Source organism: Billgrantia montanilacus (assembly GCF_003336675.1).
Taxonomy (GTDB): domain Bacteria; phylum Pseudomonadota; class Gammaproteobacteria; order Pseudomonadales; family Halomonadaceae; genus Halomonas; species Halomonas montanilacus.
On the sequence record NZ_QPII01000001.1, the window covers coordinates 515,676 to 571,632 of the forward strand.

Here is a 55,957-nt window from a genome sequence, read left to right on the forward strand (position 1 = left end):
ATCAGGCGCGGCGGCTGACGGCACGGCTGGTACTCCTGCTGCTCGTGGCGGTGGCCGGCATGGTGGCCGCGGCGGTGCTGGTCGTGGCGGTGGCCATGGCACTGCTCGACGGCGGGCAGGCCGGTGCCGATCCCCTGGCCCGTGCGTTCGACCCGGTGTTGCTGGGGAGTGTCGCCCTCGGGGTGGTCGCAGTGGTGGGGCTGGGTAGTCTGATGCGCCACCTGCAGCTACGAGGCGGGGGCTCAGCGGTGGCCGAGGCCCTGGGCGGACGCCTGATCAATGGCAGTACCCACGACGCCGACGAGCAGCGACTGCTCAACGTGGTCGAAGAGATGGCCATCGCCTCGGGCATGCCCGTACCGGCAGTCTATGTGCTGGAAGAGGCGTCCATCAACGCCTTCGCCGCGGGGTACGCTCCCCACGATGCCGCCATCGGGGTCACCCGTGGGGCTATCCGGACACTCGACCGCGACGAGCTCCAGGGCGTCGTCGCCCATGAATTCAGCCATATTCTGCATGGCGACATGCGCCTCAACATGCGCCTGGTCGCGCTGCTCTACGGTATTCTGGTGATCGGCCTGATCGGCCGCATGCTGCTGCATGGCATGGCGGGCCGGCGGGCGGTCCGCAGTTCGCGCCGGGGCAACGGCCATGCCGTGATGTTGGGCGCCGGCATTGCCCTGATGGTGGTGGGCTATGTGGGCACGCTGTGCGGCAACCTCATCAAGGCGGCCGTCAGCCGACAGCGCGAGTTCCTGGCCGATGCCAGTGCGGTGCAGTACACCCGCAATCCGGAAGGGCTGGCGCAGGCACTGAAGCGCCTGGCGGCCCACTCCCATGGTTCCGAACTGCGCGCCACTCGGGCTGCCGAGTTCAGCCATCTCTATTTCGGTCGCGGCCTGCGTGGCCTGAGCGGGCTCACCGCCACTCATCCGCCGCTGGCCACGCGCATCGAGCGGCTGCAGCCCGATTGGGATGGCAGCCTGCCGGAGCCACGCCCGGTTGCCGACGAGCCGGCAGCCGAAAGCCGACAGCCCGGCGATGTGCCGTCGGCTGCCGGGCTTGCCGGTCAGGCCGCCGTCTCTTCCCTGTCGTCTCCTCCCTCTGCGGCGCCAACCACGGCCGCGCATTCCACAAGTACCGACCTCGACAGCGTCCAGGGCCTGTCGCAACGGGTCGGGCAGCCCGGCCCCGCGGATATCGTTCGTGCGCGGCAGACGCTGGCTGGGCTCGATGACCGCCTGCTGGAGGCGGCCCATGAGCCGTATGCCGCCCGCGCGCTGGTCTACGGCATCCTGATGGGCGTCGACCCTTCCAGCCGCGAACGCCAGCGTCAGGCGCTGGTGGACCAGGCGCTGCCGGAGGTTCTGGTGGAGCTGGACCGGCTTGCGACACCGTTGGCAGCGATGGGCCCCGGGCAGCGGCTGGCGCTGATCGAACTGGCCCTGCCTCAGCTACGTCAGCTCACCACTGCTCAATATGCCGGCTTCCGTGACTGTTTGCGCCGCCTGATGGCCGAGGAGGCGCAACCCGGCGCCCTGCAGTGGGGGCTGCATCGTATCGTGCTCGTGGGGGTCGAAGGGCCTCGCCACCGTCGCCATCGTCGTGCCTACCTGTCTCAGTTGGAGGCTCCTGTCGCGCGGCTGCTGTCGAGCCTGGCAAGGGCAGGCGAGGTCGAGGAAACGGAGGCTCGTGTTGCCTTCCACGCCGCCCTGCAGGCATTGCCGATCACGCCTGCATTCATGGACCGAATGGCGTCCCCGCAGGAGCTGGATCAAGCAACGGAACAGCTGCAGCAACTGAAGGACGGGGACAAGAGCTTACTGTTGGATGCGATGGCGCGCTGTGTCTTCCATGACGGCCACATTGCTCCGGGCGAAGCCGAGATGTTAAGAGCCGTTGCCTGGTCCCTGGACTGCCCTCTGCCGGCAACGGCTGCCGATTGATGCCCGGCTCTTCTCTCGCCCAGGGATCGTTTTGCCGATGAACTGTCCAATGGCAGATACAGAGCAGTTGCTGTCGACTTGCAGGTACGTCAGGGCTTTGCTGCAATGGTCTCTTCCTGACGGCCTCACTATGACTGGAGATACTTGAATGGCGAAGTCCCCCTGGAAGCTTGCTGCGGTTGGGCTGACTCTTGCGCTTGGCCTGACTGGCTGCGGCGACACGGAAGATGAAGCCGGGGCGCCTGAGGTCGAGGAGGTGGAAGTTCCCGCGGCCGAGGCACCCGAAGGCACCGTGCCTGAGGATGACATGCCGCCCGACCCGGTCGCGATGTCCGAAGATGAGCCCGACGCCCCCCCCACTGCGGCTGAGGAGGAGGCCGTGCCAGAAGAAGATGACCGAATGGAGCCGGGCGACGATATCGAAGCGGATGCCGATACGCTGGGTGAATCCCCGGCTGCGGCCCTGGATGAAGGAGGCGCCTTGCCGGGTGAGCCCACCCGCTCGGATATCGATGCTATCCTGGAGGACACCGAGCGGCGCTTCGAGGAGGCGCAGCGGCGTATCGATGAACAGTACGAAGAGGTCGAGCGCGACTCTCCTGTACTGGAGCCCATGGACGACCCAACCGAGTTCCGCTCGACGATCGAACCCATGCAGGACGACATCGGCGATTCCCCTTCAGCCATCGACGAGGAAGCCGAGCGGCGTGGTGAGACGACACAGTCGGATATCGACGCCATGCTGGAGGAGACCGAGCGGCGTTTCGAGGAAGCGCGGCGTCAACTCGACGAGCAGTTCGAAGAAGCCGAGCGGAGCGACCCGCAGAGCGAAGCGCCTCAGTTCGACATCGAGGATTGAGAGCCGCCTTCGTTCATGTCATGAAAAAGGCCCACCCTCAGGTGGGCCTTTCGCCTGGGGGGCCTGTATTCAAGCTGAAGCCAGGCCTATATGCCTGCCGAAGCAGTACTTCATTCAGTCGGCAAGCTTGATGTTGGAGGCCTGAAGGCCCTTCTTGCCCTGGGTGACCTCGAAGGTGACTTTTTGGCCATCCTGCAGGGTCTTGAAGCCGTCAGCCTGAATCTCGGAGAAGTGGGCGAACAGGTCGTCACCGCCGTCGTCCGGAGAGATGAAGCCATAGCCCTTGGTATCGTTGAACCACTTGACAGTGCCAGTTGCCATTGTCGATTTCCTTACTTACAGATTGATCGTGCAGGGCACTCGGCAGTGCCGGAGGCCCGAAGTGCGTGGGCAAGGCGAGAAAAGTGCGCTTCGGGTGTATCGACAGTTCGACATACAGCTAACGACTTTCCACTTGCTGACCAACGCAACGGATAGCGCATGAGTGGCGAACCACCATGCCCGCCCAGACAACTCTAGTTAGTAAATTTCGGAGCGTCCAGCGAATCCCGCGCATGAAATATGCCATACCGCGTGTGGCCAGGAGGCGGTCCATGATCGGCAAGGCGATGGTCTTCATGCCGTATTCCGTGCGCCGAGAGTGTGAGAGCCGCGTCGCTCTGGCGTAGAATTCCCCCTCGGCCCATGATGGGCCCATTCATGGCAAGGAGCGCTCGATACATGTTTTGGGATGCCCAGTTCTGGCCATTTCTGGTAGCCATTACCCTGCTGACGATCAGCCCTGGCGTGGATACGCTGCTGGTGATACGCAACACGGCTCGCGGTGGCGTGCGCGATGGGGTGCTGACCAGCGTGGCGATCTGCTGTGGCCTGTTCGTGCATGCCGCCGTATCGGCGTTGGGCATTTCCCTGATCCTGCTGCAGTCGGCATGGGCCTTCGGTTTGCTCAAGCTGGCGGGTGCCGGCTACCTGATCTGGCTGGGAGTCGCCAGCCTGCTGGCGGCACGACGCGGCCAGGGCCTGCCAATTGAAGGCGTGATGGGGGCGCGCGAGGCGCGGCCGGTATGGCGGCCGCTTCGGGAAGGGCTGCTCTCCAATGTGCTCAACCCCAAGACCGTTGTCTTCTACATGGCGTTCTTGCCCCAGTTCATTGCTCCGACCGACCCGGCGCTGGTCCAATCGCTGTGGCTGGCCGGGGTGCATTTCATCATCGCCAACCTGTGGCAGATCGGTATCGTGGTGACGGTGGGCAGCGCGGGGCGCTGGCTCGGAAGCCGTCTCTTTTCCCGCGTCTTGAATGGAGCGACCGGTGCAGTACTGATCGGATTCGGCATCAAGCTGGCGCTGGAGCGTCAGCCCGCCTGAGCCCGACCGGAAACGCCAGGGACCCGGCATCGATCCGGGGCCCTGGGTGGTTTTGCGGCGGTGTCGGGCTAGTTGCGGGCCAGCAGCGAGCCGTCGTAGCGCACCGTGGTTTCCGCCGAGCTGAGCATCGAAACGCCCTCGGTGCTGCCCCCGTTGGCCAGGCTTTCGAAGATGACCCGGTAGGCGAGGACCGCCTGGACATAATCGCGTGTCTCGCGGAAGGGGATGCTCTCCACGAAGAGATCGAACTCTTCCGGTGAGTCGCGCAGCCAGCGGTCGACCCGGCCGGGTCCGGCATTGTAGGCCGCAGCAGCGGCCAGGCGATTGCCACGATAGCGGTTGGTCATGTCGCGAATATAGGTGCTGCCCATGCGGATGTTGAGCTCAGGGTCGAGCACGCCGTAGGGCCCGGGGTCGCTGATGCCGAGCTGGCGGCTGAGCTGGGTGGCGGTGCCGGGCATGATCTGCATCAGGCCGCGGGCGCCGGCGGGGGAGAGCGCCGTTGGGTTATAGGCACTTTCGCGTCGCGCAATGCCCATCAACAGGTAGGGGTCGACGCCGGTATTGTTCCCCCAGCGGAGGAAGTGTTCGCGATAGGCTTCCGGAAAGCGCCAGTCGAGGGCGTCCCACATCTGGCCTGTAATGGTGGTCTGCACCAGGCGGGCATGCCAGCCACGGCGCTCTGCGTAGTCGGCAAGTGCCCGTGCCTCGCGGGGCGTACCGATGGCCACCGCGTTCAGCCACTCGCTGTTGGCAAGACCGTCCTCGCCAATGCGCAGCAGCGCCTCCGTGCGCTGTACGGCTGGCCACCGGGCGACCTCCTCGCGAAATGCCTCGTCGAAGCTGTTGCGCTCCAGATTCAGGGCATAGGGGCGGCCTATGCGGTCAGCAGCCGAGAAGGCGAAGAAGTTGCGGCCATCGGCGGCGCGAGCATAGGCGACTTGTGCCCGTTCCGAGTCGCCCAGCTGTTCATGGGCGCGTGCCTTCCAGTACTGCCAGCGACTATCCTCGCGGGTCTCCTGGGGCATTGCCTCGATCCAGCGCAGCGCTCCGGACCAGTCCCGGCTGGCCAGCGCATGGCGCACACGCAGCTCCAGTACCCGAGCGGTGCCGACTCGCGGCAGGATATCGTCGACCCAGCCCCGGTTGTTGTCGATGTCGCGTACCAGGGAGTAGAAGACAAGGTCCTCCTCGATGGCATGACGGTGCTCGCCATCGAAGGTCAGGTGCGGGGCGACCTTGCGCCATGCCTCCATGGCGGCCTCGGTATCGGCGCGGATGAAGCCGTGCATGGCGGCGGCAAACAGCGCTCCGCTGCCGCGGCACTCCGGGCCTATGCAGTTGGGTATCCGGGTGATGGCGGAGTAATCCCCTTGCAGACGAGCCTTGGCATCGAGCGCTTCCTGCCAGCGGCTGCCCAGCTGACGCCCCAGGTAGCTGGCAAGACCGCTTTCACCCTGCTGCCAGGCCAGCATCATGCGCTCCCAGACATCGAGTTCGCTGATCTCTCCCTTTCCTCGCAGGTGGCGGAACAGGGTGTCGCAGGCCGACGGCTGCGAGCTGCCCACATGCCACAGCTTTCGTCCACCCTCCGCGGCGGCCTGCGGGTCGCTGCCCAACAGTGCCGTGTAGTAGTGACACTGGCGTTCGGCCCCAGCGGGCTCACCATCGGCAACGGCGAGGACGGCGCCATAGCGGCCGGCGCTGCCGTAGCGGCTGATGGCCTGGCCACGCATCCATTCCGCCAGGGGCGCGTCCTTGTGCCGTTCGATGTAAGCCAGCACCTGGCCGGGCTCTGCCTGGGGCAGTTGGTGGCGCAGACGGTGGTACTCCACGTAACCGGAGAGCACATGACCATCGATGGCACTGCTGTCGATTCTGCTCCACTGCTGGTTGCGTGCTGCCTCCAGCGCCTCGCGCAGAGCGCTGTCACTGGGCTGTGCATGGGCGGTGAGCGGCAGGCTGATGGCTGCCGCGGCGAGCCAGGCGGCGGCGCTGTTTAGCAGGTGGCGATGGCGCATGGTGGCGGCCTCCGGAAGGCTTGAGTCAGAACCTCTGTATCGTCACCCATTGGAGCATATTTGAGTAGTGGTTAGGTGACGATTACCAGGGTGTTTGTTGGCTTTGTTCAACGGTTAGGCGCTTGTGCAGACACCGTGCGAGAGCTAGGCTGAACGAGCTTCGATCAAACGCTTGTTGGACTGTCTTGAGGAGTGCGGATGTGACCCAGAACGAACACACTGTCGAGGCCATCGGTCCTGGTCCAGAGGCCTGGCGAACCGCCCTGACCCGATTCGTCACTCTCATCCCGCATACCCGGGAGTTGGAACTCGAGGTGGTCGGCGTGGTTCCCCCGGAAGTGACGATGCGGCTCCCCTGGCGTGACGAATTGCTTGGCGACACCACGCGTGGGCTGGTGCATGGCGGCGTCCTTACCATGCTGCTGGATACCGTGTGTGGCTCGGCGGTGCTCTGCGGGCTGCCCTCGCCGGAGGTCTGCCCGACGCTGGACCTGCGCGTCGACCATTACCGGCCGGCGGTGGCCGGTCTCCCCATCATGGCCAGGGCCCGTGTGCTCTCCGTGACCGAGTCGGTGGTCTTCACCGAAGGCACCCTATGGCAGGACCCCGAGCGACCGGTCGCCCGCGGTATCGGTAACTTCATGCGCCTGGGAGCGCGCAACACGCCGGCAGGGTTCGGCGAGGCGCTGTTCAGCGGAGCGAATGACGGGGCGAACGACCATGATTGACGACTTTCACGATGCCGCATGGCTGGAGAGGACTCGGGCCGAAGGCGACGTGGCCGCCTGGCTGGAGCGTGTACCCTATGCCCGTTTCATTGGCGTCTCCGCATCGCCCGATACCGAGGGCGACGGCATGGTCTTCCATCTCGAACCGCAGGCGCACAACATCGGCAATATTCTGTTGCCTGCCATTCACGGCGGGGTGGTGGCTGCCTTCATGGAGACGGCCGGCACGCTCGACCTCATGCTCGCTGCGCGCGCTCCCCGGCTGCCACGCATCGTCGATTTCTCCATCGATTACCTCCGTGCTGCCCGTGCGGTCCCCACCCACGCCCGCTGCAGCCTACTGCGAGAAGGCCGGCGCATGGCCAACGTTCAGGTCACGGCCTGGCAGGAGCGCGAGGATGAGCCAGTCGCCACGGCACGCCTGCACTTCGTCTTGAACTCTTCGTCTTGAACTCTTCGTCTTGAGCTTTCGTCTTAAGGACTGCGAAAGAGCGCAGCGCTTGAAATTCTCGCCTCGGGCCCCATATCGCTGAACAGTTCTACACGCGCGACGCCATGGCGGCGTCGCCGCTGGTTCAAGCCATGAGGTAACCGATCCATGTCCACCATCGCTCACGAGGAAACGCTCGGCTTCCAGACCGAGGTCAAGCAGCTGCTGCACCTGATGATTCACTCCCTTTATTCCAACCGGGAGATTTTTCTACGCGAGCTGATCTCCAACGCTGCCGACGCCTGCGACAAGCTGCGCTATGCGGCGTTGGATAACGATGCCCTGTATGAGGGCGACAGTGAACTGCGTATCGAGATCGAGCACGATCACGAGGCCGGCACGGTCACGCTGCGCGACAACGGCATCGGCATGAACCGTGACGAGGTGATTCAGAACCTGGGCACCATCGCCCGCAGCGGTACCGCCGAGTTCCTCAAGCAGCTCTCCGGCGAGCAGCAGAAGGATGCCCGGCTGATCGGTCAGTTTGGGGTGGGTTTCTACTCCAGCTTCATCGTCGCTGACGAAGTCACGGTGCGTACTCGCAAGGCCGGCTCGAACAAGGCCGAGGGCGTCGAGTGGCGCTCCAGGGGAGAGGGCGAGTTCACTGTGGCCGATGTCGAAAGCGAGCGTCACGGTACCGAGATCGTGCTGCACCTCAAGTCGGATGCCAAGGAGTTCGCCGACGACTTCCGCCTCAAGAGCCTGGTGCGCAAGTACTCGGACCATATCGAGGTGCCGGTACGCATGCCCAGGGTCGAGACTGCCAAGGACGACGATGGTAAGGAGATCGAGGGTAGCGAGGTCACCACCTGGGAGACCGTCAACGAGGCTACCGCGCTCTGGTCCCGCCCCAAGGGCGAGATCTCCGACGACGAGTACAAGGCCTTCTACAAGCATGTGGCCCATGACTTCAGCGATCCGCTGACCTGGAGCCACAACAAGGTCGAGGGCAAGCTCGAGTACACCAGCCTGCTCTACGTGCCGGGGCGCGCCCCCTTCGATCTGTACGAGCGGGATGGCGCCCGTGGCGTAAAGCTCTACGTGCAGCGCGTCTTCATCATGGACGACGCCGAGCAGTTTCTGCCGCTCTACCTGCGCTTCATCAAAGGGGTGCTCGATACCCGGGAGCTCTCTCTCAATGTCTCCCGCGAACTGCTGCAGCAGGATCCCAAGGTCGAGAAGATCAAGAGTGCGCTGACCAAGCGGGCGCTGGACATGCTCAAGAAGCTGGCCAAGGACAAGGAGGGCTACCAGACCTTCTGGAACACCTTCGGCGCGGTGCTCAAGGAGGGGTCGGCCGAGGACTATGCCAACCGCGAGAAAATCGCCGGGCTACTGCGCTTCTCGACCACCCATACCGACAGTGCCACCCAGGACCAGTCGCTGGCCGACTACGTCGAGCGCATGAAGGAAGGGCAGTCCAAGATATTCTACATCGTGGCCGACAGCTTCAATGCGGCCAAATCGAGCCCTCATCTGGAGATCTTCCGCAAGAAGGGGATCGAGGTGCTGCTGCTCTCCGATCGCATCGACGAGTGGCTGATGAGCCACCTCACCGACTTCGACGGCAAGACCCTGGTCGACGTGGCCAAGGGCGATCTCGATCTCGGTGAAATCGAGGACGAGCAGGAAAAACAGGCCCAGGAGGAAACCGCCAAGGCCAAGGAGGCGCTGGTCAAGCGGGTCAAGGAAGCGCTGGGCGAGGAGGTCCAGGAAGTGAAGGTGACCCATCGACTGATCGACTCCCCGGCCTGTGTCGTGCTGCCTGAGCACGAGATGGGCTTTCAGATGCGTCGCATCATGGAAGCCGCCGGCCAAAAGGTGCCGGAGGTCAAGCCGATCCTCGAGCTCAACCCGGAGCATGCCCTGGTCGACCGGCTCGAAGCGGCAGAAGGCGAACGTTTCGCTGACCTGGCCCGCATCCTGCTCGACCAGGCGATCATCGCCGAGGGCGGTCATCTCGACGACCCGGCGGCCTACGTCAAGCGACTCAATGCGCTACTGACGGCTTGATTCGTTCTTTCCGATACTCATCCTGCTGGCCGCCTACGGGCGGCCTTTTTATTGGGCGTTTCAACGCCTCAGTCTGACTTTGACGTTAACGTCATCTCTTGTTTTTTCCGTTATTTCAGCCGGATAGTGCTACATTCAGTTGCTGTCGATCGACATCATGGCGGTTGTGCATTGCGGCATGGTCAGGTATGAATAGTTGGTTTGACCTACCTGAAACTCCGACAACCATAAGGGAGATCCAACGTGAAGATTGGTGCACCCAAAGAGCTCGCCAAGGGAGAGGCACGTGTCGCGCTGACCCCTGACAGTGCGCAGCTCATCCAGAAGCTTGGACACGAATGCCTGATCGAAACCGGAGCCGGCACCGCCGCTGGCTTCGATGACGCTGCCTACCGTGCGGCCGGCGTCACCGTGGTGGAGAGCGGCGAGGCGCTCTGGCGCGAGGCCGAGGTGGTCATCAAGGTGCGCGAACCCAGCGACGCAGAAGCCGACCTGCTGCGGGAAGGTCAGACGCTGATCGCCTTCTTCTGGCCGGCGCAGAACGAGGCGCTGCTGGAGCGCTGCAAGGCCAGGGGCGCCACCGTGGTCGCCATGGACATGGTGCCGCGAATCTCCCGGGCCCAGAAGATGGATGCCCTGTCGTCCATGGCCAATATCGCCGGCTATCGGGCGGTGATCGAGGCGGGCAACAATTTCGGACGCTTCTTCACCGGCCAGGTAACCGCCGCCGGCAAGGTGCCGCCGGCCAAGGTGCTGGTCATCGGTGCCGGGGTGGCGGGTCTCGCCGCCATTGGTACCGCGACGAGCCTCGGTGCGGTGGTACGCTCCTTCGACGTGCGCCCCGAAGTGGCCGAGCAGATCGAGTCCATGGGCGCCGAGTTCCTGTTCCTGGACTTCGAGGACTCCCAGGATGGCTCGGGCACCGGCGGCTATGCCGCGCCATCGAGCCCCGAGTTCCGCGAGAAGCAGCTGGCGCTCTTCCGTGAGCAGGCGCCGGACGTCGACATCGTCATCACCACGGCATTGATCCCCGGCAAGCCGGCGCCCAAGCTGTGGCTGGAGGACATGGTCAAGGCCATGAAGCCGGGGTCGGTCATCGTCGACCTGGCCGCCGAGAAGGGCGGCAACTGTGACCTGACCCGCCCCGACGAGAAGGTGGTCAGCGACAATGGTGTGACCGTTGTCGGCTATACCGATTTCCCCTCGCGCATGGCGACCCAGTCATCGCTGCTCTACGCCACCAATATTCGTCACATGCTCACCGACCTGACGCCCGGGAAGGACGGCGTGATCGTTCATGACATGGAAGACGACGTGATCCGCGGCGCGACGGTCACCCATCAGGGGGAGGTCACCTTCCCGCCGCCGCCGCCCAAGGTCAAGGCGATTGCCGCCGCCAAGCCCAAGCCCAAGGAAAAGGCGCCAACCCCGGAGGAGAAGAAGGCCGCGGAGCTTGCCACCTTCAAGGCACAGACCAAGCGTCAGTTGACGCTGCTGGGCGTCGGGGGCGCACTGATGCTGGTACTGGGCCAGGTGGCGCCGGTCTCCTTCATGCAACACTTCATCGTTTTCGTGCTGGCGTGCTTCGTCGGTTTCCAGGTGATCTGGAATGTCAGTCATTCGTTGCATACGCCGCTGATGGCGGTGACCAATGCGATTTCCGGGATCATCATTCTCGGGGCGGTCCTGCAGATCGGGTCGGGCAACTGGGTGGTGGTATTTCTAGCGGCGATCTCGGTACTGATCGCAACCATCAACATCGTGGGTGGCTTCCTGGTGACACGCCGGATGCTGGCCATGTTCCAGAAATCCTGAGCGGCGGAGTAACGACATGTTGGGTCAAGGTTTTGTTTCTGCCGCAGCCATTGCGGCAAGCGTGCTCTTTATCCTCTCCCTGGGGGGGTTGAGCAATCAGGAAAAGGCCAAGCGCGCGGTGTGGTACGGCATCGTGGGCATGGCCGTGGCGGTGTTCTTCACCGCCTTCGGCCCCGGGATCGGTGGCTACTGGTGGATGATCCCGATGATCATCATCGGCTCGGTGATCGGCTGGTACGTGGCCAGTCGAGTGGCCATGACCGAGATGCCTCAGCTGGTGGCGGCATTGCACTCCTTCGTCGGCCTGGCTGCGGTGTTCGTTGCCTGGAACGCCGACCTCGAGCGCCGTCGCGTGTTGGCCGCCCAGGCTCTGGGCGCGGGACAGCAGGAGTTCTCGGCCTTTGCCGCACTGGTGGCCACCAAGGCCCCCGACGAGCTGATGTTCCTGCAGATCGAGGTGGTGTTCGCCATCTTCATCGGGGCCGTCACCTTTACCGGTTCGGTCATCGCCTTCGGCAAGCTGGCCGGCAAGGTGGACGGCAAGCCCAACCAGCTTCCCGGCGGGCACATGCTCAACGCCGGGGCGGCAGCGCTGAGTCTGGTGCTCGCGATCGCCTATATCAGCGGAGCCGGTTTCTGGACGCTGCTCATTCTGGCACTGTTGGCCTTCTTCATCGGCTGGCACCTGATCATGGGCATCGGTGGCGCCGATATGCCCGTGGTGGTGTCGATGCTCAACAGCTATTCGGGCTGGGCAGCAGCGGCGATCGGCTTCACGCTCTCCAACGATCTGCTGATCGTGACGGGGGCGCTGGTAGGCTCCTCCGGTGCCATCCTCTCCTACATCATGTGCAAGGCGATGAACCGCAACTTCGTCAGCGTCATCCTGGGTGGCTTCGGTGGCGTCCAGAGCGGTGTTGCGGCGGAGATCGAGGGCGAGCAGGTGGCCATCGATGCCGGCGGTGTGGCCAGCTCGCTGAACAATGCCAACAGCGTGGTCATCGTGCCGGGCTACGGCATGGCGGTGGCCCAGGCCCAGGGCGCGGTGAGCGAGCTGGTGCGCAAGCTGCGCGCGGCAGGCAAGGAGGTGCGATTCGCCATCCACCCGGTGGCCGGGCGCCTACCGGGACACATGAACGTGCTGCTGGCCGAGGCCAGGGTGCCCTACGACATCGTGCTGGAAATGGATGAGATCAACGACGATTTCCCCAAGACCGACGTGGCGATCGTCATTGGCTCCAACGATATCGTCAATCCCGCTGCCCAGGACGACCCCAATAGCCCCATCGCCGGCATGCCGGTGCTTGAGGTCTGGAAGTCCTCGGTGGTCTTCGTCTGTAAGCGTGGCCAGGGCACGGGCTATTCGGGCATCGAGAACCCGCTCTTCTACAAGGAGAACACGCGGATGTTCTATGGCGATGCGAGAGAGAGTATCGATTCGCTGCTGTCGTTGATCGACTGAGGCGATATCGTCCGGGCCGGTATCGTCGGCCCGGTGCTATGCTAGGCATCAGGCGCCCCCGAAGGGGGCGCTTTTCGTTACACTCTTCTCACTACCCGACTTTTCAGGGGTGAACATGTCAGATGATCCCATGCGGGTGGCGGTGTTGGGCGGAGGCAGTTTCGGTACTGCGCTTGCCAGCATTGCTGCCGACAACGGGGCAGAAGTGTGTCAGTGGCTACGTGACACCGACCTGGTGGAACAGATCAACCGCGAACACCGAAACGGCCGCTACCTGCCCGACTTCGCCATGAATCCGGCGGTCAAGGCGTCGAGCGATATGCAAGCCGTGCTCGAGCGGGCGGAACTGGTGCTGGTGGCGATTCCTTCCAAGGCTTTTCGGGACGTCGTGCGGCAGGCACGACCCTGGCTTCGCTCCGACCAGATCCTGGTGAGCACCACCAAGGGCATTCAGGAGGAGGGCTTCAAGCTGATGAGCCAGATCCTCCAGGAGGAGACAGGTTTTACCCATATCGGCGTGATTTCGGGCCCCAACCTGGCCTCCGAAATCGCCCAGAAACAGCTCACCGCCACGGTAGTGGCCAGCGACGACCCGCTGACTCGCACTCGGGTGCAGCAGGCGCTGAGCTGTGACTACTTTCGGGTCTATGCCAGCAACGACCGCTACGGCGTTGAGCTGGGCGGGGCGCTCAAGAACATCTATGCGATCGCCGCCGGCATGGCCGCCGCGCTGGGCATGGGCGAGAACACGCGTAGCATGCTGATGACCCGGGCGCTGGCCGAGATGGGGCGCTTTGCGGTGGACCAGGGGGCCAACCCCATGACGTTTCTCGGGCTTGCCGGTGTCGGCGACCTGATCGTTACCTGCTCGTCGGACCTGTCGCGCAACTATCGGGTCGGCTATGCGCTGGGCCAGGGAAAATCCCTCGATGACGCGGTGGCGGCCCTGGGCCAGGTGGCCGAGGGGGTCAACACGGTGCGCCTGGTGCGCGACAAGGCCCGTGAGGCCGGTGTCTACATGCCGCTGGCCGAAGGGCTCTACCAGGTGCTGTTCCAGGGCGTGCCGGCACGGGAAATGGCGCGCATGCTGATGAGGGGCGAGCAGAGTAGCGATGTGGAATTCCTGCTCTCCCGCGAGGACGTGCAGCGCGCCCACCGGCGGGTCGAGGCCGCTGATGACCAGCCTGATGCCTGCAGAGGTGAAACGCGCGATGAGTGAGCGACTGCTGATCATGCGACACGGTGAGGCCGCCCCGGGCAGCATCGATGCCGAGCGCAAGCTCACCGCCCGCGGCCATGCCGAAGCTGCGCGCATGGCCGACTGGCTTCAGTATCAGGAACTGGACGAGGCGAGGGTGCTCTCCAGTCCCTATGTACGTGCCCGGCAGACGGCAGAGCATTTGGCGGCCAGCCTGGAGCGCGAGGTCGAGACCCTGGCCATCGCCACGCCGGACGAACCTCCCGAGGTCTTGAGTGACTGGCTGCTGGAGCAGGCCGGCCGAGGGCCGTTCGTGCTGGTCAGCCATATGCCGCTGGTGGGCGCCTTGACTGGTTTTCTGGTCGAGGGGCGAAGTGACCGCGGGTTGGGCTTTCCCACGGCGGCCGTGGCCGAGCTCGAGGCCGAGGTGTGGGCGGCGGGTTGCGCCAGGCTGCTGCGCTTCATGGCGCCGAATGACGTGACCTGGCCAGATGAGCGGCCCTGAATCAATGGAGAACAGCCATGACTTTCGTCGTCAACAATCGCGTCTTCGTGAACCCCGGCCATGAGGAGGCGTTCGAAGCGCGCTTTCGTGTCCGGGCCGGCGAGATCGACAAGCAGCCGGGCTTTCTCGCCATGCGAGTGCTTCGCCCGCTGGGCAACCAGGCCCCCTATGTGGTGGAAACCGAGTGGGAGAGTCAGGCGGCCTTTCACGCCTGGGTCGGCGGCGACGACTTCAAGCGTGCCCATGCCGACCCCATGCCCAGGGAGGCCGTCGGCGAGGGCGGCGGCCTCGAGCAGTTCGAGGTGGTGATCAGCAGCGGTGCCTAGATTAGTCCGGCGAGGCGCAGGCCGAACACACCCAGCGTGATGGTCACGCTTGCCATCAGCGTGGTCATCGCGATGATATTGGCGGTCAGCACCGCGTTGCCGCCCATCGCCTTGGCCATGACGAAGGCGGCCGCCGCCGTGGGGCTGGCGAAGAACAGGAAGAGCACACCAAGCTCGCGTCCCTGGAAGCCGACCAGCCAGGCGGCACTGGTGGCCAGTATCGGAATCGTGACCATCTTCATCAGGCTGGCGCCGGTGGCTAGCCGCCCCGACGCCCGGATCGAGCCCAGGGAGAGCGTGGCGCCGATGCAGATCAGGGCGAGGGGGAGGGTCAGCGAGGCAAAATACTCCCCTGAGGTCATCAGCCAGCCGGGAAGGCGCAGCTCGAGGGCGGCCACAGGAACCGCCACTACCACGGCCAGAATCAGTGGATTGCGTGCGATATACTTGACGATGCTGCGCCAGTTCGTGCGCTGATGGGGCTGGTAGGTGGCCAGGGCAATCACCGAAAAGGCGTTGTAGGTGAGAATTACCACGCCCAGTAGCAGGCCGCCGGCAGAAAGGCCATAGTCACCGTACATGCCCGCGGCAAGGGCGAGCCCGACGATGCCGCAGTTGCCGCGGAAGGCGCCCTGAACATAGACGCCACGGTCTGCATGAGGCACACGCAGGATCGCCCAGCCCCAGCTGAACAAGAAATTGCCCAGGGTGGCCAGGGCAAAGAAGCCGAGCAGCAGCGGGTTGAGCGTGGCGTCCAGGTCGGCCTTGATGATGCTGAGAAAGATCAGCATCGGCATGGTGCCTTTGAAGACCAGTAGCGAAGCGGTATTGATGAAGGGCTGATCGATCCAGCCGGCACGCTTCAGGCCCAGGCCGATAAAGACCATGACGAAGACCGGAAGCGTGACTTCCAGGGTGCCGAAAAAGACATCGACGAGCCCCATCAGCGAGCCAGCCACAGGCCGACCGCCACGGCGGCGATCACGGTGATCCAGAAGAGACGGTTACGGGTTCGGGTATCACGTGGGGGGCGCGGCGCTGACATGAGGAAACTCCGGTAGGGGCTTGAGCTTGGGTGTCGGAGAGCCGATGGCTTTGACTTGGCGAAATAGGGTAAACCCGTTAGCCTGCTATCGCCACAGACTTTACGTCTTGCTTGACACTGGATCCTGCCATGACCGCTTCCCCCGCTAGCCAACGACCGCGCTTGATCTTCGCCCATGCCAACGGCTTTCCCGGCATGAGCTACCGCAGCCTGCTCGCACCGCTGCACGAACGCTTCGACGTTCATCCGGTCGATCGCCTGGGTCATCACCCCGACTACCCGGTCGGCCACAACTGGCTGGCGTTGCGAGATGAGCTACTCGAGCACCTGACCCACAGCGAGGAGCCGGCCATCGGCGTGGGGCACTCCATGGGCGGCGTTTTGATGGCCATGGCCGCCGAGCGTGCCCCCGAACGCTTTCGCTGCGTCGTCATGCTGGATCCGCCGCTGATGCTGGGGTTGGACGCCTGGGGAATGAAAGCGGCCAAGCGCTTTGGCTTCATCGACCGGGTCACGCCGGCGGGCAAGTCCCGGGGGCGACGGACGGCGTGGCCCGACCGTGACGCCATGGCCAATCATTTGCGTCGTCGGGGCCTTTTCCGGCGTTTCACACCCGATGCGCTGCATGACTATGTGGAGGGTGGCACCCGGCTTCGCGACGATGGTTCGGCCGAGCTGGTTTATGATCCGGCCATCGAGACCGAGATCTTCCGCCAGCTACCCGACCATCTGTCTCGTCTGCCACGGCGGCTGCAGGTTCCCTTCGGCCTGATCGCCGGCCGCGACTCCGACCTGATCACCCCGTCGCGCCGACGCCGTCTCGAGCGCCATCGGATCAAGCTGTCGCTGGTACCGGGTACACACATGTTTCCCATGGAGCATCCCGAGGAGACGCGGCAGGCGTTGTTGTCGATGCTGGACGAACTGCTGGAGGCAACGACATGAGTGACCCAAGTGCCATTCGCCTTGCCGGCGGACGCCTGGCCGCCCTCTGCTGGGGCGATGAGGGGGCGCCGACCTGGCTGGCGCTGCACGGCTGGCTGGACAACGCGGCGAGCTTCACGCGCCTGGCGCCCCTTCTGGTACGCAAGCTGGGGATACGGATCGTGGCCATCGATTTCACCGGGCACGGTCATTCGCAACACGTTGCGGGCGACTATGCACTGTGGGACTACTGTCACGACTTGCTGGATGCCGCCGATGACCTGGGGCTGGAGCGGGCCACGCTGCTGGCCCATTCCATGGGGGCAGGCGTGTCCTGCCTGGTTGCTGCGGCCCTGCCGGAGCGCATCGACCGGCTGGTCCTGATCGATGGTCTTGGTGCGCTTACCACCCCGTCCGCCGACGCGGCGCAGCAGCTGCGCAAGGGGCTGCGTGCGACGCGCCGTTCCCTATCGGCCGCGCCGCGCTATCCTGATATCAGAACCGCCGTGGCGGCACGGGTAGCCGGCGGCGTGACACCGATCGATGCTGATACCGCCACTCCGGTGGTGGAGCGCAACCTGAGACATGAAGACGATGGTCATGTGCGACTGCGAACCGATGGTCGGCTGCTCTGGCCCTCTCCGGTGCGTCTGACGCCGGAGCAGGTGCTGGCACTGCTTGAGTCCATTCAGGCGCCGGTGCTGTTGATCGAAGGCGAGGGCGGCATACTCGGCGGGCGGGAGTCGGCGGCAGCCGCACGATCGGCGGTCTCGACACTGACCCGGAGGGTGTTGCCCGGGGGGCACCACCTTCACCTGGAGCCCGGTGCGGTAGCGGCAGTAGCGGGAGCCATCCTCGAATGGCAGGCAAGGGAGACGGGCGCGTGACTGGGAGCGACATCAGGAGTGGTGCAATATGAGTGGTTCAATGGCAGCGAAGACCGGTAAGCGTGTCGCCTTGACCCTCGGCAGCGGAGGCGCACGGGGCTATGCCCATATCGGCGTGATCGACGTGCTGGAGTCCCGTGGCTACGAGGTCGTGGCCATTTCCGGCTGCTCCATGGGCGCAGTCATCGGCGGGATCTATGCGGCGGGAGAACTCGATGCCTATCGCGAATGGGTCTGCCAGCTCGACTATTTCGATGTGCTCAAGCTGGTGGATGTCACCTGGAGCCCCATGGGAGCCATGCGCGCCAGCAAGGTGATGAGCAAGCTGCAGGGCCTGATGGGCGACATCCAGATCGAGGACCTGCCGATTCCCTTCACCGCGGTGGCCACCGACCTGGCTCGTCAGCGTGAAGTGTGGTTCCAGTCGGGCTCTCTGCTGCGTGCCATGCGCGCCTCCATTGCCATCCCGGGGGTGATCACCCCGGTGCATATCGGTGCCCAGACGCTGGTAGACGGCGGCCTGCTCAACCCCTTGCCGATCATCCCGACCGTATCGGCCCATGCCGACCTCATTCTGGCGGTGAATGTCACTGCGCATAGCCCGCAGCCGGTGACTCTGGAGGACCTGCTGCCGTCAGAGCCGGGTGTCGACGAGGAGGTATCAGAGAATGACTCGTCGGTGAGCGGCTGGATGGATGTGCGCGGCGCGACCCGGCGTTTTCTGGATGGGCTGGGCAATGGCGGGGAGGACGAAGACGAGAGTGATGCCGCGGCGGGGAAGGCCTCCACTGGGCGTCGCGCCTGGGGGCGGATGGACATGATCCTGGCGTCCTTCGACATTACCCAGGCGGCACTGGCGAAATACAAGGTGGCAGGCTACCCCCCCGATATCCTGATCGAAGTCCCCAAGACGGTCTGCGGTGCGTTCGAGTTCCACCGGGCCGAAGCCCTGATACGGCTGGGACGCCACCTTACACTGCAGGCGCTGGACCAATACGAAGGGCGCTTCCACGGGGGGAGCCCCGGGATGATCGTGGAGCCGCCCCAGATGCCGGCAGACCGTGAATCGGGAGGCGGCGTGTGAGTATGCTAGGCATCCTGGCCACGCCGGCGTAGCAGGACATAGACCGCGCCGGTGCCCCCATCGGCATCCAGTGCCGAGCAGAAGGCGAGTACCGCCGGCCATTCGCGCAGCCAGGCGTTCACGTGGCTCTTGATCACGGGGTAGTCGGCGGTGCTGCCCCACGCCTTGCCGTGCACGATCAGCACGCAGCGCATGCGACCGGCGGTAGCGTCACGCAGAAACCCCTCCAGCTCGCTGCGTGCCTCGTCCAGCGTAAGGCCGTGCAGGTCGAGCCCCGCCTCCCAGGCGATGCGCCCGCGCTTGAGCTGTGTGCGGGTGCGGTGGGGCAAGTCGGGCAGGGCAAAATCGAGCGGCTCCGATGGGCGCACGGGCTCCACGCGGCCATCGCTGGTGCGGCTGGTGGTGTCGCTGTTCCCCGCGGCAACCGCCGCGGCGCGCCGCTCGGCCGCCGACGGATCCTTGCGGCGTGGTCGCCCGGCATCGGCACGGTCGCTGACGATACGCCTCACGCCGGCTTCATGCAGTGCCTGGCGAAAGGCGCTGACATCGTCTTCATCCGGTGGGGGGCGGCGTCGGCTCATGTGCTACTCATGGGGAGGGTTCGAGGCGCACAGTATAGCGGCCTGAGCGCGACTGTGAACCGCTGGCCGCCGCGGGTACAATCGACTCCCTGTCCCCCAACCGACCCCACAGGAACCCACGTGGCCGAATCCCCCTCCGTTTCCCGTTCCACGCTCAGCCTGGACGATGCGGCCATCAGCGCCGACCTCGTCACGCTGCGCGACTACCTGCGCTGGAGTGCCAGCGAGTTTCACCTGGCCGGCTTGTTCCACGGGCACGGCACCGATTCGCCGTGGGACGAGGCGGTAACCCTGGTGTTGGGTTCGCTGCACCTGCCCTGGAATGTCGACCCCGCGGTGCTGGATGCGCGCCTGCTGCCCATGGAGCGCCGGCGTATCGTGGCCCTGGTACGCGAACGCATCACCACCCGGCGCCCGCTGCCGTACTTGCTGGGTGAAGCCTTCTTCGCCGGCTTTCCCTTCCACGTGGACGAAAGGGTGTTGATTCCCCGCTCCCCGATTGCCGAGCTCATCGAATCGGGGTTCGAGGCGTGGTTCCCCGGGGAGCCGCCGGCACGGGTGCTCGACCTGTGTGCCGGGTCGGGCTGCATCGGCATCGCCACGGCGCTACACCTGCCCACCTGCGACGTCGACCTGGCCGATATCAGTCCGGAAGCGCTGGCGGTGGCCAAGCAGAACATCCAGCGTCATGACGTGGGGGCCCGGGTGCGAGCCGTGCTGTCGGATGTGTTCGATGGACTCGGCGGCCAGCGCTACGACCTGATTGCTTCCAACCCTCCCTACGTGGACGCCCATGACCTGGCGACCATGCCCTCCGAGTTTCGCCATGAGCCGACCCTGGCCCTGGAGGCTGGCCGGGATGGGCTCGACATCGTCCGACGTATCCTGCGCCAGGCGCGTGAGCATCTCACCGAGGACGGCGTACTGATCGTCGAAGTGGGCAATTCGGACCGCCACCTGGAGTCAGCCTTCCCCGAGGTCCCTTTCCTGTGGCTCGACTTCGAGCGCGGCGGCCAGGGGGTCTTTGCCCTTACCGCCGCAGACCTCGACGCCCATGCGGCGTCCTTCGCCTGATCGCTGGCAGCGATCATCGACAGAATCATTGAGGAAGCACGCCCATGTCCGGCAACACATTCGGCAAGCTGTTCACTGTTACCACGTTCGGCGAAAGCCACGGGCCGGCACTCGGCGCCATCGTCGACGGCTGCCCGCCGGGCCTGCCGTTGACCGAGGCCGACCTGCAGCAGGACCTGGACCGTCGGCGCCCTGGCACGTCACGTCACACCACGCAGCGCCGCGAGCCCGACCAGGTGAAGATTCTCTCCGGCGTGTTCGAGGGGGTGACCACGGGTACCTCCATCGGACTGCTGATCGAGAACACCGACCAGCGTTCCAAGGATTATTCGAACATCAAGGATCAGTTCCGGCCTGCTCACGCCGACTACAGCTACCATCACAAGTATGGTATCCGCGATTACCGGGGCGGTGGCCGCTCCAGCGCCCGGGAAACCGCGCTGCGGGTAGCGGCGGGGGGCATTGCCAAGAAGTACCTGGCTACCCATGGCATCGAGGTGCGCGGCTACATGAGCCAGCTCGGCCCCATCGAGATTGCCTTCAAGAGCTGGGACGCGGTGGGCGACAATCCCTTCTTCTGCCCCGACCCGGATAGGGTGGCCGAGCTCGAGGCCTTCATGGACGAGCTGCGCCGGGCCCAGGATTCAGTGGGGGCGAAGATCACCGTGGTGGCCGATGGCCTGCCGCCGGGGCTCGGTGAGCCCGTTTTCGACCGGCTCGATGCCGAGCTGGCTCATGGTTTGATGAGCATCAATGCCGTCAAGGGCGTGGAGATCGGTGACGGCTTTGCCGCCGTGGCGCAGCGGGGCAGTGAGCACCGCGACGAGATGACGCCGGAGGGGTTTCTCTCCAATCACGCCGGTGGCGTGCTCGGTGGCATCTCCTCGGGACAGCAACTGGTCGCGCACCTGGCGCTCAAGCCCACCTCCAGCATCACCACGCCGGGGCGCTCCATCGACGTGCATGGTCAGCCGGTCGAGGTTGTCACCAAGGGGCGCCATGACCCCTGCGTGGGGATCCGCGCCACGCCGATCGCCGAAGCGATGATGGCGCTGACCCTGATGGACCACCTGTTGCGTCATCGGGCGCAGAATGCCGATGTGCGTGTCACCACGCCGGTGCTGCGCTGAATCGGATTCCGGGTTAGGCCCGCTGGGCCTGGCTGACTGCTACACTCAACAGACCACTTGAGCCGAGTACTGCCATGAAGATCAACGTCGAGTTCGACCTGACCCCTGACGAGTTCCGCCGCTCCCTGGGCCTGCCCGATGTCGAGGCTTTCCAGCAGGACTTGCTGAACCGGATTCACAAGCAGATGGAGTCCGGTGTCGAGGGCTATGACCCCATGAGCCTGATGCAGCCTTTCCTGCAGCAACAGGGGCTCTCTCAGGGGCTTTCCCAGGGCATGAGCCAGGGGTTGTCTCAAGGGCTCGCCAGCTTTGGTACCTACCAGCAGATGATGCTGGATATGCTGCGCAAGGCCAGTAGCGGCAGAGCGGAGCAAGCAGAATCCAAAGAGGAAAGAGCGGGCGCAGAAAAGGAAAAGGCAGAGGCCAAGGGCAAGCAGACGCCAGAGCGTGAGCCGGCCGAGGCAAAGAAGAGCAGCAAGCGGGCAGGAACGGCAAGTGCTCGCTCGCGGTCGCGACGCAGTGAGTGAGCCGGCCGGGACAATGGCTTCTGGGTGAGACATCGGTGAGTGTGCCACCTTGATGGAGCAACATTAAGTTGCAACCAAGGGCGTGTCAGACTACGCTTTGTGCAGTGCAGCATTCATGCCGTGCAGCTTGACTGATGGTTGATCGGTGCTGCGCCCGCATGACTCTAGGCCTACAGCTTCAGGTCCACAGGAGGTTACCGCCATGCAGGACAAGATGATCGACAACTTCAATCAGCAGACGCGCCGCTTCTTCGAGCCGATGCGCAAGCTCAACTCGCTGATGCTCGGCAATATGGAAAAGATGACCGAGTACCAGTTGGAGGCCATGAAACGCTACAGTCAACTGGGTACCGAGCGTATGCGCAGTGCCTCGGAAATCAGTGACGCCGAGGATCTCCAGCAGTTCGGCGCTCAGCAGGCCGAGATGATGAACGAGCTCTCCAAGCAGATGATGGAGGATGCCGAGGCCTTGAACCAGATGAGCCAGGAGTTCCGCTCGGAGCTGGAGAAACTGCTCGGTGAGGCCGGCCAGCAGCTGGCCGATCAGGCAAGCCAGAGCGGGGCGAGTGCCAAACCGGCCAGTTCGGGCAAGTCCGACACTCCGGCCAAGGCAACCAGTCAGTCTTCGCGCAAGAGCTGAAAAAAGTCTAGGCGCCGCCCGGCAAGCTCCGGGCGGCGTTGCCGCCTCCACAGCGCCCTCCCGCAGGGTCCTGTGGAGGCGGCTCGTTGAAAGTCATGCCGTGAGTCGATGATCAGGAGTGGGCAATGCTGTCAGGGTTGGAAGGTCCATCACAAGTCGAGTGGGAAGAGTGGAATGCGCAGCTGCAGGAAATGGGGCAGCAGTATCAGGCGCTAATGCAGGACCTCCTCGCAAAAATGGCGCCCGATGCGGCGGCCGACACTATCCATAGCGATATGCGGGAAGCCTTCCAGGCTGGCGCCGAGTCCCTGATGCGTAATCCTCAGCTGGTGTGGCAGACCCAGGCCCGCCTGCTCCAGGATCAATGGCAGCTGTGGCAGAACGCCCTGCGGTCCGCCAACGGCGAGCCGGTCGACCCCCTGGTGGTACCCCAGCGCGGCGATCGACGTTTCAGCGACGAGGCCTGGACCAATGATCCCTACTACCAGGCGATCATGCAGCAGTATCTACTCTTTTCGCGCCTGGTCGAAGAACTGATCGAACGCCTGGAGGGGCTTCCCGAGCAGCAGAAGCGCAACCTGGCCTTCTATGCTCGCCAACTGGTCAATGCCATGGCGCCGACCAACTTCATCTCCACCAACCCCGAAGTGATGCGGCGTACCATGGAGACCCGTGGCCAGAATTTGGTCGATGGCCTGACCCGGCTGCGCGAGGACCTGGCCAATTCCGCCGATGGGCTGAATGTGAGCATGACCGATCGCAGCGCCTTCGAGGTGGGTGAGAACATCGCCGTGACGCCCGGTCATGTGGTGTTCGAGAATGAACTGATCCAGTTGCTCCAGTACACGCCCACGACCGAGACGGTGTTCAAGACGCCGCTGCTGGTCGTGCCGCCCTGGATCAACAAGTACTATATTCTCGACCTGCGCCAGGACAATTCCATGGTCAAGTGGCTGGTGGATCAGGGCCACACCGTGTTCCTGATCTCCTGGCGCAATCCAGGACCAGAACAGCGGGACCTGACCTGGGCCGACTACATGCAGATGGGGCCGATCACCGCCATGGAAGCCATCGAGCAGGCCTGTGGCGAGAAATCGGTCAATCTGCTCAGCTACTGTGTCGGTGGAACCCTGACGGCCTCCACAGTGGCCTATCTCACCAGCACCCGCCGTGGCCGCAAGGTCAGGTCCGTGACCTACATGGCCACCCTGCAGGACTTCCGCGACCCGGGTGAGATCGGTGTACTCTTGAGCGAGCCGGTTCTGGCGGGGATCGAGGCTCGACTCGAGAAGGATGGCTATCTCGACGGCCGTTCAATGGCCTATACCTTCAATCTGTTGCGCGAGAACGATCTCTTCTGGTCCTTCTATGTCAGCAACTACCTGAAGGGCGAGAACCCGGCGCCATTCGACCTGCTTTACTGGAACACCGACGGCACCAACCTGCCGGCGGCGACGCACGGCTGGTATCTGCGCAGCATGTATCTTGAGAATCGACTGGTGCAGCCCGGCGGTATCGAGCTGGACGGAGTCAAGATCGACCTGCGCAAGGTTTCTACGCCGAGCTACTTCGTCTCTACTCGCGACGACCATATCGCCAAGTGGAACAGCACCTACTACGGCGCGCTGCTGCCCAAGGGGCCGACGACGTTCGTGCTGGGTGGTTCCGGTCATATCGCCGGTATCGTCAACCCACCGCACAAGAACAAGTATGGCTACTGGACCAACAGCGAGTTGCCCGACAGCCATGAGGAGTGGCTGGCCGGCGCCGAGGGTCACGAGGGATCCTGGTGGCCACACTGGCAGCAGTGGATGACCGAGGGCGGCTACGCCGACCCGGAGAAGATGGTGCCGGCACGTCAGCCGGGCGAGGGCGAATTGCCGCTGCTTGAGGAAGCGCCGGGGCGCTACGTGCGCATGACCATTCCCGAGGTGCTGGGAGAAGTGCCGCCGAAGGAGTAATCGGCAGGCATCGACGAGAAAGAATCAACGTGGCCCGCCTTGAGCGGGCCACGTTTTTTTTGGCGATGCAAGGTCAGTGGTTATTGCGAGTGCTGGGCGACACCGCCGGGAGTCCTTCGGCCACCAGTCGCCGATACCTAGGACCGGAGCTAAAGCTGCTCCAACAGTTTTTTCTCTCTCCTTTGGAGGAAAAGACCGCTGTTGGAGCGCTGGTCCCCATCGCGACTGGCGCCGGCAGGCGCCTCGGCGTAGGCCGAGAGGGCAGTGGTTATCGCCAGCTTTGGCAACACCGCCGGGAGGCTTTCAGCCTCCAGTCGCGAGCTAAAGCTGCTCCAACAGTTTTTTCTCTCCCCTTGGCGGAGAGTATCGCTGTTGTAGCGCTCGGTTCGGCGCTCCGAGTTTCTATCGCGACGGGCGCCTCGGCGGAGGCTGGCGCGTTAGAGGCTATCGCGAATGCTGGGCAACACCGCCGGGAGGCTTTCAGCCTCCAGTCGCGAGCTAAAGCTGCTCCAACAGTTTTTTCTCTCTCCTTTGGATGACAGGATCGCTGTTGGAGCGCCGCTCTGCGTCGCGACTGGCGCCGGCAGGCGCCCCGCGGAAGCACCATAGCCCGAAACCACCACGCTCAGGGTTTGGCAGTCACATAAGGTCGGCGCCGCAGCCAGATACCCGGCAGCACCAGCAGCACGGCGAGCAGCCAGACCGGCCAGCTGCCGGTGCGGGTGAAGGGCGTGAGGCCCTGCATCGGCGTGGCTTCCCCGGTGAGGTAGGTGGTCTCGAACTGGGGGGCTCGGGCGGTGATGCGGCCCTGCGGGTCGATGATTGCGGTGACGCCATTGCTGGTGGCGCGCACCACATAGCGGCCGTTCTCGAGGGCGCGCAGGCGGGCCATCTGCAGATGCTGCAGCGGACCGATCGACTCGCCGAACCAGGTGTCATTGGATACCGTCAGCAGCAGCTCGGAGTCGCGCGCTCGATCGGCCACTAGGTCGGCGTAGATGATCTCGTAGCAGATGGCGTTGCCGATGGTGGTGCCCACGGCCTGGATCGGCGGCTGTCCCTCCGGCCCCGGCGTCATGGCCGGCATCGGCAGGTCGAAGAAGGCGATGGTTCCACGAAGCCAGCGCTCCAGCGGCAGATACTCGCCGAAGGGCACCAGGTGCGCCTTGCGGTACTCGCCTTCCGTATTGCCGACCCCGATCACGCTGTTGTAATAGAGCCCGCGCCCTTCGCGCTGCAGAACCCCGGTAAGCAGGGCGCTGCCTGGCGGCATGGCGGACTGAGCGCGCTCCAGAATCGGCGTCGCTTCATCCTCGAACATCGGCAATGCCGCTTCCGGCCAGATGATCAGGTCGATATCGTCGGCCTGCTCCCGGGTCATTTCCAGGTAGGTATTGGCCGCCATTCGCTGGCCTTCCGGGGTCCACTTGATCAACTGCGGCAGATTGCCCTGCAGCAGGGCGACTCGCAGGGGCTCGCCGGCGGGTGAGGTCCACTGGATCGGCAGGACCAGCGGGGCCAGCCAGAATGCAGCCATGGGGGCCACGGCCCACCAACGGCGACGCAGGAATTCGACCGCGAGCGTGCCGGTGAGCACGGTCAGAAGCGAAAGCAGATAGACGCCGCCAATCGGCGCCCAGGGCGCCAACGGGGAGTCCACATGGGCGCTACCCAGCAGCAGCCAGGGAAAGCCGGTGAACAGCCAGGTGCGCAGCCACTCGCCGAGCACCCAGGCGCCGGCAAAGGTGAGAAAAGCGAGGCGAGGACCGGTCAGCCGGCGATAGAGCCAGAGGGTCGCGGCGAAGAACAGCGCCATGCAGCAGACGAACAGCGTTGTCAGGAATATCGCCAGCGGGACACCGGTGTAGCCGTAGTCGTGAATCGACACATAGACCCACGAAGCGCCGGAGCCGAACAGCCCGACCCCATAGAACCAGCCCTTGAACGACGCCTGCAGCGGCGACAGGTGGTGGATGCCCAGGGCCATCAGCCCGGCGGCGATGGGGCCTAGCCACCAGAGCTCGAATGGGGAAGCGGTCAGCGTGCTCAGCACGCCGGCGGCCAGCGCCAGGAGATAGGCAGCTGCCGGGGGAAGACGGAATTCAGTCATGGGTAATCGTGGATCCTGGCGAGCCTATTCTTCCGTGAGTGCTTCATCACTGCTCGGGGCTGCTTCCAGCAGGCGGATGCGGCGATTGTCGGCGTTGAGCACGGTGAAGCGCCAGCCGCCAAGCTCGGCATGTTCGCCGCGTCCTGGCAGGTGGCCGAAGCGCTGCATGACCAGACCGCCGACCGTATCGAACTCGTCGTCGGAGAAGCCGGTGCCGAAGCGCTCGTTGAAATCCTCTATTGGCGTCAGGGCGCGGATGGCATAGCGGCCTTCGCCGAGCTCGCGGATATCATCGTCCTCGTCGGTATCGTGCTCGTCTTCGATGTCGCCGACGATCTGCTCGAGAATATCCTCGATGGTCACGATGCCCGCGGTACCGCCATATTCGTCGACTACCACCGCCATGTGGTTGTGAGTGTCGCGAAACTCCTTCAGCAGGCTGTTGAGCCGCTTGGATTCCGGTACGAACATGGCGGGGCGCAGGATATCTTCAATGCGGAAGTTCTCGCGCTCCTCATCCGGACAGTTGAGCAATCGCAGCAGGTCCTTGACCAGCAGCAGTCCCTTGATTTCATCGAGGTTCTCGCCGATGACCGGGTAACGGGAGTGCCCTGTTTCGTCGATCAGTGCGAGGTACTCGTCCGGCGGTTGATCGGCGGCAATGGCCGCGACCTGGGAGCGCGGTATCAGTACTTCGCGGACCTGCTGGTCGCTGATATTCAGGGCGCCTTCGATGATCATCATCGCGTCCTGCTCCAGCTTCAACCGCGTGCCGGCCTGGCGCAGGAATTCCATCAGCTCTTCCCGCGAACTGGGCCCATCATTATCACCCGAGAGGGCGCCGAGTAGTTTCTCTAGCCAGGACTTACCGCCCTGACCGGTTGATCGGTCTTCACTCATGGGTCGAGTCTCTCGTCCTCGCTGTCGAAGCGTCGCTCGCCATTGCTGATGCTCATGTCCCGGACCGGCAGGTAAGGGTCGGCAATGGAAAAGGTTGCCAGGATATCGCGCTCCAGCTGTTCCATGGTTTCGGCTTCAGCCTCCTCGGTATGGTCATGTCCGAGCAGATGTAGTGTGCCATGGACCACCAGGTGAGCGTAGTGATCTTCCAGCCGCTTGTCCTGCTCCTGAGCTTCCTGCATGACGACGGGATGGCAGATCACCAGGTCGCCGAGCAGCGACAGCTCGATGCCGGGGGGAGCTTCGAAGGGGAATGAAAGCACGTTGGTGGGGCGATCGCGGCCGCGATAGTCCCGGTTAAGGGCCAGGCTCTCGGCGGCATCGACGATCCGGATAGTGACCTCGGTGCGGCGCTCTTCAGGGAAGTGGGCCAGTACGGCCTCGACCCAGGATTCGAGTGCCGACTGTGCCGGCAGAGAGCTGCCGGTGGAGGCGATCTGGCGGTCGACTATCGCGGCGGGGGTCATGATTCGCCGTAATCCTTGCTGCCCCTGTGGCGCTCGCGCTCCTGCCGGAGTGACTCGCGCTCGCGGGTGCGGGCCTCGACCCGTGCGCGCTCCTGGACCTCCTGCTCGGCCTCGAAGCCCTCGTAGGCTTCGATGATGCGCTGTACCAGCGGATGACGTACCACGTCCTTTGCGGCGAAGTGAGTCACACCGATGCCTGGTGTGCCTCGCAGCACCTCCAGCACCTGGATCAGACCGGAGCTCGACCCACGTGGCAGATCGACCTGGGTGACGTCGCCGGTGATCACGGCGGTCGAGCCGAAGCCGATACGGGTCAGGAACATCTTCATTTGTTCGCGAGTGGTGTTCTGGCTCTCGTCGAGAATGATGAAGGCATTGTTGAGCGTGCGCCCACGCATGTAGGCCAGCGGGGCGATCTCGATCACCTGCCGCTCGATCAACTTGCCGACCTGCTCGAAGCCGAGCATCTCGTAGAGGGCGTCATAGAGCGGACGCAGGTAGGGGTCGATCTTCTGGGCCAGGTCGCCGGGCAGGAAGCCGAGTTTTTCACCCGCTTCCACGGCCGGTCGGACCAGCAGGATGCGGCGCACTTCCTGATGGTTGAGCGCCTCCACCGCTGCGGCTACGGCCAGGTAGGTCTTGCCGGTACCGGCCGGGCCAATGCCGAAGTTGATGTCATGGGCGCGAATGCTCGTGACATAGCTCTGCTGGTTCTGTCCGCGTGGCTTGATCAAGACCTTGGGCGTGCGCAGCAGGACGTCGCCGTCTTCGTGCCCCTCTTCCTCCTCCAGCGCCTCGAGGCCGGATTCCTGCAGGAACAGGTGCACGGTGTCCGGCGACAGCTCGCTGGCTTCGGCTTCGCGATAGAGGTGCTCCAGCACATTGGCGGCGGCCTTCACTCGATTTCCCGGGCCTGCCAGCTGGAACACGTTGCCGCGATTGCGAAGGGTGACACCGAGTCGTTCCTCGACCAGTTTGAGGTGTTCATCGCGCTGACCACAGAGAGTGGCCAGGCGCTGGGGGTCATTGGGTTCGAGGCTCAATGTGATGATGCGGTTCGCCTGAGAAGTTGGCTGGCTCAAGACAAGGGGATCCATGCGTTGCGAATGTGGGCTCAGCTTACTGCCCCGGCAAAGGCCGGGGCAATGACAGAATGCTCAGTGTAGTGCCGGTGAGTGCAGCTCGCCACGTAACGAGTTGGGTAGCGCTTCGGTGATGGTCACGTCGACGAAGTGGCCGATCAGCTCGGTGGGGTTGGCGGCACGGAAATTGACCACCCGATTGTTCTCGGTACGCCCCGAGAGCTGGCCCGGATCCCTCGGCGAGAAGCCGGTGACCAGAATGCGCTGGGTCGACCCTACCATCCGGCGGCTGATCTGCATGGCTTGCTGGATGATACGCTCCTGAAGAATCGCCAGGCGCTGCTTCTTGACGCTCTCGGGAGTATCGTCGGCGAGGCTTGCCGCCGGCGTGCCGGGGCGGGCCGAATAGACGAAGCTGAAGGAGTGGTCGAAGCCGATGCGATGGATCAGGTCCATGGTCGCTTCGAAATCCGCTTCGGTCTCGCCGGGGAAGCCGATGATGAAGTCCGACGAGAAGCTGATATCGGGGCGCAGCTTGCGGATGCGCTCCAGCTTCTCCACGTACTCCTCGACGGTGTGGCCGCGCTTCATCGCTGCCAGAATACGGTCGGAGCCGGCCTGCACCGGCAGGTGCAGGTGGCTGACCAGTTCCGGCACCTCGCCATAGGCCTCGATAAGGCTATCGGTAAACTCCACCGGGTGAGACGTAGTGAAACGGACGCGATCGATACCTTCCACCGCCGCCACGCAGGCGATCAGCTCAGCCAGGTCGATTTCGTCGCCGAGCTGGTTCTCTCCCCGATAGGCATTGACGTTCTGCCCCAGCAGGTTGATCTCGCGTACCCCCTGGTCGGCCAGGTGGATGACTTCGTCCATGACCGACTCGAAGGGGCGCGAAACTTCCTCGCCGCGGGTATAGGGCACGACACAGAAGGTGCAGTACTTGGAGCAGCCTTCCATGACCGAGACAAAGGCAGTGGCCCCATCGGAACTGGGGCTGGGCAGGTGGTCGAACTTCTCGATCTCAGGGAAGGTGACGTCGACCACCGAAATCTGGTCGTTGCGCCGTGAGTCGAGCATGGCCGGGACTCGGTGAAGGGTCTGGGGGCCGAAGACCATGTCGACATGAGGGGCGCGCTTGCGCAGTGCCTCCCCTTCCTGACTGGCCACGCAGCCTCCCACGCCGATGACCAGGTCGGGGTTGGCATCCTTGAGCTTCTTCCAGCGGCCGAGCTGGTGGAAGACCTTCTCCTGTGCCTTCTCCCGGATCGAGCAGGTGTTGAGAAGGATGACGTCGGCATCGCCTTCGTCGTCGGTCAGTTCCAGCTGGTGGGATTCGCCGAGCAGGTCCGCCATGCGGGCAGAGTCATACTCGTTCATCTGGCAGCCGTGGGTCTTGATGAAGAGTTTCTTCGCCATAAGAATAGGGTCGCTGTCGGTTGCCCGACGCTTGCGTCACCGGTGAGTGGAGTGTCGCGGGAATGCGGCTCAGGCAGGCTGCCGAGCCGTTCTCGAAGATGCGCTCATTATACGGAACCAGGGGCAGCGGGGCTAGCGTGGTGGTCTCGTCACCCATCGACTGTGTTACGCTTGCGAGTCTGCAGGGGTGTACCTCGCTTCGGGGTGCGCAACGGTCAATCGAACGGGAAGGAACGACGGCCTTATGGCGGCCAAGCCGATCTATCGGGTGGTTTTTCACCAGCAAGGTGAAGTGTGGGAACTCTACGCCCGCGAGATATTCCAAAGCGATCTCTGGGGCTTCATCGAGATCGAGGAGTTCGTCTTCCAGGATGGCTCGAAGCTGGTGGTGGACCCCTCGGCCGACAAGCTGCGCCACACCTTCGACGGTGTGACCCGCAGCTATCTGCCGATCAATTCCATCGTCCGCATCGACGAGGTGGAGCGAGAAGGGCCGGCGCGGGCAGTCAAGAGCGAAGGGCGTATCGCCGAGTTTCCGCGGGCGCCGATGCCGCCGCCCCGGGGTGACCGCTAGGAGGTCAGTGCCAGGAGGGGAGCGCTGACAGTTTCCGGGCACAATGACTGGTCATGAATTGACCAGTCCGTCTCGGGGCCATGTGGGGCAACAGGTGGCAAGGTCTTTCCAGCGTTTTTCCCGGGACTTATCCACAGAAGCTGTGGATAGCCCCCTCCGACAATGGTCTCATCGGCTGCCGGACGAACGGGAGGTTCGACGGCGGCTTACAGGTCGCGGCGCAGCAGCTGCCGCAGGAGCCTTCGATAGCAGGACAACGGCATGACAATGCATAGATTCTCGACTCTCATGGTGGGTGTCACACTGGGGCTGATGGCCCTGCCGCTGCATGCCCAGCAGAATTCGGACGCCACCCATTGGGTATCCGACGAACTGACCACTTATGTTCGCAGCGGCCCGACCGATGGCTACCGCATTGTCGGCACGCTGACCTCCGGTGAACCGGTCACCGTGCTGGAAGCCAGTGGCGACTACAGCCGTGTACGCAACGCCGAGGGCAGTACCGTCTGGGTACTCAGCGACGAATTGCAGGAGGAACCCAGTGCGCGCCAGCAGTTGCCGACACTCGAAAGGCAGGTAGCTGAGCTGGAAGAGGAGCTGGGCAGCATCAACGAGACCTGGGAGGATCGGGTGTCGGCGATGACAGAGACGCTGGATGTTCGCGAGCAGCGCATCGCCGAGCTGGAGGCAAGCAATCGTCAGCTCGACAGTGAAGCCGACCAGTCACGGCAGACCATTCGCCAGTTGCAGGCTCGGCTGGACACCCAGGAAGAGGACCTGCTGATTCGCTATTTCATGTATGGAGGAGGAGTCGCCGGTGCCGGCCTGCTGGTAGGGCTGATCATCCCCCATCTGCCACGCAAGAAACGCAAGCGCGACCGCTGGTTCTAAGGGAGAGCAGGTTTCAAGGGAGAGACTATGGCTGGGCAATGGGTGGACCGCTGGCGGGAAGGGCGCATCGGATTTCACCGCTCTCAGGTGCATCCGGCGCTTATGCAGTACTGGCCGCTGCTCGGGGCGAGGCCGGGCACTAAGGTCCTTGTGCCGCTCTGTGGCAAGAGCCTCGACATGCGCTGGCTCGCTCGCCATGATCATCCGGTCTTGGGCATCGAACTGGCCGAGGAGGCGATCGAGCAGTTCGTCGCCGAAGGCACCGGAGAGATATCCCGCTACCGGCAGGAGCCCTTTGCCGTCTGCCGTCAGGGCAGCGTCGAGCTATGGTGTGGGGACTTCTTCCACTTCCATATCGAGCAGGCCGCCGAGATCGGCGCCTTCTACGACCGGGGCGCGCTGATCGCCTTGCCGCCGGCTACGCGGCAGCGTTATGCCTTCCATCTCGGTCAACTGACCCCTCCCGGTGCGCGCGGGCTTTTGATCAGCCTGGTGCGTGCCCCGGGCGACGAGGGCGGCGGTCCGCCGTTCAGCGTCACTGCCGACGAGGTGCGCGAGCTCTTCGAGCCCAATTTCCTGGTCACACACCTGGAGGATGGGCAGCCCGAAGAGGGGAGCGGCTTTCGTGAAAGCGTTTGGGCCCTGGTACGACGTGGGCCCGCCGTCTAGCCACTGACCAACCAAGTCCTGACTGGCCAAGCACTGTCCGAGAAGGACTTCATTCGTCGCTTTCAAGACAACGCCGAGTGCGCACGAAAAACCAAAGCGGGCGCCCATGTGGGCGCCCGCTTTGGACTGGCAAGGGGTGTGGCTATGGCGAGCGGCTGTCGGCGGCTCGCTCAACGAGCCAGCAGCTGTCCCAGCTCCGGGTCGCGGAAGGCGCGATCGAGCCCATTGCTCAGCAGGTCATTGAGCATGCGAGCATTGGTATCGCGATCCGGGCGAAAGGCATAGCTCTGGGTGCGACGTGATGTGTAGGTGCCGGTATAGGTATTGCCGCCGTTGACCGCCTTGGCCTCGAATACCGCCTCAAGGCGGGCCTCGTCGATGACAGGCCGGCTGTCGCCACGTTCATACCCCAGATGCACCAGGGTGAGGGTCAGGCTTGGCCGGCCCTCCGCTGGTTCGGTGGTGGGGGAAAAGCCCATCTCCCGTACGGCCTGCTCGGCTTCGCGCTGTAGCCTGGGAACCAGCTCATGGGCGCTGACGGTGATGGTGGAGGTCGCCATGGCGCTGCCGCTACGGGTACCGATCACCTCGCTGTCGCGGTCATCCACAGCCATCACCGTGATGGCCTGGCCACCGCCGGTTGTCGGAACGTCGGCGGTACGCTGCGGATTCAGCTGGAGGTAGTGCGGGCTGGCACAGCCCGCCAGCAGGGCGCCAGCCAGTAGCAAGGCGGCGGCACGCAACGTCGTAAGGCGAAAGGGGCGTCGAATCATCTGGGACTCTCCTGGGCGATGATGGAGGGTGGCGATGGGGAAAGTAGAGCGCGAACATGACGATCGAGCGCATGGCAGTTAGCTGGCATAGGTGGCGAGTATAGCCGCGAGAAGGCCAACGGCAACAGCGTTGAGTGCGCCGGAGCCAGAGCGGTTACAATGGGCTCTCCTCCAAGGAGAGCGCTTATGATCCGACCCGCAGCCAAGGTAGACATGCCGCAACTCGTCGATATCTGGTTGCGCGCCTCGCAGCTGGCCCACGACTTCATTCCCGCCGAGTTCTGGACGCGCCGCGCCCACGACATGGCCACCCGCTATCTGCCCGGCGCCGAGACGCATGTACTGGAGCTGGGGGGCAGCGTCATCGGCTTCGCGGCTCTCAATGGCAATCATCTCGAGGCGCTGTTCATCGACCCGGATTACCAGCGCTTCGGCCATGGTACGCACTTGATGGCCCATGCCATGGCGTGCCGTGAGCGAATCACTCTGTGCGTCTATTCGCGCAACGTCCGTGCTGTCTCGTTCTACCGCCGTCTGGGGTTCCAGGTAGTGGAGGATCGTTTGGAGCCGGCAAGCGGCGAGAGCGAGACCCTGATGGCCTGGGCGCGCCAGCCCCGCACTGACAGCAGCGCCGACTGATCCTGCCTATCAGCCTGGCTCAGGCAGACTCGAGTTCCTTCGGTTTGGTGGTACTGAGCTCGTCGGGGAACCGATGCCAGCGCCGTGGTACCGCGAACAGCCGCATGCCGCGGGTCAACCCGAGACGCTCGTAATCGGCATGGCGCACGGTTGCCAGCCATGGCTCGCCCAGCCAGTCGGCTTCCAGCTCCACCCTGACCTCGGCACCCACCGGCGATATCGCCGTTACGGTAACCGGCATATGGGCGTTGGGGGTGGCAGCCTCCCTCAGTTCGACCTCATGTGGGCGCAGCAGCAGCTCTTCCGCGCCGTCGGCCAGGTCCACCGCCAGGCGGGCGTCACCGCAGGTCAGAACGCCATCTCTCACCGAGCCTTCCAGATGGTTCACATCTCCCAGGAACTCGAAGACGAAGCGATTGGTCGGCGCCCGGTAAAGCGTGTCCGGTGTGTCGATCTGTTCGATGCGCCCATTACTCATCACCACCACCCGGTCGGATAGCTCGAGGGCCTCCTCCTGGTCGTGGGTAACGAAGACGCTGGTGAAATTGAGTTCGTCGTGCAGATGGCGCAGCCAGCGACGCAGTTCCTGGCGCACCTTGGCGTCCAGTGCGCCGAAGGGCTCGTCGAGCAGCAGCACCTCCGGGCGAAGGGCGAGAGCGCGGGCCAGCGAGACACGTTGCTGCTGGCCGCCGGAGAGCTGCGCGGGGTAGCGGTTTGCCAGCTGTTCGAGCTTGACCATCTCCAGCAGCCGATGGACTCGGGCACGGATCTCGCCGCTGGTGGGGCGGCTCTTCCGCGGCATCACGGTAAGACCGAAGGCCACGTTGTCGAACACGGTCATGTGACGGAACAGCGCGTAGTGCTGGAAGACGAAGCCGATGCGCCGGTCGCGGACGTGCAGGTTGGTCACGTCGCGATCGCCGAACAGGATGCGCCCGGCAGGCTCACGATCGGCGGCTTCCAGGCCGGCAATGATACGCAGCAGGGTGGTCTTGCCGGAACCGGAGGGCCCCAGCAGGCCGATCAGCTCACCGTCACGGATGTCCAGGTTCACCGGCTCCAGGGCACGGCTCGTGCCGAAGTGCTTTGCTATGTTTTGAAGGCGGATGCTCATGCGTGAACCTCCCGGCGCGCGGCGCGCCATTCCAGGCTGGCCTTGGCAACCAGCGTGAGCAGGGCGATGAAGGCCAGCAGCGATGCGCTGGCGAAGGCGCCCACGGTGTTGTAGTCCTGGTACAGCTGTTCCAGATGCAGGGGCAGGGTATTGGTCTGGCCGCGAATGGCCCCCGAGACCACCGAGACGGCGCCGAATTCGCCCACCGCACGGGCGTTGGTGAGAATCACGCCGTAGAGCAGCGCCCAGCGAATGTTGGGCAGTGTCACCCGGCGAAAGACCGTCCAGCCCGGCGCGCCCAGGGTCACGGCGGCTTCCTCTTCGCGGGAGCCCTGGGCCTGCATCAGCGGTATCAGTTCCCGCGCCACGAAGGGGCAGGTGACGAAGATGGTCACCATCAGGATGCCCGGCCAGGCGAACATCAGCTGGATATCGTAGCCGTCGAGCCAGCTGCCGAGCCAGCCGGTACGGCCATAGAGCAGCAGGTAGATCAGGCCGGCGACCACCGGCGAGACCGCAAAGGGGATATCGATCAGGGTCTGCAGGATGCGTCGCCCGGGGAAGTTGAAACGGGTGACCAGCCACGCCAGCGCCACGCCGAACACCAGGCAGACGGGGATCGTCAGCAGGGCGATGAACAGGGTCAGGCCGATGGCCGCCACGGTGTACTCGTTGCTGACGTTGGCCCAGAACACCCCCACCCCCTGGGTGAAGGCCTGGGCGAAGATCGCCACCAGCGGCAGCAGCAGGAACAGTGCCGAAAATGCCAGGGCGAGGAACACGAGCAGGCGCCGAACCCGGGGCGCATCACCGATTCGCTGCATCAGCCGGCTCCTCCATGCAGCCGCTTGATGAAGCGGCCCTGCCAGATATTGATCACCAGCAGCAGGGCCAGCGAGACGAACAGCACCACCGAGGCGATGGCCGAGGCGCCGGCATAGTCGTACTCCTGCAGCTTGACGAAGATCATCAGGGCGGTGATCTCGGTTTCGTAGGGCATGTTGCCGGCGATGAAGATGATGGCGCCGAACTCCCCCAGCGAGCGTACGAAGGCGAGCCCGGTGCCGGTGACCAGTGCCGGCCACAGGTGGGGCAGGATCACGCGGCGAAAGGCCGTGCCGTCCGAGGCGCCCAGGGTCAGGGCGGCTTCATCCACCTCGTGGGGCAGGTCTTCCAGCACCGGCTGCACCGTGCGTACCACGAAGGGAATGCTGGTGAAGGCCATGGCCAGGGCGATACCGACCCAGGTATAGGCGACCTGGAAGCCCAGTGGCTCGAGCAACCGCCCCATCCAGCCGTTGCTGGAGTAGAGCGTTGCCAGGGTAATGCCGGCAACGGCGGTAGGCAGCGCGAAAGGCAGGTCCATCAGGGCGTCCAGCAGCCGCTTGCCAGGAAATTCGTAGCGCACCAGCACCCAGGCCAGCAGTAGCCCGAAGGCGCCGTTGACCAGGGCGGCCACCGCGGCGGCACCGATGGTGACCGTGTAGCTGGCCACCACCCGGCCCTCGGTGATGATCGCCCAGTACTCGGCCAGGCTGAGCCCTGCCAACTGACCGAACAGCCCGGTCAGCGGCAGCAGCAGCACCAGCGAGATGAACATCAGGCTGATGCCGAGCGAAAGACCGAAGCCTGGCAGCACCCGCTTGGGGGCGCTGCCGGCGCGAGTGGCGAGCGTGATCATCAGCGGCGCTGTAACTGGTCCAGCAGGGCGCCGCCGGCGAAGTGCTCATCCATGGCCTGCTCCCAGCCCCCGACGATATCCTCGACCCGCAGCAGCTCGGTTTCCGGGAACTGGTCGGCGAATTCCTCCACGATTGCCTCGTGATGGACGCGATAGTTGAAGTCGGCCAGCATGCGCTGGGCCTCTTCGCTGTAGAGGTATTCGACATAGGCCTGGGCAAGGTCCTGAGTGCCGTTGCGCTCGGCATTGGGTTCGACCACCGCCACCGGGAATTCGGCGAGGATGCTGACCGGCGGCACGATGACCTCATAGTCATCCTGGCCATACTCGCCGCGGATGTTGTTGACCTCGGATTCGAAGCTGATCAGCACGTCGCCGATGCCGCGCTCGATGAAGCTGGTGGTGGCGCCGCGGCCGCCGGTGTCGAACACCGCCACGTTGCGCAGGAAGGTGCGCATGAAGTCGTGGATCTGCTCCTCGTCGCCATCGAAGTGCTGCTGGGCAAAGCCCCAGGCGGCCAGGTAGGTGTAACGGCCGTTACCGGAGGTCTTGGGGTTGGGGAAGACCATCTTGACGTCTTCCCTCACCAGGTCGTCCCAGCTCTCGATGCCCTTGGGGTTGTCCTTGCGCACCAGAAACGCCGTGGTGGAGTAGTAGGGCGAGGCATTGTTGGGCAGTTGCTGCTGCCAGTCCTCGGCCACGAGCCCGGCATCGGCGAGCACCTGGACATCGGTCACCTGGTTGTAGGTCACCACGTCGGCGCGCAGTCCCTGAAGGATGGCGCGGGCCTGGGCGGAGGAGCCACCGTGGGACTGCTGAATGGCGATCTCTTCGCCCTGCTCGGCCTGCCACCAGTCGCGGAATTCCGGATTGATGGCGGAGAAGAGCTCGCGGGCGATGTCATAGGAGGAGTTGAGAATCTCGCGCTCGGCGGCCATGGCCGGGGTGGCCAGGCTGACCCCCAAGGCAACGACAAGCGCGGTGCGGCGAACGGTTGACAGCAGTTGCATGCGAGACACTCCAATAAGAACACAGTGATGATAAGGTTAAATCTGACAATGGGGAATTACAATCATGGTTTTTATTCGTTTTCGAAATATGACTGTGGCGAATTTCTCCCCCCTGCGGCCCATTCCCCCGTTGCTGGTGGTTCCTGCTAGAATGCGGGCCTCTCTCTTTCCGAGCGATAGCCTGGACATCCCATGACCGACGCGACCCGCGATTTTCTCATTGCCCCCTCCATTCTCTCCGCCGACTTCGCCCGCCTGGGCGAGGAAGTGGATAACGTATTGGCTGCCGGGGCCGATATCGTCCATTTCGACGTCATGGACAACCACTACGTGCCCAACCTGACCATTGGGCCCATGGTCTGCGAGGCGCTGCGCAAACATGGCGTCACTGCGCCCATCGATGCTCACCTGATGGTCAAGCCGGTGGATCGGCTGATCGGCGACTTCATCGACGCCGGCGCCACCTACATCACCTTCCACCCCGAGGCCTCCGATCACATCGACCGCTCGCTGCAGCTGATTCGTGACGGCGGCTGCAAGGCCGGTCTGGTGTTCAACCCGGCGACACCGCTCTTCTACCTCGACTACGTGATGGACAAGGTCGACATGATCCTGCTGATGAGCGTCAATCCGGGGTTTGGCGGCCAGGCCTTCCTGCCGGGCACCCTGGACAAGCTGCGCGAGGCACGTCGACGTATTGACGCCTCGGGGCGGGCGATTCGCCTCGAGATCGACGGTGGGGTCAAGGTCGACAACATCGCCGAGATCGCTGCGGCCGGCGCCGACACCTTCGTGGCCGGCTCCGCGATCTTCAAGGCCGCCAACGCTGCCGACTCGCATCGCTACGACAGCGTGCTCCGCGACTTCCGCGAGCAGTTGGCCACGGTGCAGGCCGGCGAGCGGTGAACACGGAAGCACCACTGTGGTACCTCTATATGCTCGAGACGCCTCGAGGCGCGCTCTATACCGGCATCACCACCGACGTCGCCCGACGCGTGGCTCAGCATGAGGCAGGGCGGGGCGCCAAGGCCTTGCGCGGGCGTGGGCCGCTTACGCTAGTGCATCACGAGGCGGTAGGCATCCACGGAGATGCGCTGCGGCTCGAGGCGGAGGTCAAGCGACTCTCGGCGGTGGGCAAGCGCAGTTGGATCAAGAACCGGCAGGTCAGCGAGGAAACCTCATGCACCCGATCCTGAAGGACATCCGCCTGGTGGCGTTCGACCTCGACGGCACCCTGGTCGATTCCGTACCCGACCTGGCGGCCGCCGTGGACAGGGTGTTGGGTGAACTCGGTCTGCCGCCGGCCGGCGAAGCGAAGGTAACGGCGTGGGTTGGCAACGGTTCGTTCACGCTGGTGGAGCGAGCGCTGGCCGATGCACTGGGCGAGTCGCCCGGGGCCCAAGCGCTCGACGCGGGACATCGACGCTTCCTTTACTACTACGGGCAGGACCCGGGGTCGCGCACGCGCCTCTATCCCGGGGTGCGTGAGGGGCTGGACGACCTCAAGGCTGCCGGGCTGCTCCTGGCCCTGGTGACCAATAAGCCCTACGCCTTTATCGAGCCGATCATGGAGCAGTTCGGCCTCGAGCGGCATTTCGCCCTCGCGCTGGGCGGGGATTCTCTGGAACGGAAAAAACCGGATCCGGCACCGCTGCTTCACGTGGCGGCCTATTTCGACGTGCCGCCATCGGCCTGCCTGATGGTGGGAGATTCACGCCATGATATTGCCGCCGGTCGCGCGGCCGGTTTTCGAACCCTGGCGGTCCCCTACGGTTACAATCATGGCGAACCGGTGCAGGATAGCCGTCCCGACGGCCTGGTTGATTCACTGGCGGAACTCGTTTAGGGTCGATTTTCGACCTCTATCAATGACCTCGGATTCATTCCGTTTGCCTATCCTGCGGGACACGTTTCGATGGACAGCATGATGCTGCATGACCCCTCCTCTACACGTGGCAGCCTTCGCCCGGCCGCTACCTTGATGGTGTCGTTTGTTGCCGAGTCTGCCGGTTGGCGATGGTGATGCTCACTCGAGCATTGCCCGTACTTCACCCGACACCGTCCTTACTTCGAGGAAATCGTCATGATGACGCCCGAACGTTTCCGTGCGCTGGCCGATGCCGGCTACAATCGCATTCCAGTCACCCGCGAAGTGCTGGCCGATCTCGACACTCCGCTCTCCACCTACATGAAGCTGGCCGACGAACCCTGGACGTTTCTGCTTGAGTCGGTGCAGGGGGGCGAGAAGTGGGGGCGCTATTCGATCATTGGTTTGCCCTGCCAGGAGCGAATCGAAGTGCGTGGCTTCAGCGTCAGCCGTTTCCTGGGCGACGAGTGCCAGGGGACGATCGAAGTGGAAGATCCGCTGAGCTGGATCGAGGAGTTTCATGCCGGCTTCAAGGTGCCACGGCTGGACGATCAGCCCCGCTTCGATGGCGGCCTGGTGGGTTACTTCGGCTACGACACCATCCGCTACATCGAGCCACGCCTGCGTGGCCCCCATGTGGCCGCCAAGCCGGACCCGCTTGGGGTTCCCGACATCCTGCTGATGGTCTGCGACGATCTGGTGGTGTTCGATAACCTCTCGGGCCGGTTGACACTCTGGACCCATGCCCACCCCGCAGAGTCGGGCGCCTATGAGGCGGCGGTCGAGCGGCTGCGTCAGCTCGAGATTCGCCTGCGCAGTGCCACGCTCAACACTACCAGCCCCGGCACCGGGCGAAGCGCGGTGGAGGAGGGGCATTTCACCTCCGGCTTTACCGAATCGGGCTTCAAGTCGGCGGTGGAGACGATCAAGGAGTACGTGCTGGCCGGTGACGTCATGCAGTGCGTGCCGTCGCAGCGCATGTCGATTCCCTACCAGGCCTCGCCGCTGGATCTCTATCGCGCGTTGCGAAGTCTCAATCCCTCGCCCTACATGTTCTTTTTCAATCTCGACGACCACCATGTGGTGGGCTCATCGCCGGAGATCCTCACCCGCCTGGAAGATGGGGAAGTGACGGTGCGCCCGATCGCCGGCACCCGGGTGCGGGGCAAGACCGAGGAGGAGGACCGTGAGCTGGAAGCCGACCTGCTGGGCGATCCCAAGGAGATCGCCGAGCACCTGATGCTGATCGACCTGGGGCGCAACGACGTGGGGCGTATCAGCGAGACGGGCTCCGTGGTGGTGACCGACCAGATGGCCGTAGAGCGCTACTCCCACGTGATGCACATCGTTTCCAACGTCACCGGACGGCTGCGGCCGGGGCTTTCCGCCATGGATGTGCTGCGTGCCACCTTCCCGGCGGGCACGCTCTCCGGTGCGCCCAAGATTCGCGCCATGGAGATCATCGACGAACTGGAGCCGGTCAAGCGTGGCGTCTACTCCGGTGCGGTGGGCTATCTCTCGTGGCACGGCAACATGGATACCGCCATCGCCATTCGCACCGCGGTGATCAAGGACGGGGTGCTGCACGTGCAGGCCGGGGCGGGTATCGTCGCGGACTCGGTGCCCGAGATGGAGTGGCAGGAAACCCTCAACAAGGGGCGCGCGATTTTCCGTGCGGTGGCCATGGCCGAGAAGGGGCTGGATAACCTCTAGGCAGGAGTTAGGCAGGAGTCAGGCAGGGGCCTCTGCAGATGTCATGCCCAACCGACGGCGGCCGCCGGGGCCGCCTCAATCATCCTGGCTTACGCCTCCTCGGCTTCCTGCTCCTCCCTACTTTCGTCTGCGCCTTCTTCGTCCTCTTCGTCTTCACTTTCCTCCTCCCCGAGCAGTGCCGTTCGGATCAGCGCAGCGTTGTGACGCATCAGCGAGAAATAGTCGCCCGCCTCTCCGTCCGATTCGCTCAGTGAGTCGACGTAGAGCGGGCCCGCTACGGCGGCGCCGGTCTCGGAAGCGATGCCACTGACGTGCCGGTCGGAAATGGTGCTTTCCCAGAAAAGAGCGGCCGGCCGGCTCTCGCTGACCAGGTCGATGATTCGCATCACCTGCTGTGGGGAGCCCTCCGTTTCGGTATTGATGCCCCAGACCCCATCATGGCGGAAGCCATAGGCATCGGCAAAATAGACGAAGGCGGCCTCGCTGGTGATCAGCAGACGCTCGCCTTCAGGAATGTCCTCGAGCTTTGCCGATATTTCCTTGTGTAACCCTGCGAGGGTTTCGCGGGCCTTGTCGGCCCGGGAATGGAAGTTGTCGGCGGCCTCCGGATGCAGGTCGGCCAGTGTTTCTGCAATAACTTGAACATAGGCCGCGGCCGCACGCGGGTCCATCCACAGGTGCGGGTCCGGCTCGCCGGCGTATTCACCGGTGACGATGGGCAGGGTCGGGTATTCGGATGCCTCCGCCAGCGGGATCATGGGGGCCTGATTGCCAACGGTGGCATACACCTGGCGCATCCACTGTTCCAGCCGGTAGCCGTTGTAGAACACCAGCTCGGCATCCTCCAGGGCGATGAAGTTGTTGGGGGTCAGCTCCCATTCGTGGACTTCAGCCCCGGGAGGGGTGAGTGTCACAAGGCGAATGTCATCGCCCCCGACCTGGGCTACGAGATCGCCGAGAATCGAGAAGGTGGCGACCACCTTGGGGGATGCTGCTACCTGGGTGGCGCCGGCCATGGCAGCCAGGGGCAGGGCCAGCCAGAGCAGGGCGTGGCGAGATGAGCGCATCGTAAATCTCCTTTTTGCGGTAGCGCATTGGCTCGATGATAGAGACTGTGGCCTAGCCTGGCCAGGCGTGCCGCGTTACGAGAGGTAGGCTTCCGTCGATGACGCCATGACCCACCGGCGGATTGACAGCCAGCCCGGCACAACGGCACTATTGCGACATGACATCACCAGATCACATGCATTCGAGCCGGACGTGGTGGCGCTCCTGAAGCGGGGCGGCATACCTGTGTCTTGAATGACCATGCCGCCGTCGGGGCGGCATTTTTGTGCCTGGTGACCCCTGCACGGCTGGCGTGAGCAACGAGCCCGAGCTGGTTAACTTCTGCGAGGCCAATGGCCACCTGCAACAGAAACAGGACTACTACCGCCATGTCCGTGCTGATGATCGATAACTATGACAGCTTCACCTTCAATGTGGTGCAGTATCTGGGCGAATTGGGGGCCGACGTGGTCACCCATCGCAACGACACCATCACCCTGGAAGAGATCGAGGCGCTGGCCCCGAGTCATCTGGTCATTTCACCCGGGCCCTGTACGCCCAACGAGGCGGGCATCTCCCTGGAAGCGATTCGCCACTTCGCCGGCCGATTGCCGATTCTTGGCATCTGCCTGGGCCACCAGGCCATCGGTCAGGTCTATGGCGGGAAGGTCGTGCGGGCTCCTCAGGTGATGCACGGCAAGACCTCACGGATTCGCCACCATGGCCAGGGTGTCTTCCAGGGGCTGGCAGACCCGCTTGAGGTGACCCGCTATCATTCCCTGGTAGTGGCGGCCGACTCCTTGCCCGAGTGTCTCGAGGTGACCGCCTGGACCGACCAGGATGACGTAACGCCCGGCCTGGTCATGGGCCTGCGCCATCGTGAGCTGGACATCGAAGGGGTTCAGTTCCACCCGGAATCGATACTGACTCGCCAGGGGCATGAGCTGCTGGCCAATTTCCTGAAGCGTCGCTGACCCGCGCCCGACAGAGACAGAGGAGTCCTGCCAATGCAGATGCGAGAGGCAATTGCCGCAGTGATGCGCCGCGAAAACCTGAGCTTCGATGCGACGCACGGGGTGATGCAACAGATCATGACCGGTGAGGCCACCGATGCCCAGATTGGCGGTCTGCTGGTCGGCCTGGCCATGAAGGGCGAGACCGCCGAGGAGATCGGTGCGGCGGCCCAGGTCATGCGTGAGCTCATGAATCGGGTGCGGGTCACGGCGGACAATATCGTCGATATCGTCGGCACCGGTGGCGACGGTGCCAACCTGTTCAACGTCTCTACCGCCGCCAGCTTCGTGGCCGCCGCCGGTGGTGCCCATGTGGCCAAGCACGGCAATCGCAGCGTATCGTCCTCGTCCGGTAGCGCCGACCTGTTCGACGTGGCGGGGATCAACCTGGACCTCAAGCCGGCCGAGGTGGGCCGCTGCATCGAGCAGGTGGGGGTCGGCTTCATGTTCGCCCCCAACCATCACCCGGCCATGCGCTATGCGATCGGGCCGCGTCGTGAGATGGGCGTGCGCACCCTGTTCAATATTCTCGGGCCGCTCACCAATCCCGCCGGCGCCCCCAATCAGCTGCTGGGCGTCTACTCGCCGGAACTGGTTCCGCTGATGGCCGAGGTTCTGCAGTATCTCGGTAGCCGACATGTCATGGTGGTGCATGCCGAGGACGGCCTGGACGAGATATCGCTGGCCGCACCGACCCAGGTGGCGGAGCTCAAGGACGGCGAGATCCGCCGCTATACGATCACTCCCGAAGAGCTGGGTATCGAGCGCCAGGACATGGCGCCGCTCAAGGTAGTCAGCGCCGAGGACAGCCTGCGGCTGGTACGCGAGGCCCTGGTAGGCGAAGGGTTGGCGGCCGACATCGTCGCGCTCAACGCCGGCGCTGCGCTCTACTGCGCGGATATCGCCGACTCGTTGAAAGAGGGCGTGGCCATGGCCCAGGATGCTCAGGCCTCCAAGCTGCCGCTGGAGAAAATGAAGGAACTGGCTGATTTTACCCGCGTGCTGCTCCCTTAATTTCCTGGCCGAGCCAGGCCCGGTGACAGGTTGCTTTTCAGGGGGAGCTGGATATCGGCAGAAGCTGAGGGGCGCCAACAGGCGCCCCTCCTCGGTTCTCCATCGTCGGTTCAGTAACGATAGCTGGCACTCAGTCGTATATCCCGCCCGGGGTCGGGCAGACCGTGAGCAACGTCGCCAGCATCGCCGTAGCTGGCGTGATCGGAGTGCTGCTTGTCGAAGATGTTGTTGACCCTGAGCGAGAGCGTCAGGTGGTCGCTGGCAAGCGGGTGCCAGCGGGCATAGACGTCATTGACCCCATAGCCGGCTTTCTCTGGGTAGCCGCTGGCCACCTTGGTCAGCCGCTCGGCGAAGCGTCCAGTCCAGCCAAGGTGGAGGCTGTTCGTCGCCTGGAAATTCACGTTGGCCACCCACGTATCGCCGATGCTGGTGCCGATGGCCATGTCATCGTCGCTCAGCGGCTCGCCGTTAAGCTCAGGCCGGGCCTGGCTATAGGAGAGTGATGCGTCCAGGCGATCCCATTCGTAGCCGACGCTGGCGTTGAAGCCGCGGGACTTCAGCTCGCCGAGATTCCCGAGCACGGCGCGATCAACCTGGCCTACCGCATCGTCGATACGCATCTCGAAGGCTTCCGCCGCCAGGTAGAGGTTGCCGTGACGATAGGTGGCGCCTAACTGGTAGTTGTCGGCCGTTTCCTCTTGACGATCCTCTGCGTTGCGATAGTAGTCGAGAACGAACAGCTCCTTGATCTGAGTGCCGCGAATGGCGCGTGCCCAGCCGCCATACAGGTTGAGTCGCTCGGTGGCATCGAAGCTGAAGCCCAGGTTGGGGCTCAGGCCGGATTCGCTGAAGGCGTTGCCGGTCAGTTCCTCGTCCAGCTCGAACCAGTCATAGCGCGCGCCGGCGCTGAGCTGTAGTCGGTCTGTCAGCTGGTAGCGGTTCTGGAGATAGATGCCCACCACGCTTCCGTCTTCCCGGTCGGTGCCGTAGAGGGGGCTGCCGAGTCTGCCCTCGTCCTGCTGGTAGTCGATACCGTAGGTCAAGGTGTGGTCGACGATCCGGCTACGGTTGCGCAGATCGCCGCCGTAGCTCTCCATGGCGCCGGTGTAGTCGCCAAAGGGGCCGTCGATATGGTCAAGAGAGGCTTCGGTACGATACAGCGTCAGGTCCAGGTCCAGCCAGTCGCTGGTGTTAGAGGTGAAGCCATACTTGCCGGTCACGGTTTCGCGGACCACTTCCTGGTCGATGGGGGCGTTACGGACACTGGGCCGCCAGTGGGGACGATGCAGGCGATACGCCTGGTCCTCGCTGCGTTCGTAGCTCAGCGCGAGCCTCTGCTCGTCGGTGAGCTCGCCCACCAGCTTGGCGAAGCCAGTCAATCGTTCGCTGCTTGTGTAACGTTGGGTATTACCCTCGGCATCCTGATAGTCGCCGTGATCGGCCTGGGTCAGGGTTGCCAGGCCGCTCCAGCTGTCGGTCAAGCGACCGTAGAGAGAGGCCGACCCATTGTAGCCGTCGGTATTGCTGAAGTAGCCGCCCTTAAGGAGTACGCCGAAATTCTGGCCCGGGCGCAGCAAGTCCTCCGGGTCCTTGGTGACGAAGCGAATGGCACCTCCCAGGGCGCCGGGCCCGTTGGTAGCCTCCCCGGCGCCGGCGACGAGGTCGACCTGCTTGAGCAGCTCGGGTTCGACGAGCAGCCGGCCCTGGTGGTGGAATAAATAGCCGGATTGGGTGGCACCGTCGACGGTGACGTTAAGCATGGTGTCTTCCAGGCCGCGCACATAGACTTTCTGTGCGGCCGGCGCACCACCACCCACGGCGACGTTGGGCAGGTCAGCGAAGATATCCTGCAGGTCATTTGCCTGGCGACGCTCAAGCGTCTCGGTGGTGACGACGTGGTCGCTCCCGGCGTCACGTTCTGCGGTTACCTGTATGGGCTCAAGTGTCTGAGAGGAGCTCTGGGCCAAGGCCGAGGAACTGACGCCGAGGAAGACGATGGCCAGCCATAGCGGATTGCGCGGCCAATGGCGGGTGCTGGGAGACTCGGGAATCATGCTGTACATGCACTCCAGTTGGTGATAGAAATTCTTATTTGGTGTGCATTCTTGTTTAACTCTCAGATAATGTGAATTGCTTTTACATTTGTTACGAATCGGTCACGTTCACCCGGCACGAGTTGCCGGTAACCAGAGCGATACGCGCAAGCTACCGGAGGGGAGATTCTCTGCCCGAATCCACCCGCCGGTAGCTTCAACCTGCCGGCGAGCTAGGGCCAGCCCCAGGCCATGGCCGTCAGGCCGGTCATTGCGGGCCCTGCTGGTGCGGAAGAAAGGCGTGAAGATCAGCTCAAGTTGATCGGCCGGTACCCCGGGGCCTTCGTCGTCGACGCAGAGCAGGTAACCTGCTTCATACGAACGCAAGCAAACTCGAATTTTACCGCCGAGAGGGGTGTAGTGGCAGGCGTTGCGAATCACGTTCTCCACCGCTTGGGCAAGGGCCCGGTGGCTGCTGCCACTGATCTCGGCCTGGGCCGGCCATTCTGCGCTGAAGCAGTGGTCCGTGTACTCGTAACGAACATCTTCGAGGACGCTGTCGAGTAGGTCGGTGAGATCCAGGCATTCCTGGTCGAGCCTGGGGTTTTCGTTTTCAAGCCAGGCCAGGGTGAGGGTGTCTTCCACCAGGCTGCGCATCAGGCGACATTCGCGGTGGATGCGGGGCAGGAAGTGCTGTGTATCGATGCCTTCCTCGACGCAGCTCACTGCCATGTCGATGCGGGTCAAGGGGGTTCGTAGTTCATGGGAAAGATCGGCGATCAGCTGTCGCTGGGTGAGGATCCGTTCGCCGGTACGCTCGGCCATCCTGTCGAAGGTCTCCGCCAGAGCGGTGAGCTCATCGTTGCGGTTGCCGAGCAAGGCGCGCACCCGCACGCCTAGGTTGCCCTCGCTGAACGCCCGGGTGGCAAGCTCGAGCTGGCGCAGTGGCTCCATCAGCAGGCGGTAGATTACTAATGTTAGCAGTACCAGTACGCCCAGGGGCAAGGCCACCTTTAGGAAGAAACTCGCCTGATGGAGATATTGGCCAGGGCGCATGCGCTGGGGAAGGGTCACCAGGAAGTGGGTATGACCGTCTGAGAAGGTGACGTCCATGATGGGGTTTTCAGGGAAGTAGAGATGCATCTTCCACTCCACGTTGCGCCCCAACCGGAATCCTTCATGGAATCGTGCCGATAGCGAGCTGCCTGCCAGCGGTTGAACATCGGAGCGCACCACGGCCGCCCAGGTATCCTCGTGGGCCTGCAACTCCTCCAGCCAAGCTGCAAGCGCCTGCTCGTCGCCGGCTCTATACAAACGCTCGGCAGTCTTACCCCACTGTTTCAGGGTCTGCTGGTGATGCTCGGCAATGTAGCTCATCTTCTGCTCGGTTTCGGAGCCGAGAAACGTGACCACCCAAACCAGCACCAGGGTGCCCAGTGCAAGGGGGCCACACAGCTTCCAGAACAGGGGGCGACTCACAGGAAACAGTACCCTTTGCCGTGCACCGTCTGCAGCCGATCGGCGGCCATGCCCGCCATGGTCAGCTTGCGGCGGACCCTGCTCAGGTGCATGTCGAGGCTGCGGTCGTAACGGCTGAACTCACGCTCTAGCACCAACTGGTAGAGGTAGGGCTTGCTCAGCACCTCTCCTTGGTGAAGAACCAGTGACCAGAGTAAACGGAACTGGATCGGCGTAAGAGTGCTGGCGATGTCGTCATAGTGCACCGCCTGGTTGATACGGTGCAGTCTGAGGGGCCCCACGCAGAGTTCATCGGGATCGGCGCGTTGATCGGTACTGCCTTGAGTGCGACGGAGCAGGGCCTCGATGCGAAGCAGCAGTTCGGTGAAGCCGAAGGGCTTCGGGACATAGTCATCGGCGCCGCGACGGTAGCCCAGGATGCGCTCCTCTTCCGCGCCGCGGGCGGTGAGCATCATCACCGGGGTCTGGCGCGTCTTGCGCAGCCGGGCGAGCACCTCGAAGCCATCCAGCTTCGGCAGCAGCACGTCCAGCAGGATCAGATCGAAGCGTTGACTGAGGGCGGCGGTCAGAGCGTCTTCGCCTTCGTAGCATTGGTGTATCCGGTATCCCTTGCCTTCCAGGAGACCGGCGACCTGACCATTCAGCGTCCGGTCGTCCTCGACCACTAGGATGCGTGGCCGGCGCTGAGCGACTGAGGCCATAGGATATCCATTCTATGTGATTATGATAATCATTATCGTATGCGTGTTGAGTGCGATTGGCAACTCATCTCACGTATTGGCGCTGGAATCCAGGTGTTCGAGTTCAGGTGCCATCCTTCAAGTGCCCAACATGTCGCGCCCCGCGTCATCTTGGCCCAGGGTGGGCAGCGCCACCAGGCTGAGAAGCCGCCCCTCGTACAGGCAGACTTCGCCTGCGACTTCGCTTCCGGCCGGCCAGTCGAGCCCCAGGTTTCTGAGCAGGCGCAGACGCACCGTGCCGATGCCGTGCCAGGCCACCAGCTCGGCAGCCTGAAAGTGGAACATCTGACCTACCACCGGGTAGAGTGCCTTGAACAGGCTCTCCTTGAGGGAAAAGGCCGCGGTTACCATCAGGCCAATCTCTGCCCCGGGCAACCGCTCGAGGCGATCGGTTTCCCCGGGCGTGAGCACTCTCCTGGCCAGGCGAAGCGCCTGGGTGGCATCCAGCAGCCGCTCGGCGTCCAGGCCGAGCCCCAGGTACGCCTTTCTGGAGGCAACCAGTGCAGCGGCCCAGCCATCGTTATGGGTAATGGCGCCCACACAGTCACGGGGCCAGCAGGGGGAGCGGTCCTCGTTCATGCCTGGTGTCGCGTCCCTGCCGTCCAGCAGCCATAAGCCGTGCCTTGCGCACAGGCGCCCGGCGATGAATTCGGCACGCCGCTTGGCGACGGCGCCGTGCAGGCGTTGGGGCAGGGCGATGCCCTGATAGCCGGAACCGGAGGCATCGTGATCGTCTGTCAGCTCGCCGAACAGCGTAGCGTCGAAGCGCGTCGCGACCAGGCGGGCGCCAGTCAGCGGCGAGGCCCAGGGCCAGGCGCTGGTGAATGGCGCATGAAATGTCGGCATGGTTTCCATTGGTGGATTCTGGCACGCGCCCACCTGCCGCCGCCACCGCTACCCGGACGGAACCCAGGCGACGGGAGAGGGGGCGAGAGGGGGCCAGGAGCGCGCGCAGGCAGCTAACTTGGGTAGTCGCTCTTTCAATGTCGCGCGGGTGATAGGTAAGATGGTTAGCTTACCGGCTTTATCCGCGGCCAGTGCCGCCCGTACCGAGACATCATCATGAGCCCGACGCAGGACGCACCCCCTACCATCTTGACCCGCATCCTGGCCCGCAAGGATGAGGAAGTCGCCGAGCGGCAGCGCGCCGTACCGGAGGCTGAGCTATTGGCTCTGGCCGAGCGGCTGGAGTTGCCTCGCGGCTTCATTGCAGCGCTGAACCAGAGCATCGAAGAGGGCGACCCGGCGGTGATCGCCGAGATCAAGAAAGCCTCCCCCTCACGGGGTGTCATGCGCGAAGATTTCCAGCCAGGCGAGATTGCCAAGAGCTATGCCGCCGGTGGCGCCTCCTGCCTCTCGGTACTGACCGATGCCGACTTCTTCCAGGGCCATGAAGACTTCCTGATCGAAGCCCGCGAGGCTTGCGATCTGCCAGTGATCCGCAAGGACTTCATCATCCACGGCTATCAGGTCAGCGAGGCGCGTGCCATCGGCGCCGACTGCATCCTGCTGATCGTCGCCGCCCTGGACGACGCCCGCATGGCCGATCTATACCAGCAGGCGGTGCTGCTGGGCATGGATGTGCTGGTGGAAGTGCATGACGTCCATGAGCTCGAGCGCGCGCTGAAGCTGGGAATCGACCTGGTGGGTATCAATAATCGCAACCTGCACACCTTCGAGACTCGCCTGGAAACCACACTCGACATGCTGGGACATATTCCTGCGGGCATCACCGTGGTGACCGAGTCCGGCATCAATACCCGTAGTGATATGTTGCGCATGCGCGAGCACGACGTGAATGGCTTCCTCGTCGGCGAGGCCTTTATGCGCGAGACAGACCCCGGTGAAGCACTGCGGCGGCTGTTCTTCTAAGCAGCGGCATTATCAAAGAGGGCAGCCATCAGGGTTGCCTTTTTGTTAGGCTGCCCTGCTGTTAGTAAGTATCAACTCACTCCCCAGTCCCCCAATAACGTCACTTCCGCCATACACCCCCATAGCGTTGATGCACCAATGCTCGACAATTTTGCGGGCATCCCTCCCTGCGGATAGTATGAAGGCCAGGCTGCTGAGATAGCGCAAAGGACGCAAGGGACGCCCACTGGAAAGCCGTGTGCCGATTTCCCTGGCGGTAGCGTGCCCCAACTTTGACAACCGCGACGACGAGGCGTAAAGGATGATTGAAAGGGCTAAGGCTGCGCGCGTGCGGTATAACAAGGAATGAACGAGTCAGCAAGGTTTGCTTATATATAGATACCTACGTAAATTTTACTTCGGGCCTGTTCAAGCCATTTCTCTCTGAAGAGGCTCAGGTTAATCCCGAGTGCTATGGTGCCGAACTAGCTTGGTGGCTTTCCCGTGAGCTTGCAACGAGGGGAGTAGAAACCATAAATCACCGAAGCACACAGAGATAGAATTGACCATGCCAGCCAAATATGGGTTGGATTTCGAATCGCATTTGGGGCACTCATGGTATATCGAATATTCTCACACTTCGGTTCATTGGCCTGGTTCTAATCCGCAAGTGCGCTATGTCCGGAATGGAAGCGTCACATAATAAGGCCCAGCACTTCACCGTCCAAAGCGGCGGTGGGACACTCGTGAACTCGCGCCCGTTTGCGCGGCCTTATGCTTCTGGAGCGGTTTAGGTATGGATGCAAATACAACGATATTGGCGATTCTTGATTCGACAATCCAGGGAGCGTTGTGGGCAGTGCTCTGTTTTTCCCTAATCCAGAATTTCAATTTAGAAGATTTTTGGTACCTAATCTGCGCTCTCGTATTGATTGTAGAGCTTGGCCTCTTGGTGCTTCATCAGAAAATTACTTTCCCCGGGATTATTTCGTATCTCGGCTATGAGCCTAATGAGAAGCTTAATGCAATGAAAAAATTTAACGTTGGAGATCATGCTATTAACGTCGTGGTCATGTTTGTGGTTGTATATGCCTTTATCAAAGTATAATAAAGCTGGCCGCGGTGACGGCTACTGCATTCCGACTTCGCCTCCATTCCTAACGGCGCGTGCTGAGCGGCGTTATGTATCAAGGATAGTTCGTGGGTAGTGCTCAAAAACTCAAAATCTTGCGCAGCGTGGACGCCGCTTTGGCGAACCCGGCACTGCATCAGCAGAAATTCAAGCGAATGCGCATGGTAGCCGCCGTTACCGCTTGGCTGGGGTTTTTTTCATGCTTCTTGTTGTATTTTCAGGGCCTCCCTGGAATCTACCTTCCAATTCTGGCGTCGCTGTCAGGCGTGCTTTTTGGTGTTGCGCTCTATCTTGGGAATTCGATTAAACAGTGGCCCATACTAGCTCAACATGTCAGTCGGGAATCGGTCAGGGAGCAGATCAGTGAGCTCGAAACATAATCGGTGCAGGCATGGTGACGTCGTTACCATTATGCCTTCGGCACCATTCCAAGGTTGCGCATGCTGCAAGCGTCATGCGCAAAAGGAGGAAGCGTGCATCAGGTAGCAGTCCAATGGATTGTGGGGTTGCTGAGAGAGAGAAATATTCCTTTTCTGATCTGCGGGGGGCTCGCAGCAAAGGGGTATGGCTCTGAGCGTGATCTGAACGATATTGATCTTTTCGTCCCCGGAGAGAATTTTTCGTCAGTGGTTCAGGCCGGCCAGGAATTTATATCCAAGGCGGCCTCTCACTACCAGGAGGAAGGCTGGGATCTAACCTATGTCCAGTTCAAGTATGAAGGAATCAAAGTAGAGGTGGGTAGCGCTGACGGCCCGAAAATCTTCGATGGAGGCAACGAGACTTGGGTTCCCCTCAACATAGATTTTTCTCGCTATGCGACCGTGCATTTGCTGGGTCTTGAGCTTCCCCTTATGCTGAAGGACGATCTGGTACATTATAAATCTTCACTTTCACGTCCAGTGGATATCGAGGATATCCGTGCCATCCGTGAGAGCGCATAAACAGGCTATGCATCGGATGCTGGAACCTCTGCTTCGCGCCGATTTTTTCACAGGTGATGGGGGCGTCATGCGCAAGGAGGCAATGGTGAAAATTCGTGAAACGGAGAGGTTGAGTGTGCGGCTGCTGTGCAATGCGTTACGAAGTAAGGAGTAAACGATGTTGAAACCTGTCATACAGGAAGAATCTACAGGGTGCGGCATTGCGTCTGTTGCCAACATTCTGGGAAAGACCTATTCGGAAATGAAGGACACAGCAAACGCTATGGGTATCCATGCTGAAGATAAATTGCTTTGGTCTGATACCCAGTATGTGAGGAAGATGTTGTCTCATGCCGGGGTCGAGACGTCTGCCGATGAGACTCCTTTTAAATCATGGAGTGCGCTGCCCAATTTGGCATTACTCTCTATCAAGCACCATCAGGAAGAGGGCATGAATTTCTGGCACTGGGTTGTTTTCAAGCGTGTAGGTTGTCAGGCTTTTGTCCTGGATTCAGCAGATTATCTTTCATCCAATATTCGAACGGACTTCAATGAAATGCAGCCCAAGTGGTTCATCGAGGTCAAGAATGCATAATCAGTCCAACATATTCGCTTCCTATGGTCTCCAGACGCTCGTTCTTCGCCGTTTATGGCGGGCATTATGCGTCACCACAGTGGAGTAGTGGCTTATGACCACGAATCAATCGATTGCCCGGTGCGCTTTGCTGGTCGGCCGATGAGGTGCGGGAGTCCAGGAAGCGCATTTCTCCTTCCACGCCATGTCTCGTACCAAACGAGAAGAATCGGATCTGCGCTGCGGCGCGAGACGGCCAGGGGGGCGTACTGTCTGCTAGCGTTGAGTGAATCGCCGACGCGCACAGTCGTGTGGCCGAAGTTAGGTGATAACCTGACCTTGCCGGTTCGATAACGGTCACAACGGAGGTGCCATGAGCCAGATCTTGAGCATGCAGACATGCGCAGACGATGCCCGCAGTGCCGTTCGCGAGTTCTACCAGGAGGTCATTCAGCCCGATACCGAGCTGGTGATGTTCTTCTGTTCCAGCCACTACGACTTGGCGGCGCTGGCCGACGAGATGAGTGGCCTGTTCGGTGACATACCGGTAGTGGGCTGCACCACGGCGGGAGAAATCGGCCCCTTGGGCTATCGCGACCACACGCTCAGTGGCGTCAGCTTCCCGGCTGGCAGCAGTACGGCCGTGACGGGGCGGCTGGACTCCCTGCAGCAGTTCAGTATCGGCCGTGGCCAGGCTTTCAGCCAGTCGCTCCTGCAACGCCTGGAGGCCCGAACGACAAGGCCGAGCGGGGGCAACAGCTTCGGTTTCCTCCTCATCGACGGCCTGTCCGTGCGCGAAGAGCAGGTGGCAAGAACGCTTCAGACGGCGCTGGGCGATATCGTGCTGGTGGGTGGTTCGGCGGGAGATGACCTGCGCTTCGGCCGAACCTGGGTTTACCATGACGGTGCCTTTCACCGCGACAGTGCCGTACTGCTTCTTCTGAAGACGGACTTTGCGTTCCGCCTGTTCAAGACCCAGCACTTCCTTTCGTTGGAAGAGCGCCTTGTCGTCACTCGGGCCAATGCGGAACAACGGATCGTCCACGAGATCAACGGCATGCCTGCTGCCCAGGCCTATGCAGAGCTGATCGGCGTCACGATGGAGACGCTCGAACCCGGGCATTTCGCCGCCGCACCGGTGGTGGTGCTGATCGACGGCACCGATTATGTGCGCTCGATTCAGAAGGCTGAGCCAGACGGCAGCCTTACCTTCTACAGCGCCATCGACGAGGGGCTGGTCCTGCGGGTGGCCCAGGGGATGGACCTGGTCTCGGACCTGGAAGCGACGATGGCGCAACTGTGCGAGGAGCTCGGCCCACCACAGCTGGTGCTCGCCTGCGACTGCATCCTGCGCAACCTGGAGGTCACTCAGAAGGAGAGCAAGACGGCAGTGGAGGCGGTTTTCAAGCGCCACCGTGCGGTGGGCTTCAGCACCTATGGTGAACAGTATGGCGGAGTTCACATGAACCAGACGCTGACCGGTATCGCCATCGGCAGTTCTCTTCGCAGCGCAACGAGCGCACCGTCGAACTGCCTGAGTTCGTCCCACCCTCTTCGGCAGCAGGTCTCGCGAGCTGCCGGGCTCCAGTCGGTGCCGCTGCGGCAGATCGAGTCCGAACGGCTGCACATAATGATGCAGGCGCTAATGGACCGCGCCGAGCGCAACACCAGCGTGCGGGGCTCGGACTTCAGCCTGTTCCAGACCGCGGTGATGCTGGAGGATCAGGTAAGAGCGAGAACCAGGGATCTCGAGGTAGCGCTGAGTGAGAACGAGCAGATCAATCGGGCCCTTCAGCTGGCTCAGGAGGGCATGGCGAGAGAGATACACGAGCGGCGGGAGGCCCTCGAGGCCCTTGAACGGGAGCAGGAGGAGCAACGGGTTCTCATCCGCAAGCTCGAGGAGGCGCATAACCAGCTGCTGCAATCGGAGAAACTCGCTTCCATCGGCCAGCTTGCCGCAGGTATCGCTCATGAAATCAACAACCCCATCGGCTTCGTCAATTCCAACCTCAACACGCTGCGCCAGTACATCGATGATCTGCTGCGCTTGATCGATGCCTACGAGACGCTAGAGCCGACGTTGACGGCCGAGGCCGCAGGGCAGCTCGCAGCCCTCAAGACGGAACTCGATCTGGACTACCTGCGCGAGGACGTCGGTTCATTACTCGACGAGTCCATCGATGGTACCGCACGGGTACGCCGCATCGTCCAGGACCTGCGGGACTTTTCCCGCACCGGTGCCACCGACTGGCAGTTCGCCGATCTGCATCAGGGGCTCGAGAGCACTCTCAACGTGGCGGCCAACGAGATCAAGTACAAGGCCACGGTAGTGCGCGAGTATGGCCAACTGCCCGCGGTCGAGTGCGTGCCGGCACAGCTCAATCAGGTTTTCCTCAACCTGCTGGTCAATGCGGCACAGGCGATTGGCGAGCGCGGTACCATTACCGTTCGAACCGGTTGCGAGGGCGACCAGGTCTGGCTCGCCTTTGTCGATGATGGCGGGGGAATCCCGGCTGAACTGCAGTCGCGGATCTTCGATCCCTTCTTTACCACCAAGCCGGTGGGAGAGGGGACCGGTCTCGGCCTGTCGCTGTCCTATGGGAT

General features: G+C 63.1%; 54 protein-coding genes (2 of these 54 only partly in view). 35 read left to right on the top strand and 19 right to left on the bottom strand.

Going from position 1 to position 55,957, the window contains the following annotated elements; all coding sequences use genetic code 11:
* Positions 1-1,946, top strand: partial view of a M48 family metallopeptidase gene (locus tag DU505_RS02315; RefSeq protein ID WP_114477369.1) — the 3' portion only. It extends 22 nt beyond the left edge of the window; only the last 1,946 of its 1,968 coding nucleotides appear in the window; its start codon lies beyond the left edge, outside the window; its stop codon occupies positions 1,944-1,946.
* A 148-nt stretch (positions 1,947-2,094) separates the two neighbouring features.
* Positions 2,095-2,805, top strand: coding sequence for a hypothetical protein (locus tag DU505_RS02320; protein WP_114477370.1), 711 nt, complete (start codon positions 2,095-2,097; stop codon positions 2,803-2,805).
* 114 nt (positions 2,806-2,919) lie between these two features.
* Here DU505_RS02320 and DU505_RS02325 read toward each other — a convergent pair whose 3' ends face one another.
* Positions 2,920-3,126 (bottom strand): cold-shock protein, encoded by a 207-nt coding sequence (locus DU505_RS02325; protein WP_043515357.1) that lies wholly within the window; start codon positions 3,124-3,126, stop codon positions 2,920-2,922.
* A gap of 399 nt (positions 3,127-3,525) precedes the next feature.
* Between DU505_RS02325 and DU505_RS02330 the strand changes: the two genes are divergently transcribed.
* Complete coding sequence (locus DU505_RS02330) at positions 3,526-4,170, top strand: LysE family translocator (protein ID WP_114477371.1); 645 nt, start codon at positions 3,526-3,528, stop codon at positions 4,168-4,170.
* A 68-nt stretch (positions 4,171-4,238) separates the two neighbouring features.
* Here the strand turns inward: DU505_RS02330 and DU505_RS02335 are convergent, their stop codons facing one another.
* Positions 4,239-6,191: a transglycosylase SLT domain-containing protein gene (locus DU505_RS02335; RefSeq protein WP_114477372.1), complete on the bottom strand. Its 1,953-nt coding sequence runs from the start codon at positions 6,189-6,191 to the stop codon at positions 4,239-4,241.
* Between the two features lie 200 nt (positions 6,192-6,391).
* Here DU505_RS02335 and DU505_RS02340 point away from each other — a divergent pair, with 200 nt between their 5' ends.
* The 8 genes from DU505_RS02340 to DU505_RS02375 all read left to right on the top strand — a co-directional run bounded on the left by DU505_RS02340 (position 6,392) and on the right by DU505_RS02375 (position 14,728).
* A complete protein-coding gene (locus DU505_RS02340) occupies positions 6,392-6,919 on the top strand; it encodes a PaaI family thioesterase (protein WP_114477373.1) in 528 nt (175 codons plus the stop codon).
* A complete protein-coding gene (locus DU505_RS02345) occupies positions 6,912-7,370 on the top strand; it encodes a PaaI family thioesterase (protein WP_114477374.1) in 459 nt (152 codons plus the stop codon). Before DU505_RS02340 ends, DU505_RS02345 begins: the two co-directional genes overlap by 8 nt.
* A 147-nt stretch (positions 7,371-7,517) precedes the next feature.
* A complete protein-coding gene (gene htpG / locus DU505_RS02350) occupies positions 7,518-9,422 on the top strand; it encodes a molecular chaperone HtpG (protein ID WP_114477375.1) in 1,905 nt (634 codons plus the stop codon).
* Between the two features lie 243 nt (positions 9,423-9,665).
* A complete protein-coding gene (locus DU505_RS02355; protein ID WP_114477376.1) occupies positions 9,666-11,237 on the top strand; it encodes a Re/Si-specific NAD(P)(+) transhydrogenase subunit alpha in 1,572 nt (523 codons plus the stop codon).
* A gap of 16 nt (positions 11,238-11,253) precedes the next feature.
* Positions 11,254-12,699, top strand: a complete 1,446-nt coding sequence (locus DU505_RS02360) for an NAD(P)(+) transhydrogenase (Re/Si-specific) subunit beta (RefSeq protein WP_114477377.1) — start codon at positions 11,254-11,256, stop codon at positions 12,697-12,699.
* Between the two features lie 115 nt (positions 12,700-12,814).
* Positions 12,815-13,918 (top strand): NAD(P)H-dependent glycerol-3-phosphate dehydrogenase, encoded by a 1,104-nt coding sequence (locus tag DU505_RS02365; RefSeq protein ID WP_114477378.1) that lies wholly within the window; start codon positions 12,815-12,817, stop codon positions 13,916-13,918.
* Positions 13,911-14,402: a phosphohistidine phosphatase SixA gene (gene sixA, locus DU505_RS02370; protein ID WP_114477379.1), complete on the top strand. Its 492-nt coding sequence runs from the start codon at positions 13,911-13,913 to the stop codon at positions 14,400-14,402. Before DU505_RS02365 ends, sixA begins: the two co-directional genes overlap by 8 nt.
* Positions 14,403-14,419: 17 nt before the next feature.
* Positions 14,420-14,728, top strand: a complete 309-nt coding sequence (locus tag DU505_RS02375) for an antibiotic biosynthesis monooxygenase family protein (protein ID WP_114477380.1) — start codon at positions 14,420-14,422, stop codon at positions 14,726-14,728.
* On the opposite strand, the gene DU505_RS02380 is transcribed toward DU505_RS02375, so the two are convergent.
* Positions 14,725-15,672 (bottom strand): AEC family transporter, encoded by a 948-nt coding sequence (locus DU505_RS02380; RefSeq protein WP_114477463.1) that lies wholly within the window; start codon positions 15,670-15,672, stop codon positions 14,725-14,727. The two genes, DU505_RS02375 and DU505_RS02380, sit on opposite strands and share 4 nt — an antisense overlap.
* 230 nt (positions 15,673-15,902) lie before the next feature.
* Here DU505_RS02380 and DU505_RS02385 point away from each other — a divergent pair, with 230 nt between their 5' ends.
* Genes DU505_RS02385 through DU505_RS02395 form a run of 3 tightly spaced genes read left to right on the top strand, consistent with a single transcriptional unit; the run spans position 15,903 to position 18,668 of the window.
* Positions 15,903-16,718: an alpha/beta fold hydrolase gene (locus DU505_RS02385; RefSeq protein ID WP_114477381.1), complete on the top strand. Its 816-nt coding sequence runs from the start codon at positions 15,903-15,905 to the stop codon at positions 16,716-16,718.
* A complete protein-coding gene (locus tag DU505_RS02390) occupies positions 16,715-17,584 on the top strand; it encodes an alpha/beta fold hydrolase (protein WP_114477382.1) in 870 nt (289 codons plus the stop codon). Before DU505_RS02385 ends, DU505_RS02390 begins: the two co-directional genes overlap by 4 nt.
* A 28-nt stretch (positions 17,585-17,612) precedes the next feature.
* Entirely contained in the window at positions 17,613-18,668 is a 1,056-nt protein-coding gene (locus DU505_RS02395; RefSeq protein ID WP_114477383.1) for a patatin-like phospholipase family protein, read from the top strand.
* A gap of 5 nt (positions 18,669-18,673) precedes the next feature.
* Here DU505_RS02395 and DU505_RS02400 read toward each other — a convergent pair whose 3' ends face one another.
* A complete protein-coding gene (locus DU505_RS02400; RefSeq protein ID WP_114477384.1) occupies positions 18,674-19,249 on the bottom strand; it encodes a Smr/MutS family protein in 576 nt (191 codons plus the stop codon).
* 120 nt (positions 19,250-19,369) lie between these two features.
* On the opposite strand from DU505_RS02400, the gene prmB reads away from it, so the two are divergent.
* From prmB to phaC, 5 genes are all read left to right on the top strand, one after another.
* Positions 19,370-20,323 (top strand): 50S ribosomal protein L3 N(5)-glutamine methyltransferase, encoded by a 954-nt coding sequence (gene prmB / locus DU505_RS02405; RefSeq protein ID WP_245947743.1) that lies wholly within the window; start codon positions 19,370-19,372, stop codon positions 20,321-20,323.
* Positions 20,324-20,367: 44 nt separating this feature from the next.
* Positions 20,368-21,453, top strand: coding sequence for a chorismate synthase (gene aroC, locus DU505_RS02410; RefSeq protein ID WP_114477386.1), 1,086 nt, complete (start codon positions 20,368-20,370; stop codon positions 21,451-21,453).
* Between the two features lie 74 nt (positions 21,454-21,527).
* Positions 21,528-21,980, top strand: a complete 453-nt coding sequence (locus tag DU505_RS02415) for a hypothetical protein (protein ID WP_114477387.1) — start codon at positions 21,528-21,530, stop codon at positions 21,978-21,980.
* A 202-nt stretch (positions 21,981-22,182) separates the two neighbouring features.
* On the top strand, positions 22,183-22,620 hold the full coding sequence (locus tag DU505_RS02420; protein ID WP_114477388.1) for a phasin family protein: 438 nt from the start codon (positions 22,183-22,185) through the stop codon (positions 22,618-22,620).
* Positions 22,621-22,745: 125 nt separating this feature from the next.
* The gene (phaC, locus tag DU505_RS02425; protein ID WP_114477389.1) at positions 22,746-24,581 is read left to right on the top strand and encodes a class I poly(R)-hydroxyalkanoic acid synthase; all 1,836 of its coding nucleotides are present in this window, start codon (positions 22,746-22,748) and stop codon (positions 24,579-24,581) included.
* 625 nt (positions 24,582-25,206) lie between these two features.
* Here the strand turns inward: phaC and lnt are convergent.
* The 5 genes from lnt to miaB all read right to left on the bottom strand — a co-directional run bounded on the left by lnt (position 25,207) and on the right by miaB (position 30,619).
* Positions 25,207-26,691: an apolipoprotein N-acyltransferase gene (gene lnt, locus DU505_RS02435; protein ID WP_114477391.1), complete on the bottom strand. Its 1,485-nt coding sequence runs from the start codon at positions 26,689-26,691 to the stop codon at positions 25,207-25,209.
* A 24-nt stretch (positions 26,692-26,715) separates the two neighbouring features.
* Entirely contained in the window at positions 26,716-27,591 is an 876-nt protein-coding gene (locus DU505_RS02440; protein ID WP_114477392.1) for an HlyC/CorC family transporter, read from the bottom strand.
* Positions 27,588-28,118, bottom strand: coding sequence for an rRNA maturation RNase YbeY (gene ybeY / locus DU505_RS02445; RefSeq protein WP_114477393.1), 531 nt, complete (start codon positions 28,116-28,118; stop codon positions 27,588-27,590). Before ybeY ends, DU505_RS02440 begins: the two co-directional genes overlap by 4 nt.
* On the bottom strand, positions 28,115-29,200 hold the full coding sequence (locus DU505_RS02450; protein ID WP_114477394.1) for a PhoH family protein: 1,086 nt from the start codon (positions 29,198-29,200) through the stop codon (positions 28,115-28,117). Before DU505_RS02450 ends, ybeY begins: the two co-directional genes overlap by 4 nt.
* 75 nt (positions 29,201-29,275) lie before the next feature.
* Entirely contained in the window at positions 29,276-30,619 is a 1,344-nt protein-coding gene (gene miaB / locus DU505_RS02455; RefSeq protein ID WP_114477395.1) for a tRNA (N6-isopentenyl adenosine(37)-C2)-methylthiotransferase MiaB, read from the bottom strand.
* A gap of 244 nt (positions 30,620-30,863) precedes the next feature.
* On the opposite strand from miaB, the gene DU505_RS02460 reads away from it, so the two are divergent.
* The 3 genes from DU505_RS02460 (at position 30,864) to DU505_RS02470 (ending at position 32,753) form a co-directional block, all read left to right on the top strand.
* Complete coding sequence (locus DU505_RS02460) at positions 30,864-31,193, top strand: DUF1820 family protein (protein ID WP_114477396.1); 330 nt, start codon at positions 30,864-30,866, stop codon at positions 31,191-31,193.
* A 261-nt stretch (positions 31,194-31,454) separates the two neighbouring features.
* Entirely contained in the window at positions 31,455-32,084 is a 630-nt protein-coding gene (locus tag DU505_RS02465; protein ID WP_114477397.1) for a TIGR04211 family SH3 domain-containing protein, read from the top strand.
* A gap of 27 nt (positions 32,085-32,111) precedes the next feature.
* Positions 32,112-32,753 (top strand): class I SAM-dependent methyltransferase, encoded by a 642-nt coding sequence (locus DU505_RS02470; RefSeq protein WP_114477398.1) that lies wholly within the window; start codon positions 32,112-32,114, stop codon positions 32,751-32,753.
* A 170-nt stretch (positions 32,754-32,923) separates the two neighbouring features.
* Here DU505_RS02470 and DU505_RS02475 read toward each other — a convergent pair whose 3' ends face one another.
* A complete protein-coding gene (locus tag DU505_RS02475) occupies positions 32,924-33,526 on the bottom strand; it encodes a YajG family lipoprotein (RefSeq protein ID WP_114477399.1) in 603 nt (200 codons plus the stop codon).
* A gap of 186 nt (positions 33,527-33,712) precedes the next feature.
* On the opposite strand from DU505_RS02475, the gene DU505_RS02480 reads away from it, so the two are divergent.
* The gene (locus tag DU505_RS02480; protein WP_181872704.1) at positions 33,713-34,165 is read left to right on the top strand and encodes a GNAT family N-acetyltransferase; all 453 of its coding nucleotides are present in this window, start codon (positions 33,713-33,715) and stop codon (positions 34,163-34,165) included.
* 19 nt (positions 34,166-34,184) lie between these two features.
* On the opposite strand, the gene DU505_RS02485 is transcribed toward DU505_RS02480, so the two are convergent.
* Genes DU505_RS02485 through cysP form a run of 4 tightly spaced genes read right to left on the bottom strand, consistent with a single transcriptional unit; the run spans position 34,185 to position 37,970 of the window.
* Positions 34,185-35,279: a sulfate/molybdate ABC transporter ATP-binding protein gene (locus DU505_RS02485; RefSeq protein WP_114477401.1), complete on the bottom strand. Its 1,095-nt coding sequence runs from the start codon at positions 35,277-35,279 to the stop codon at positions 34,185-34,187.
* Complete coding sequence (gene cysW / locus DU505_RS02490) at positions 35,276-36,103, bottom strand: sulfate ABC transporter permease subunit CysW (RefSeq protein WP_114477402.1); 828 nt, start codon at positions 36,101-36,103, stop codon at positions 35,276-35,278. Before cysW ends, DU505_RS02485 begins: the two co-directional genes overlap by 4 nt.
* Positions 36,103-36,960 carry a sulfate ABC transporter permease subunit CysT gene (gene cysT, locus DU505_RS02495; protein ID WP_114477403.1) on the bottom strand — a complete coding sequence of 286 codons (858 nt, stop codon included), beginning with the start codon at positions 36,958-36,960 and terminating at the stop codon, positions 36,103-36,105. The genes cysW and cysT overlap by 1 nt, the downstream gene beginning before the upstream one ends.
* The gene (cysP, locus tag DU505_RS02500; RefSeq protein WP_114477404.1) at positions 36,960-37,970 is read right to left on the bottom strand and encodes a thiosulfate ABC transporter substrate-binding protein CysP; all 1,011 of its coding nucleotides are present in this window, start codon (positions 37,968-37,970) and stop codon (positions 36,960-36,962) included. Before cysP ends, cysT begins: the two co-directional genes overlap by 1 nt.
* Before the next feature lie 192 nt (positions 37,971-38,162).
* Here cysP and rpe point away from each other — a divergent pair, with 192 nt between their 5' ends.
* The 4 genes from rpe (at position 38,163) to trpE (ending at position 41,550) form a co-directional block, all read left to right on the top strand.
* Positions 38,163-38,876, top strand: coding sequence for a ribulose-phosphate 3-epimerase (gene rpe, locus DU505_RS02505; RefSeq protein ID WP_114477405.1), 714 nt, complete (start codon positions 38,163-38,165; stop codon positions 38,874-38,876).
* A complete protein-coding gene (locus tag DU505_RS02510; RefSeq protein WP_340148236.1) occupies positions 38,873-39,166 on the top strand; it encodes a GIY-YIG nuclease family protein in 294 nt (97 codons plus the stop codon). Before rpe ends, DU505_RS02510 begins: the two co-directional genes overlap by 4 nt.
* Positions 39,151-39,816, top strand: a complete 666-nt coding sequence (locus DU505_RS02515) for a phosphoglycolate phosphatase (RefSeq protein WP_114477407.1) — start codon at positions 39,151-39,153, stop codon at positions 39,814-39,816. Before DU505_RS02510 ends, DU505_RS02515 begins: the two co-directional genes overlap by 16 nt.
* 240 nt (positions 39,817-40,056) lie before the next feature.
* On the top strand, positions 40,057-41,550 hold the full coding sequence (gene trpE / locus DU505_RS02520) for an anthranilate synthase component I (protein WP_114477464.1): 1,494 nt from the start codon (positions 40,057-40,059) through the stop codon (positions 41,548-41,550).
* Positions 41,551-41,639: 89 nt separating this feature from the next.
* On the opposite strand, the gene DU505_RS02525 is transcribed toward trpE, so the two are convergent.
* Positions 41,640-42,617 (bottom strand): metal ABC transporter solute-binding protein, Zn/Mn family, encoded by a 978-nt coding sequence (locus DU505_RS02525; protein ID WP_114477408.1) that lies wholly within the window; start codon positions 42,615-42,617, stop codon positions 41,640-41,642.
* A gap of 369 nt (positions 42,618-42,986) precedes the next feature.
* Here DU505_RS02525 and DU505_RS02530 point away from each other — a divergent pair, with 369 nt between their 5' ends.
* Together DU505_RS02530 and trpD are read left to right on the top strand one after the other, a co-directional pair.
* Positions 42,987-43,571, top strand: coding sequence for an anthranilate synthase component II (locus DU505_RS02530; protein WP_114477409.1), 585 nt, complete (start codon positions 42,987-42,989; stop codon positions 43,569-43,571).
* 33 nt (positions 43,572-43,604) lie between these two features.
* A complete protein-coding gene (trpD, locus tag DU505_RS02535; protein ID WP_114477410.1) occupies positions 43,605-44,624 on the top strand; it encodes an anthranilate phosphoribosyltransferase in 1,020 nt (339 codons plus the stop codon).
* Positions 44,625-44,734: 110 nt separating this feature from the next.
* Here the strand turns inward: trpD and DU505_RS02540 are convergent, their stop codons facing one another.
* The 4 genes from DU505_RS02540 to DU505_RS02555 form a co-directional block, all read right to left on the bottom strand.
* On the bottom strand, positions 44,735-46,687 hold the full coding sequence (locus DU505_RS02540; RefSeq protein ID WP_114477411.1) for a TonB-dependent receptor domain-containing protein: 1,953 nt from the start codon (positions 46,685-46,687) through the stop codon (positions 44,735-44,737).
* A 99-nt stretch (positions 46,688-46,786) separates the two neighbouring features.
* Positions 46,787-48,136, bottom strand: coding sequence for a sensor histidine kinase (locus DU505_RS02545; protein ID WP_114477412.1), 1,350 nt, complete (start codon positions 48,134-48,136; stop codon positions 46,787-46,789).
* Positions 48,133-48,837, bottom strand: coding sequence for a response regulator transcription factor (locus tag DU505_RS02550; protein ID WP_114477413.1), 705 nt, complete (start codon positions 48,835-48,837; stop codon positions 48,133-48,135). The genes DU505_RS02545 and DU505_RS02550 overlap by 4 nt, the downstream gene beginning before the upstream one ends.
* 117 nt (positions 48,838-48,954) lie before the next feature.
* Complete coding sequence (locus tag DU505_RS02555) at positions 48,955-49,722, bottom strand: 4'-phosphopantetheinyl transferase family protein (protein ID WP_245947744.1); 768 nt, start codon at positions 49,720-49,722, stop codon at positions 48,955-48,957.
* Between the two features lie 216 nt (positions 49,723-49,938).
* Between DU505_RS02555 and trpC the strand changes: the two genes are divergently transcribed.
* The 6 genes from trpC to nosP form a co-directional block, all read left to right on the top strand.
* Positions 49,939-50,748 carry an indole-3-glycerol phosphate synthase TrpC gene (trpC, locus tag DU505_RS02560; protein ID WP_114477415.1) on the top strand — a complete coding sequence of 270 codons (810 nt, stop codon included), beginning with the start codon at positions 49,939-49,941 and terminating at the stop codon, positions 50,746-50,748.
* Between the two features lie 775 nt (positions 50,749-51,523).
* Complete coding sequence (locus DU505_RS02565) at positions 51,524-51,835, top strand: hypothetical protein (protein WP_114477416.1); 312 nt, start codon at positions 51,524-51,526, stop codon at positions 51,833-51,835.
* Positions 51,836-51,927: 92 nt separating this feature from the next.
* The gene (locus tag DU505_RS02570; RefSeq protein ID WP_114477417.1) at positions 51,928-52,239 is read left to right on the top strand and encodes a hypothetical protein; all 312 of its coding nucleotides are present in this window, start codon (positions 51,928-51,930) and stop codon (positions 52,237-52,239) included.
* Between the two features lie 93 nt (positions 52,240-52,332).
* Positions 52,333-52,800, top strand: coding sequence for a nucleotidyltransferase (locus tag DU505_RS02575; RefSeq protein WP_114477418.1), 468 nt, complete (start codon positions 52,333-52,335; stop codon positions 52,798-52,800).
* Between the two features lie 157 nt (positions 52,801-52,957).
* Positions 52,958-53,374: a hypothetical protein gene (locus DU505_RS02580; protein ID WP_114477419.1), complete on the top strand. Its 417-nt coding sequence runs from the start codon at positions 52,958-52,960 to the stop codon at positions 53,372-53,374.
* 352 nt (positions 53,375-53,726) lie between these two features.
* Positions 53,727-55,957, top strand: partial view of a nitric oxide-sensing protein NosP gene (gene nosP, locus DU505_RS22790; protein WP_245947745.1) — the 5' portion only. 127 nt of this gene lie beyond the right edge of the window; the window shows 2,231 of its 2,358 coding nt (coding positions 1-2,231); it begins with the start codon at positions 53,727-53,729; the stop codon falls past the right edge of the window.

What these genes read in the sequence shown, in the direction of transcription:
- DU505_RS02375 (WP_114477380.1), top strand. Translation starts at nt 14,420, where the DNA reads ATGACTTTCGTCGTCAACAATCGCGTCTTCGTGAACCCCGGCCATGAG.
- DU505_RS02550 (WP_114477413.1), bottom strand. Translation starts at nt 48,837, where the DNA reads ATGGCCTCAGTCGCTCAGCGCCGGCCACGCATCCTAGTGGTCGAGGAC.
- DU505_RS02390 (WP_114477382.1), top strand. Translation starts at nt 16,715, where the DNA reads ATGAGTGACCCAAGTGCCATTCGCCTTGCCGGCGGACGCCTGGCCGCC.
- DU505_RS02465 (WP_114477397.1), top strand. Translation starts at nt 31,455, where the DNA reads ATGACAATGCATAGATTCTCGACTCTCATGGTGGGTGTCACACTGGGG.
- DU505_RS02415 (WP_114477387.1), top strand. Translation starts at nt 21,528, where the DNA reads ATGAAGATCAACGTCGAGTTCGACCTGACCCCTGACGAGTTCCGCCGC.
- DU505_RS02530 (WP_114477409.1), top strand. Translation starts at nt 42,987, where the DNA reads ATGTCCGTGCTGATGATCGATAACTATGACAGCTTCACCTTCAATGTG.
- aroC (WP_114477386.1), top strand. Translation starts at nt 20,368, where the DNA reads ATGTCCGGCAACACATTCGGCAAGCTGTTCACTGTTACCACGTTCGGC.
- DU505_RS02555 (WP_245947744.1), bottom strand. Translation starts at nt 49,722, where the DNA reads ATGCCGACATTTCATGCGCCATTCACCAGCGCCTGGCCCTGGGCCTCG.
- DU505_RS02540 (WP_114477411.1), bottom strand. Translation starts at nt 46,687, where the DNA reads ATGTACAGCATGATTCCCGAGTCTCCCAGCACCCGCCATTGGCCGCGC.
- DU505_RS02360 (WP_114477377.1), top strand. Translation starts at nt 11,254, where the DNA reads ATGTTGGGTCAAGGTTTTGTTTCTGCCGCAGCCATTGCGGCAAGCGTG.
- DU505_RS02480 (WP_181872704.1), top strand. Translation starts at nt 33,713, where the DNA reads ATGATCCGACCCGCAGCCAAGGTAGACATGCCGCAACTCGTCGATATC.
- sixA (WP_114477379.1), top strand. Translation starts at nt 13,911, where the DNA reads ATGAGTGAGCGACTGCTGATCATGCGACACGGTGAGGCCGCCCCGGGC.
- DU505_RS02515 (WP_114477407.1), top strand. Translation starts at nt 39,151, where the DNA reads ATGCACCCGATCCTGAAGGACATCCGCCTGGTGGCGTTCGACCTCGAC.
- trpC (WP_114477415.1), top strand. Translation starts at nt 49,939, where the DNA reads ATGAGCCCGACGCAGGACGCACCCCCTACCATCTTGACCCGCATCCTG.
- miaB (WP_114477395.1), bottom strand. Translation starts at nt 30,619, where the DNA reads ATGGCGAAGAAACTCTTCATCAAGACCCACGGCTGCCAGATGAACGAG.
- DU505_RS02325 (WP_043515357.1), bottom strand. Translation starts at nt 3,126, where the DNA reads ATGGCAACTGGCACTGTCAAGTGGTTCAACGATACCAAGGGCTATGGC.
- cysT (WP_114477403.1), bottom strand. Translation starts at nt 36,960, where the DNA reads ATGATCACGCTCGCCACTCGCGCCGGCAGCGCCCCCAAGCGGGTGCTG.
- DU505_RS02385 (WP_114477381.1), top strand. Translation starts at nt 15,903, where the DNA reads ATGACCGCTTCCCCCGCTAGCCAACGACCGCGCTTGATCTTCGCCCAT.
- rpe (WP_114477405.1), top strand. Translation starts at nt 38,163, where the DNA reads ATGACCGACGCGACCCGCGATTTTCTCATTGCCCCCTCCATTCTCTCC.
- DU505_RS02470 (WP_114477398.1), top strand. Translation starts at nt 32,112, where the DNA reads ATGGCTGGGCAATGGGTGGACCGCTGGCGGGAAGGGCGCATCGGATTT.
- DU505_RS02320 (WP_114477370.1), top strand. Translation starts at nt 2,095, where the DNA reads ATGGCGAAGTCCCCCTGGAAGCTTGCTGCGGTTGGGCTGACTCTTGCG.
- DU505_RS02525 (WP_114477408.1), bottom strand. Translation starts at nt 42,617, where the DNA reads ATGCGCTCATCTCGCCACGCCCTGCTCTGGCTGGCCCTGCCCCTGGCT.
- DU505_RS02420 (WP_114477388.1), top strand. Translation starts at nt 22,183, where the DNA reads ATGCAGGACAAGATGATCGACAACTTCAATCAGCAGACGCGCCGCTTC.
- DU505_RS02440 (WP_114477392.1), bottom strand. Translation starts at nt 27,591, where the DNA reads ATGAGTGAAGACCGATCAACCGGTCAGGGCGGTAAGTCCTGGCTAGAG.
- cysW (WP_114477402.1), bottom strand. Translation starts at nt 36,103, where the DNA reads ATGCAGCGAATCGGTGATGCGCCCCGGGTTCGGCGCCTGCTCGTGTTC.
- DU505_RS02580 (WP_114477419.1), top strand. Translation starts at nt 52,958, where the DNA reads ATGTTGAAACCTGTCATACAGGAAGAATCTACAGGGTGCGGCATTGCG.
- DU505_RS02485 (WP_114477401.1), bottom strand. Translation starts at nt 35,279, where the DNA reads ATGAGCATCCGCCTTCAAAACATAGCAAAGCACTTCGGCACGAGCCGT.
- cysP (WP_114477404.1), bottom strand. Translation starts at nt 37,970, where the DNA reads ATGCAACTGCTGTCAACCGTTCGCCGCACCGCGCTTGTCGTTGCCTTG.
- DU505_RS02475 (WP_114477399.1), bottom strand. Translation starts at nt 33,526, where the DNA reads ATGATTCGACGCCCCTTTCGCCTTACGACGTTGCGTGCCGCCGCCTTG.
- DU505_RS02380 (WP_114477463.1), bottom strand. Translation starts at nt 15,672, where the DNA reads ATGGGGCTCGTCGATGTCTTTTTCGGCACCCTGGAAGTCACGCTTCCG.
- DU505_RS02345 (WP_114477374.1), top strand. Translation starts at nt 6,912, where the DNA reads ATGATTGACGACTTTCACGATGCCGCATGGCTGGAGAGGACTCGGGCC.
- trpD (WP_114477410.1), top strand. Translation starts at nt 43,605, where the DNA reads ATGCAGATGCGAGAGGCAATTGCCGCAGTGATGCGCCGCGAAAACCTG.
- DU505_RS02395 (WP_114477383.1), top strand. Translation starts at nt 17,613, where the DNA reads ATGAGTGGTTCAATGGCAGCGAAGACCGGTAAGCGTGTCGCCTTGACC.
- DU505_RS02335 (WP_114477372.1), bottom strand. Translation starts at nt 6,191, where the DNA reads ATGCGCCATCGCCACCTGCTAAACAGCGCCGCCGCCTGGCTCGCCGCG.
- lnt (WP_114477391.1), bottom strand. Translation starts at nt 26,691, where the DNA reads ATGACTGAATTCCGTCTTCCCCCGGCAGCTGCCTATCTCCTGGCGCTG.
- DU505_RS02330 (WP_114477371.1), top strand. Translation starts at nt 3,526, where the DNA reads ATGTTTTGGGATGCCCAGTTCTGGCCATTTCTGGTAGCCATTACCCTG.
- DU505_RS02400 (WP_114477384.1), bottom strand. Translation starts at nt 19,249, where the DNA reads ATGAGCCGACGCCGCCCCCCACCGGATGAAGACGATGTCAGCGCCTTT.
- htpG (WP_114477375.1), top strand. Translation starts at nt 7,518, where the DNA reads ATGTCCACCATCGCTCACGAGGAAACGCTCGGCTTCCAGACCGAGGTC.
- phaC (WP_114477389.1), top strand. Translation starts at nt 22,746, where the DNA reads ATGCTGTCAGGGTTGGAAGGTCCATCACAAGTCGAGTGGGAAGAGTGG.
- DU505_RS02365 (WP_114477378.1), top strand. Translation starts at nt 12,815, where the DNA reads ATGTCAGATGATCCCATGCGGGTGGCGGTGTTGGGCGGAGGCAGTTTC.
- ybeY (WP_114477393.1), bottom strand. Translation starts at nt 28,118, where the DNA reads ATGACCCCCGCCGCGATAGTCGACCGCCAGATCGCCTCCACCGGCAGC.
- DU505_RS02565 (WP_114477416.1), top strand. Translation starts at nt 51,524, where the DNA reads ATGGATGCAAATACAACGATATTGGCGATTCTTGATTCGACAATCCAG.
- trpE (WP_114477464.1), top strand. Translation starts at nt 40,057, where the DNA reads ATGACGCCCGAACGTTTCCGTGCGCTGGCCGATGCCGGCTACAATCGC.
- DU505_RS02460 (WP_114477396.1), top strand. Translation starts at nt 30,864, where the DNA reads ATGGCGGCCAAGCCGATCTATCGGGTGGTTTTTCACCAGCAAGGTGAA.